Raw genomic sequence first — 54,782 nt, 5'->3', positions numbered from 1 at the left:
CGTGTTCGGCTTCGTGCTAGGTGCTGCCGCATTGTTCGGCGTTGCCGTGCTGGCGACCCTGCAGAGCTGGTGAGGTCACCTCCGTCGTCATTGCGAGGAGCCCTTGCAACGAAGCAATCCAGAATCCCTCCGCGGAGACATTTCTGGATTGCTTCGCTGCGCTCGCAATGACACCGGACTAGATCAACCGCACATGCTTGATCTGCCCGACCTGAAATCCAGCCCCCAGGCTCCGCACCGTCTGCTCGCAGCGCCAGCCGGCATTGTCCTTTTCGACTCGCAGCAGATTGTACGCAGCTGCTGGATAGCGTCCGTGCGCGAGCGCGGAGGCGGAGGGGACGCCGAGCGCGGGAATGTTGCCGTTCGGCCCTTCGAACCACATCGTCGAATGGATGTGGTCGTGGCCATGCAGGATCAACTCGACGCCGTGGCGCTTCAGGAGCGTGAGCAGGGCGGCCGCGTCCGTCATCCGCTTTTGGCGCGCTAAGGATTTCAGCGGATGGTGCACCAGCAGCACGCGGAAGACGTCCTCCGCCGCGAGCCGTTCGAGCACCTCTGCGAGCGCCGCGAGCTGATCGCGCCCGAGCGTCCCCGTCGCCATCAGCGGTAGCGTCGGCACTGCCGTGGACAGGCTGATCAGCGCGAGCGGCCCGCGCCGGCGCACGGCGGGGAAGGCCCCAGCACCAGGCGTGTCCGCGGCGATGTAGTGCAGGAACGTCTCGCCGAAGCGATGGCGGGTCGCGCTGACATAGGCGTCGTGATTGCCGGGGATCGCAGTGACACGGTCGGGCGGGCCGACGCTTTCGAGCCACGCCAGGGCCGGCGCGAACTCGGCTTCCAGCGCCAGATTGACGAGATCGCCGGTCACCGCGATGTGGTCGGGCGCCTGGGCCTGCATGTCGGCGACGAGGGCGTCGAGCACCTCGCGGCGCTGGTATTTATACCGGTTGCGCGTCCAGTTGACGTAGCCGAGCGCGCGCTTGCCCGCGAGCTCGATCAGCCGCGGCTTCGGCAAGGGCGGCAGATGCGGATCGGACAGATGGGCCAGCGTGAAAGAAGCCATGGCGTGCGATTGCCTCGCTATTGCTCCGCTGTAATGGCAAGGTCGCCGGGAACGCGCAAGCCTGTCCAAACAAGCCTGCCCAAACAAGTCGAGCCCGAACGCGCGAAGCCTAAAACGACGTCGAGGAAGCCTGATGGGAGAACGTCTGAGCAATGTCCGACGGAAAGCCGAGCCGCTGCTGCGGCGGCTCTTCCACGCTTATTTCCTGATCGTCCGCGGCATGACGCTCGGCGTCCGCGCCGTGGTGCTGGATGCCGAGAACCGGGTGTTCCTGGTCAGGCACAGCTACGTCTCCGGCTGGTACCTGCCGGGCGGCGGGGTTGACTTCGGCGAGACCATGGAACAGGCGCTGCGGCGCGAACTGAAGGAGGAGGGCGACATCGATTTGACCGGAGACGCCATGCTGCACGGCATCTACCTCAACAGCCACGTCTCCCGCCGCGACCACGTTGCGGTCTACGTGGTCAGGCAGTTCAGCCAGGTCGGCCTGCCCGCGCCCAACCGCGAGATCATCGAATGCGGGTTCTTCACGATCACGGCGCTGCCGGACGGCACCACGCCCGGCACGCGGCTGCGGATCGCGGAAGTCGTGGGCGGCCAGCCCCCGATTGCGACGTGGCGCTGAGATTTCAATGCAAGCTGCGATGAGGCGGAAGGAACGTGCTTTTCTCGCGGGCTTGGTGTGCTAGGAAGAATGCCGCATGGCTCAAAGCAACTTCATCCCGAGACTTGAATCGCTTCGCGGTGTGGCTGCCGTTCTGGTCGCTGTCTACCATTGCGGCGTCATGTACCTGCAATACCCGGCCTCGGGGTCTTCGCGACTCTATTTCGCCTTCGCCAACGGTCTTGGCTGCGTCGTCGTTTTCTTCGTCATCAGCGGATTTGTTCTCGCCCGAAGCCTGGACAGAGACGGTTCCATTTCCTTCGTCTCATTTGCCAGGAATAGAGCCTTTCGTCTTTTGCCGGCGTCCATAGCGGTCGTCGGCCTGCTCGCGTTCCTTCATGAACGTTTTGGATTTTATGTTGGCTTTGAGGCTTCGTTCGCGCCACTCAACGTCTTGCTCAACATGCTTCTCATCAAGAGTGACATCAATGGCGTGATGTGGTCATTGACGGTCGAGGTTGCCGCGACTCCACTGATCTTCATGTCTGTCCGAGCATACAGGAAACACGGCAGAACGCCTCTCCTCGTACTTGCCGCCGTTCTGTTTGGCCTGTCGTTTGTTGGCCAATATCGCGATCTCATTGGCGCGAATTTAGCGCCGCTTTATGCCTTTATTGCAGGCATTCTCGTTCATTTCGAGGGGCCGAGGATCGCGCGCTCCGTTTCCCTGCGAATGTCGGTCTGGATTCCCGTCCTCGGCATAGCGCTGTTCCTTGCGGCGGGCATGCTCAAGCAAGACGCCGGCTTCATGATCTTGATGGATTGCATCGGCGGAGCTTTGCTCGTGTTGGCGATTTCGCAATGGCCGCACCAATCCCTGATGAAACCGCTCGATTGGCCTCTAATGCGCTTCTACGGTCGAATATCCTATAGCTTCTATTTGCTCCACATGCTCACGGTCGCGCCTATGATAGCTCTGGGCGCTGGATGGTTCGAGAACCTGAACCCCTGGGCAATTGCGATATCCTTATCCGTTCTGACTATCCTCGCAGCGGCCGTACCTGCGCTGGCCTGCTACAGGCTGGTCGAAATTCCGGGGATCAACCTCGGTCGACGGCTGGCCGGTCTGAATGGCTTGCGCAACCGCGCCATTGCGCAGTAACGGTCCTACCTGCCCCATGCACGCGAGCGAAACTGGTTAATCGATGAATATGGCCCAACCTGCTTCGAAAAGCGTAAGGGAAGTCGGGGGCGTTCCGTCGGTGACTACGCCTGAGCTCGAACTGACAATTTTGATGCCTTGCCTCAATGAGGCCGAAACGCTCGCAGTCTGTATTGCCAAGGCGCAGGCGTTTCTTCGTCGGGCTCAGATCACGGGCGAGGTTTTGATTGCGGATAATGGCAGCACGGATAGTTCGCGGCACATCGCTGAGGCCGGCGGCGCTCGTGTCATCGACGTTCCCATGCGCGGCTACGGCGCAGCCCTCCGCGCCGGTATCGCGGCAGCCCGCGGCCGCTACATCGTCATGGGAGACGCTGACGACAGTTATGATTTCGCTCGCCTCGATGCCTTCCTGGAATGCCTGCGGGCCGGTGATGATCTGGTGATGGGAAACAGGTTTCGTGGTGGCATAGAATCGGGCGCTATGCCCTTCCTTCATCGCTATCTCGGAAACCCCATCCTGAGCTGGTTGGGCCGTCTGTTCTTCCGCACACCTCTCGGTGATTTTCATTGTGGCATGCGGGGCTTTTCCAGAGATCCAATCGCGAAACTAGACCTGCGCACCACCGGAATGGAGTTTGCGAGCGAGATGGTTGTTCGTGCGACCATCGTTGGGCTCAAAATTTCTGAAGTGCCGACCACGCTGTCGAAAGACGGCAGATCCCGCCCGCCCCATCTCAGAACATGGCGCGACGGCTGGCGTCATCTGAAGTTCCTGCTGCTATATTCGCCGAGATGGCTGTTCTTCTATCCGGGCGCGCTTCTTGTTGCCGCGGGTACCGCTCTGAGCAGCATACTTCTGTTCGGGCAGATCAGCATCGGTGGAATCGGCTTCGATATCCGGACGATGCTCGTCGCATGTACCTGCCTCATCGTGGGCATCCAGGGCATTTGTTTTGCAGCCATCGCCCGCAGTTTCGCCAAGGATATGAACCTTCTTCCGCCTTCCGAGAGATACGGCCGCATGCTCGAAGCCTGCACGCTCGAGTTCTTCGTATTCGGCGGGGGCGCGATCTTCGTGCTCGGGATCGCTGGCCTGATTACAGCCATCATCCAATGGAGCGAAACCAATTTCGGGCCGCTCGACTTATCGAGCCTGCTCCGCGTCGTGGCGCTTTCCACGACTGCGATTACCGTGGGGGCCCAGTTGGTATTCACCGGCTTCCTCGCGGGTCTGATGTCCATCAAGCACTCCTAGCGTCTAATGCCTGCGGTCCGGGTCACGGTGATTGGATGAAGTTTCTCAAATTGGCCTTCGGCCTGATCTGTCTGCTGATCCTCGCCAGCAACGTTCGTACGATGTCGCATTGGACCGAAGCCCGCGGCGTATGGGACGACATATGCTATTTGCGCCAGGCGCACCTCTTTCAGCTCCATGGTATCGGCGGGCTGGATACGGATGTGTCACGGGATGAAGATCACTTCCTGCGCGGTAAGCTGAACGAGATCGGCTTCCCCGAAGGACGTCCTGCACCATGCCATCCTCCGACGGCGAGCGGAAAATACGTGATGCAATATCCGCCAGGTACCGGCTTGGTGCTCGCGCTGTTTCCGCAGGGCCATCAGGTGGTGCCGCTATATGTCAGCGTCAATCTGATCGTCTGCGGATTCGCGTTGCTCGCCATCTTCCACGCGCGGTCGCTGTCGTCGGTAGTGGCGGCTGGCGTGTTTGGCGCCCTTACCGTCTACATGATGATTAACCCGGCGAAGGCCAGCTATTCCATCGCACCGACGATGGCGCTCTGCGCCGTCGTGGGTTATCTGACCGCCTTGTGGCTGATCAAGACGAAGGACAATGTTTGGCTCGTCCTGTTGATCGGTCTGCTGCTCGGATTGTCGGTCAATCTCAGGCTGCCGAACCTGTTCCTGGCAGCAGGCTACGTCCTGTTCTTGGGCGTGACCTTCCTCCGCTCGCGGACGCCCGCGACGTTCGTACGCGGATTGGTCTTTGGCGTCGCCTTTACCGTCGGCATGGTTCCGACGCTGGTTGCCAATGCGATCAATGCTGGCAGTCCGTTTGCTACTACTTATAGTCCCGACGACGCTTCGGCCCCCGAAATCAATCTTGCGATCCTGAACCAGTATCTGCATGACATGCAGTTCGTCCTGATCCTGCTAGCGGTTGGCTCGACCGCGTGGCTGCTGCTGACCGGCCGGGGCGGAGCCCGGCAGGTCGCCCTCGTCGTCGGCGGCAATCTTCTCGTGAACCTCATATTCTTCATTAGTCATCCGACGTTCACGCCCTATTACGTCGTTCCCATCACTATGCTCTCGATGTGGAGCGTTTGCTTCGCTCTCGCGATGCAAGCGCCTGAATCTGCGGAGCAGGCTCGGCTCGGCCAAGCGGCTCGTGCGTGAGGGTGCAGCACAGCTCGATGGACCTTGCCGCGCGCAGATGCTATCTCGCGGATTGACATGACCGACCTCTCAGTGACCATCCTTCCCGAGGCCGCCGGCGATGCTCAAGCGATCGAGCGGCTGCACGAACGTACCTTCGGCCCTGGCCGCTTCGTGCTCAGCGCCTACCGCATCCGCGAGCATGTCGACCATTTGCTCGAGTTGTCCTTCACGGCGCGCATCGGCACGCTGCTGGTCGGCTCGGTCAGGCAGTTGCCGATCCTGGTCGGCGAGACGCCCGCATTGCTGCTCGGGCCGCTCACGGTCGAGCCGCCATTCCGCGACCGCGGCATCGGCCGTCTGTTGATGGAGCGCGCGCTGAAGGGCGCGAAGGAGAACGGCCACGCCATCGTGCTCTTGGTGGGCGACGAGCCCTATTACAGCCGTGTCGGCTTCAAGCCGGTCCCTAAGGGCCGCGTTACCATGCCCGGTCCGGTCGATGCCGCCCGTATCCTCGTGTTCGAACTCGTCGACGGCGCTTTCGAGGGCGTATCGGGGCAGGTGGGTCCCGACTGGAGCAGGGCGCGGGAGTAGCCAGGTTTCGACGCTCTCATATGGAGTATCGACGATGGAGGTGCGGCACGCTGATATCCCTGAGATCGATCATCTCGCACGGCTGTGGCATGATGTCTGGCATGAATCGCATGCGGCGCTTGCGCCGCCTGAGCTGGTCCGCTTCCGCACGCTCTCGAGCTTTCGCGAGCGCCTCGCGGTCATGCTTCCCGATGTCTGCGTCGTTGGCCCGGCCGGCGCGCCGCTCGGTTTCTGCGCCATCAGAGGTGACGAATTGTACCAGCTCTTCGTGTCGTCTGAAGCGTACGGGCTCGGTGTGGCCGCGGCGCTGATCGCCGATGCGGAGGCATGGCTTGCCGCGCGCGGAGTGGAGCTGGCCTGGCTGGCATGTGCCGTCGACAATCATCGCGCCGCGCGGTTCTACGAGAAAAGCGGCTGGCGCATGGCCGGCACGTTCGTGATGTTGTCGGAGACGTCGAACGGACCGTTCCCGGTCGACCAGTGGCGCTTCGAGAAGCGGCTCGCGCGTTCGTAGCTCGATGTGCCGGGGCCCGAAGGCCCCCGGCTTGATCGGCGCTAGAACTTGAAGTTCGCGAACGCCCGCACGCCGATACCCGGCAACAGGACCTGGTCCTTGTTGAAGGAGACGGCATTGCGGATGTTCTCGTTCAGCAGGTTGTTGCCGACGAACCCAACGTGCATCTCGCGCGCGCCGAACCAGCTTTGATCGAGCTTAGTCTTGTAGCTGACCTCGGCCCTCAATAGGTTGTAGCCAGGCGTAGGTGTCTCCGCGATCGGTGCGATGTCATTTTGCGCGAACGCGTGCAGCAGGTTGATCCGCGCAAACCAGTTGGCGTCGCGATAGTACACACCACCGCCCAGCCGCTGGGGCGGAATGCGTGGCACGTTGGTGCCGTCGTCGAAGGTCGCGCGCACGATGTCGTATTGACCCTCGATGCCCCAGATCCCGTTCCAGACCGGCATCACGTCGTACTGGAACTGGAATTCCCCGCCACGAAATGTCGCGTCGCGCTGCGAATAGACCGCCTGATTCAGCTCGAGGCCCGGGCCAATCTGGCAAACACCGTCCTCACACGTGTTGCCGGTCAAGCGCCGGTAGATGAAGCCGTTGAACTTGGTGTAATAGCCGGTGAGTTCGAAGCGAAGCGGCCCTATCGCCCGTCGCAGAGCCGCCTCGACCGACTTGGCGGTCTCGATGCCAAGATTGGGATTGCCTATGTCGAAAGTAGTGGTGGCGTCGTGGCCGCCGCGCGAAAACAATTCCGCGGGTTTCGGCGCACGTTCGACATATTGGCCGGTGATGCTGGCGACTAGATCCCAAGGAAGGTTTTGGATCAGGCCGATGCTCCCGCTCACTGGCGTGAAGTTGCGGTTGAACGCCGTTGCGGGGCCGATCGCGGCCGGATCGACGGTGAGGTCGAACACATCGGGGACGAAGCTTGGCGCCGTGCCGCTCAACCTTGCGCTCTCCACGCGCCCGGCGATCTGAGCCTTGGTAGCTTCGCTGAACTTGAACTCGTTGAAGATGTACCCGGCGACCTTTGTGTTCTTGTTCGGATCGAATAGTCCGTTGAGCGGGCTGCCTGGATCGTCCGGGCTCGGCGCGGTTAGCTTCTGGTGCGACGCCTGAACGCCCACAGCGGTGGTCAGCGCAGCAAAGCGGACGTCGAACGGCGCAAGCTGCACCTCGACGCGGCCTTCCTGTTCCTTGTTGGTGAAGGTCTGTCTCACGCCGAGCGAGGCAAGGTCGGCAGAGTCGGCGAGCCCGACCTCATCGTGTTTATAGTCGGTGGCCCCAGCCCAGAATCGGATTGCATCGATCGCCGCAGCGTCCGGCCGATATTCGCCTTTTGTCGTGAATTTTGTTTGTCGTCCATCGATCCGCGTCAGGAACTCGCTGCCCTCGATACCGGGAATGTGGTAGAGCGCGTTGTGCTGCGTGATCGCCGCGCCAACGTAGCCGCCATCGAAGATGTAGGAGCCACCGACGGATCCGCCGTAGGTCTGCGATGGCGAATTCGGCTGGCGACCGTTGAACGGCAGCGTCGGGTCGGTCAAAAACGGGTAGCTCGGGATGTTGTAGTCGCCGGCCTTGCGGCCAAAGGCATCGGCGTGGACGGCAAAGTTACCGCCACCGGCGTCGAGCAATACTGCACCTTCGACCCCGCGATCGACCGAAGTCACTGCCGTCCGTGTTTCCGCGGTGACGCAGCCCGGCGATCCGACGTTTGCCAGGGGCGCCTTGGTCGGGAGTCCGTAAGTCGGAAAGGGCGCCGTGCAGGACGGCAAGGCATCGGGAATTCGATTGTTGGTTGCGCTCACCACGCCGCCGATCGCGGTGGAGCCGTAGCGCAGCGTCGCCGGTCCGCGGATGACCTCGACCTGGTCGGTTGCCAGCGGATCGATCGGCACGAAGTGATCCTCGCCCAGATCGGACGCGCCATTGCTGCCTGTTCCGTTCTCGACAATGCCGACACGGTTGGTGTCCAGGCCGCGAATGATCGGCCGGCTGGATGCGCCGGGCGCGTATTCAGAGCCGGTGATGCCGGGCTTCGAGAACAGGAGATCGCCGAGCGTGCCGCCACCCTGGCGGCGGATCTCCTCGTTCGGCACCACCGTGACCGTCGCGAACTGGTCGGTGACAACAGGCAGCACGCCCTGCTGGGGCGCGGCGGCGGGGGCTGCTGCTGCCGGCGTTGCTTCCGCGGGGGGCTGCTGGCTGCGAACGCGTGCGGTTCGCGTGGGGCGGACCGGGCTGCGCGTCGGCACCACCGCTCTGCGCACGATGGGACTCGGCGCCGTTACCGTGACGGCCGGAAGTTCGGTCGACGAGGCGCTTTGAGCGAAGGCGGGCGTGGCGGCGGCACCCAGCAGGAGCAGGCTTGCTCCGCCAAGACGCTGCGCGCGTCGCAATTGAAATGACATGGTCCTGATTCCAGCCAGGCCGTCCGCATAGGATCTGTTGATCGGAGGCGGCCTGCCGTCGCGGCGCGACGGAATTCGACTTCAACTTGTCCCAGGCAACGCCTGAAAACGGCGAGGCTGGGCGTGATCAAGCGTTGGAAGTCAAGACGCGGGAGGGGCGCGGGGCTGGAATGCCGTGCCGGCCGATTTCAGATGGATGAATTCGGCATCGGTGGTGCGATGGAGCAGCTCGATCGCCTGCGGCAGCAGCAGCACGGGCGGCGTTGCCGACATGACGGTGCCCGCCATCGCAATGATGGCGCAGATGGCGCAATTGTCCTCGCCCTGATGATCGCGATCAGGGCCTGCCGGCGATTGCTTCTGGACCGCGGCGCGGTCGATCGCAGCCACGCCCTTGCCGCTGTCCTGGGCGCCACTATCGGTCTGCTGGGCCGAGGATTGCGCGAGGGCGGCCTGCGCGAACCAATGGCTGTGGCCGAAGGTCAGCGCGAACTGCACCAGCAGCGCGAGCAACGCGAGCCGGGCACCGTGCCTGATATTCGACCGGAACCACTTCATCTGAAAACGCCACCCCCACATCGGGGCGTCAATTCAGGACGCCGCGATGTTATAGTGTAACATCGCCCGAGCGGTTCACGGATGTCAACGGCGGTCGGATCGGCGCAAGCAGAGCGCCGGCCCGATGTGTCGTTCGGGCAACTAGCGCCCTTCGCGGACCCAGGTCGCGGCGAAGGCGCCGAGCAGCAGCAGAAGGCCGATCACGCCGGCGAAGATCGGCAGCACGCCGACGCCTTTCACCACGCTGGCATCGCGCATCCGCACGCCCATCCAGCCGTCGCCATGGAACATGCCGACCGAGCGTACCGGCAGGATGCGCGGCAGCTCGACGCTGGAACCGCTGGCCACGCGCACGGCGTCGCCGCCGGTCGCCTGTGTCAGCGGCTTCAACGTGTCGGTGGTGGAGGTGACTTCCGAAAACTCCTTCGGATTGGTCGGGCCGACATTGATCAGCGCCTTCAGCGTGCCGTCGGTCGCCTGCCACAGGCCGAGCTCGCTGGCCGGCAGGCTGGCGCGCCACTCGCCGGGATCGGCAGGCGACAGGGTCAGGTCCTGCGACACGCCCGACGGCGATGTCACATTCACCGGCTGCACGCTATCCGCCATGGTCTGGCGCACCACGATGAGATTCTTGCCCTGCACCTGGAGGCGCAGCGCCTCTTCGTCGAGATCCGGCTGCTTCATCAGCCAGTGCGACGTTCGCCTGAGCAGGTCGAGATGCGGGCCGCCGCCTTCATAGCCGCGCGCCCACAACCAGATGTGGTCGGACAGCAGAAGCGCGACGCGGCCCTCGCCAAAGCGCGACAGGAACAGCAGCGGCTTACCGTCCACGCCGGTCATGACCGGCGGGTTGACCGCATTGCGGGTATCGACGGTGCGGAAGAACCGGCTCCAGCGCGGCGGTTCGCTCCCCGAGCCCTCCAGCCCGCGCGTGACGGGATGGCGTTTGCCGATGTCGGACAGATGCGCATAGAACGGCTTCTCCGTCACACCGACGGGTTCGGCCGGCAACACCGAATCCAGCGGCGTGCGCCAGATGCTGGTGTTGGAGGCGTAGTCTGGACCGGCCGAGACCAGCACCGCGCCGCCGCCGCGTACATAGCGCGCGATGTTGTCGAAATAGGCGATCGGCAGCACACCCTGGCGGGCGTAGCGGTCGAAGATGATCAGCTGGAATTCGTTGATCTTCTGCTGGAACAGCTCGCGGGTCGGAAACGCGATCAGCGATAATTCGTTGATCGGCGTGCCGTCCTGCTTCTCCGGCGGCCGCAGAATGGTGAAATGCACGAGGTCGACGCTGGCGTCGGACTTGAGCAGATTGCGCCAGGTGCGCTCGCCCGAATGCGGTTCGCCCGAGACCAGCAGCACGCGCAGCTTGTCGCGCACGCCGTCGATCGCGACGACGGCGCGGTTGTTCACCGGCGTCAATTCGCGTTCGAGCGGCGAGGCCTCGATCTCGACGATGTTCGGGCCGGCATGTTTGATGTCGACGTCGACGCTCGCTGCCTGGCCGCTCGACAGCGTGCGCTCGTTGATGACCTCGCCGTCGCGGCGGACCGTGACCTTGGCGCGCTCGCCGGAGACGCCCTGGTCGTCGAGCCGGTAGCTGATGGTCTGGGTCTGCCCGACGATGCCGAAGCGCGGCGCTGCCGTGATCGCGATGCGGCGGTCACGCTCGTCCTTCTGCCCGGTGATCAGCGCGTGCACCGGTGCCTGGAAGCCGAGCGCGGCGGCGTTCGCGGGAATGTCGTGGACGCGGCCGTCGGTGATCAGGAACGCGCCGGCGACGCGGTCGACCGGCACATCCGACAAGGCCGAGGCGAGGGCGCCGAACAGTTTCGTGCCGTCGGTCTCGCCGTCGGCTTGGCCAGCGTCGACGACGCGGACCTCGAGCCCCTTGATCTTCTTCAGGCTGTCGACGAGCGCTTCCTGCGCCTGGGCGGCCTCGCGGTTGCGGTTGCCGAAATTCTGGCTCGGACTCTTGTCGACGACGACGGCGGCGACGGAGGTGAGGGGATCGCGGTCCTCCCGGGTGAAGGACGGATTGGCGAGCGCCAGCAGGAACAGCGCCAGCGCGGCCACGCGCACGGCCGCGCCGCGCGCCCGCGCCAGCAGCAGCACAAGCGCGACGACGACGATCGCGGCGAGCGCGAGCCACAGCACGATGGTGGGAACGAGCGGGGTGAACGCGATACCGTAGTTCATGACGTCACTCTCTCGGCCTCATCATGGCCGGGCTTGTCCCGGCCATCCACGGATTGCCATGCGGCACGAAGAACGTGAATGCCCGGCACATAGGCGAGCCAAGCGACGCCGTTCTTCGAACGGCTATGCCCGGGCATGACGGCTTCATCTTACGGGCATTCAGATTCAAAACCCGCATCATTGCCCCAGCCGTTCGATCAGCGCCGGTGCGTGCACCTGATCGGCCTTGTAGTTGCCGGTCAGCGTGTACATCACGATGTTGGCGCCGGCGCGGTAGGCGAATTCGCGCTGGCGGCTGTCGCCGCCGGTCACCGGCAGCATGGCTTGCCCGTCGGGCCGCACCGCCCAGGCGCCGGCAAGGTCGTTCGAAGTGATGATGATCGGCGAGACGCCGTCGCCGCCGCGCGCCGGCCGCTGCGCACTGTCCTCGTCCTCGTCGCGCGGCAGTGTCTCGACCCAGGTCTGGCCGGTGACGAAGCGCCCGGGGAAGTCGCGCAAGAGATAGAAGGTCTTGGTCAGCACGTGCTCGCGCGGCACCGGTTCGAGCTCGGGCACGTCGAGCGAGGACAGGATCTCACGCAGCGTCCGCATGGCGGGGGTCTGCGCCGCGCCGTTCGCGCCGGGCGGGGCCTCGATCGCATCGCGGGTGTCGAACAGCACCGTGCCGCCCTGCTTCATATAGGCGTCGATCTTGTTGATGGCGTCCTGCGGTGGCTTCGGCGCACCGGGCACGATCGGCCAGTAGATCAGCGGGAAGAAGGCGAGCTCGTCGCGCGCGGGATCGACGCCGACCGGATCGCCGGCTTCCAGCGCCGTGCGCTGCGCCAGGAACAGCGTCAGCCCGTTCATGCCGGCCTTGACGATGGAATCGACGTCGGCATTGCCTGTTACGACATAAGCGAGGCGGGTCTGAGACACTGCCTTCATCGCGAACTCGTCGGACGCGCTATCGGCGCGCGCCGGCGTGGGCGAAAGCACCGCGAAGCCCGCAAGCGCGAGACCGAGCACGATCATCGCAGGCGCGGCGCGGCGGCGCAGCAGCGCAGCAAGACCGCCGCCGAGCAGCGCGACGATGATGGCGTCGATCAGGAACAGCGACAGCGCCGTCGACAGCAGCCAGCCGCGCAAGTCGCGCGGCTCGGCATTGGTGTAGGTGGCGTGCCGGGCCCGCAGGCTCGCGGTATTCAGGGCTGCGATGCGGTCGGCGCTGGCGAGCGTGTTCACGGCGAGCGGTCCTTCGGCTGGACCATAGAAGCCCGGCGGATGATCGGGTGTGGCGCGGTCGCGATAATCGGCCGGCAGCGGCTTTGCGGTCGCCGGCGGCGGTCCGAAGGCGCCGAAACCGTCGAGAATGTGCAGCGGCGCCACCGTTTCAGTGGTCGCTTCGCTCGCGACTCCGGCACCGGGCTTGGAGGTGTAGCCGGACATGTCGACCACCCGCCGCAGCATTTCGACGAAGGTGCCCGACATCGGCAGGTCCGACCAGCGCATGTCGGCGCTGACATGGAACAGGCTGACGAGGCCCTTGCCGCGATGCTCTCCCGTCACCAGCGGCGTGCCGTCCTCCAGCGAAGCCCAGCTCTTGGTGGCGAGCACCGCGTCGGGCTCGGCCAGCACCTGGCGGCTGACGGCGACGTCCTTGGGCACCGCGACGCCGGCGAACGGACCGTCGGCGGCGAAGGAGGCGAGATGCTGCGGCTTCTCCCAGGTCAGGCTGCCGCCGAGCGTGCGGCCGCCTTTGCGCAGCTTGACCGGCACGAGATCGTCCTCGGCCTGCGCCAATCGGGGCCCTGCGAACCGCACCAGTACGCCGCCCTGGTCGATCCAGGCATTGAGGCGCTCGCGCAGCTCAGGCGCGATCGTGCCGACATCGGCGAGGATGATCATCGGCAGCTTCTGATCGAGGAACTGGGTGATGCCCTGCTGCGGCGAGCCCTTGTCTGCGAGCCGCACGTCGGCGAACGGCGCCAGCGCGCGAGTGAGATAAAAGGTCGGCGCCAGCAGCGGCTGCGCGGTCTCGCTGGTCGCGCCCGAGACGATGCCGATGGCGCGGCGGCGCCAGCGCTTGTCGAGCAGCTGCACCGCGCCGGCGGAGCGCTCGCCCGAGATCTCGAGCCGCGTGATGTCGTTGCGCAGCTCGACCGGAAGATCGAACGACGCGTCGGTCTCCTTGTCCTGCGGGCCGAACGAATAGCGGGCCTCGCCGATCGGGGACGCCTTCTGGTCCAGCGCGCGCACGGTGCCGGCGGCAATGCCGCTGTCGGTGCGCAGCACCTTTACCGTCATCCTGGCGGCGGCGTTCTCGGCCGCGACCAGCGCCAGCGGCGCAGAGGTGCCGCCGTCGAAGATGGTCAGGCTGCGATCACCGATGGTCTTGCCGAGGCCCGTCACGAATTCCTCGCCGCGCCCGGTGTCGACGCCGTCGGAGAGCCAGGCGATCTCGCAATCGCCGGTGGCTTTCAGGAAACGGTCGATCGCGGCGAGCGTCTCGACGCGGTCGATCGAATAGGGCTTTGGCGCGAGCTGGCGCAGCGCCACGCGAGCGGCACCTGCCGGCATCAGCGTGATGTCGCGGTTCGGCTCCGACAGCTGCACCAGCGCGATGGCGCGGCGGTCATTGTCGGCGTTGGCGATCAGCTCGTCAGCGGCCCGGATCCTGACATCCCAGTGCGAGGCAGCGCTCCAGCCGTCGTCGAGCATGATCATCAGCGGCGCCTTGCTGCCAGCGGCGCCTGTCTGCGGATTCCAGATCGGGCCGGCGGCGGCGAAAATGACCAAAGCCGCAGCCAAGAGCCGCAATGCGGTCAGCCACCACGGCGTCCGCGAGGGCGTCTCTTCCCTTGGCGCGATGTCGAACAGCAGCCGCGTCGGCGGAAATTCGATGCGGCGCGGCCGCGGCGGCGTCACCCGCAGCAGCCACCACAGCACCGGCAGGCTGATGAGGCCGATCAAAAGCAGCGGTTGGGTGAAGGCGAGCGGCAGTCCCATCATGCGGCCGGCCCCGCCTTGATCGTCGTGGTGCGGGCACCGGACTTGCTCACCTGCATGCCGGCGTGCAGGAACAGCAAGAGCTCGGCGGCGGAGCGGTCGGTCGTGTGCGTGGTGAACAGCCAGTCGAGCTTGCTGGTCTCGGCGCGGATCTGGTCACGGTGCAGGGTGAGCCGTTCGGTGTAATCCTGCGCCCAGCTCTCGGCGCGGCCGGCGGTGATCACGCCAAAGCCTTCCGGCTCGACGAACTCGACGCGGCCGGAATAGGGGAACGTCTCCTCGGCGGGATCGACGATTTGCACCAGCGTGCCGTGCGCGCCGGAGCCGGAGAGCCCTGCCAGCGTCGTCTTGATCTCCGCGATCGGCGACCAGAAATCCGACAGCACGATGGTCTCGGCCAGCGCCGACGGCACGAAGGACGGCGGCAGGCTGAGGCGGTCGGCATCGTCATGCAGCATCGCCTGCGCCATCTTGTCGATGACGCTGCGGCTCGCGGTTGGCGCCATCAGGCCGGGAATGCCGACGCGCTCGCCGCCGGAGACCAGCAGCTCGGCCAGCGCGAAAGCGACGATCAGCGTGCGTTCAAGCTTGGATTCGCGCGCGGTCTTCGAGGCGAATGCCATCGAGGGCGAGCGGTCGGGCCAGATCCAGACCGTGTGCGAGGCCTCCCATTCGAGCTCGCGGACGTAAAGATGGTCGTCACGCGCCGAGCGGCGCCAGTCGACGTTCTGCGCCGGCTCGCCCGAGATGAAGCGGCGGTACTGCCAGAAGTTTTCGCCGGAGCCGGCGCGGCGGCGGCCATGCAAACCGTGGATGACGTTGGCGGCGATACGGCGGGCCTCGAGCACCAGGCGCGGCAGTGAAGCGGCGAGCGTGCGGCTTTCGCCATCGGCACGTCGGATCGCGATGATCTCCTTCGCTGTGTGCCCGTTCTCTGCCGCCATCAACCGATCCGTGTCTTCAATTGCCGGATCACGTCCGGAATGGTGCGGCCTTCGGCGCGTGCCTGGAAGGTCAGCGCCATGCGGTGCTTGAGCACGGGCTCGGCGAGGTCGAGCACGTCGTCGATCGAGGGCGCGAGGCGACCGTCGATCAGCGCGCGTGCGCGCACGGCCAGCATCAGGGATTGGCTGGCGCGCGGGCCGGGGCCCCAGGCGATGAACTTGCCGGCTTCGCCGGCGTCCGGACCCGGACGGGCCGAGCGCACCAGCGACAGGATCGCCTCCACCACGGAATCGCCGACCGGCAGGCGGCGGATCAGCCGCTGCGCCGTGATCAGCGCGTCGGGCGTCATCGCGCCCCTGGCCAGCGTCTCCTCGGCGCCGGTGGTCTCGAACAGGATGCGGCGTTCGGCATCGCGATCGGGATAGTCGACGTCGATCTCCATCAGGAAGCGGTCGAGCTGCGCCTCGGGCAGCGGATAGGTGCCTTCCTGCTCCAGCGGGTTTTGCGTGGCGAGCACGTGGAAGGGTTTCGGCAGATCGTGGCGCGCGCCGGCCACCGTGATGTGCTGCTCCTGCATGGCCTGCAGCAGCGCTGATTGTGTGCGCGGGCTGGCGCGGTTGATCTCGTCGGCCATCAACAGCTGCGCGAATACCGGCCCCGCGATGAAGCGGAAGGCGCGCTTGCCCGCAGTGCTCTCGTCCAGCACCTCGGCGCCGAGAATGTCCGACGGCATCAGGTCGGGCGTGAACTGGATGCGCTTGGCGTCGAGACCGAGCGTGACGCCGAGCGTCTCGACCAGCTTGGTCTTAGCGAGGCCGGGGACGCCGATCAAGAGCGCATGGCCGCCGGAGAGGATGGTGACGAGCGTGTTCTCGATCACGCGGTCCTGACCGAAGATGACGGACGCGATCGCGTCCTTCGCCGCGCGAATCTGGCCTGATACCTGCTCGGCCGAACGGACGATCCCGTCCTCGAGTTTCTCGACACTTTCCGCCATTCGCTCGCTCCTTCAGCCGGCCTCGCGGCTTGCTTGCGTCGTCACGTCACTGCTCACTTCAGGTCATCACGCCAGATCATGGGCCCCATGCTAGACTTGCAGGAAGGCCATGTATTCGTTGAATTAACCTATCCCCACCTTATCGGCTTCGGGTTATGTACGGCATCACGAAGTGGCGACCTCCCACACCGGGCTCATCCGGGGTGGAACCGAGCGCCAACATACAACGTAGACCTGCACCAATCGTGCCAAATAACATCCGTGCCAAATGACAAAGTCAGGGCAAACCATGGCGAACCAAGGGCAGAGCGCCGATCGCGGTCTCGACGGGCTGACTGCCGCCGCCAAAAGTGCTGCCAGTGCCGAAGGCGCCAAAAAGGACCTGCCTCCGGTGCATCTGTGGAATCCGCCGTTTTGCGGCGATCTCGATATCCGAATCGCCTCCGATGGTACTTGGTTCTACATGGGGACACCAATCGGCCGTCATGCGCTGGTCCGCCTGTTCTCGACCATCCTCAAGCGTGAGGGCGACAAGCATTTCCTGGTGACGCCGGTGGAGAAGGTCGGCATTCGCGTCGACGACGCGCCGTTCATGGCCGTCGAGATGCTCAGTCACGGCGAGGGCCGCGATCGCGTGCTGAGCTTCCGCACCAATGTCGACGACTGGGTCACCTGCGATGCCGCGCACCGGTTGCGCTTCGAAGAGGCCAAGGACGGCGGGTTGATGCCGTATTTGCACGTCCGCGCCGACCTCTGGGCCAAGGTGACCCGCGCGCTCTATTACGATCTGGTTGACATGGGCGAGGAGCGGATGGTCGATGGCCAGCCGATGTTCGGCGTCGAATCATCAGGAGAATTCTTCGCCATGGCCAATGCGGAGCAGGTGAGGGCCGCGCTTTGAACAAGCCTATCCCGAAGAACGATCCGGCCGTGATTGGCGCGGCGGATTTCTTTGCCCGCTCGAAGGCGAGGCTCGGCTTCGACGTGCCGCCCGGCCTCTACGATCCCAACATCATTCCCGCGTCGGGCGATCCCGGCACCGACAAGATGCTCGAGATCATCGCGCGCGAGCAGCCGGTGCGCCCCGCAGCGGTCCTGATCGCAGTGGTCGATCATCCGGAGCCGACCATCCTGTTGACGCAGCGCTCGGCGCATCTCAACGACCATGCCGGCCAGATCGCCTTTCCCGGCGGCAAGATCGACGCGACCGATTCCTCGCCGCTCGATGCGGCGCTGCGCGAGGCGGAGGAGGAGGTCGGGCTGTCGAGGAATTTCGTCGAGCCGATCGGCTATCTCGATCTCTACGGCACGGCCTTCGGCTTCCGCATCCTGCCGACGGTCGCGAGGGTCAAGCCGGGCTTCGAACTCACGATCAACCAGTCCGAGGTTGACGACGCCTTCGAGGTGCCGCTGTCCTTCCTGATGAACCCGGTGAACCACCAGGTGCACAGCAAGGAATTCCGCGGCATGGCGCGGTCGTACTACGCGATGCCGTTCGCGGAACGCTACATCTGGGGGGCGACGGCCGGTATGCTGCGCGTGCTTTATGAGCGGATCTATTCATCATGATCCGACCGATTCTCACCGAGATCGGAATTTTCCTCATTCCCTTCGCCGTCTATGCGCTGTTTCTGGCCGCGAGCCGGTCCGGCCTGTTCGCGCGATCGTCCTGGCCGGTCTACATCGTCGCGCGCCTCGCTCTGGTCGCGCTGGTGCTGGTGATCGCGGGGATGATCGGCATGGCGCATTATGGCGCCGGGCCGGATTCGACCTACGTTCCCGCGCATGTCGAAAATGGCAAGTTCGTGCCGCAGAAATAAGGGCTGGACGATGAGCGCGGAGCCGTTACTCGCCGATGCGCCCTGGCTGATCGCTGGCGGGACCGCGCGCGTCCTGCAATTGCTCAATGCGGAGGGCGAGGAGGCGCGGGTGGTCGGCGGCGCGGTGCGCAACGCGCTGCTCGGTCTCGTGCCCGGCGACATCGACATCGCGACCACGGCGCTGCCGGACGAGGTGATGCGACGCGCCAAGGCCGCCGGCATCAAGAGCGTGCCGACCGGCATCGATCACGGCACCGTCACGCTCGTCATCGACAGCAAGCCGTACGAAGTGACGACGCTGCGCGAGGACACCGAAACGTTTGGTCGCAAGGCAAAGGTCGCCTTCGGCCGCGATTGGGTGAAGGACGCCGAGCGGCGCGACTTCACCATGAACGGCCTGTCGGTCGACATGCGCGGTGTCGTTCACGATTATGTCGGCGGCATCGCCGATGCCAGAGCGCGACGCGTGCGCTTCATCGGCGATCCCAATCAGCGCATCGCCGAGGATTTTTTACGCATCCTGCGCTTCTTCCGCATTCACGCCGCCTTCGGTGGCGGCGAACCCGACCGCGACGGCTATCTCGCCTGCATCCGGGGACGCGCGGGACTTGCCAGCCTCTCGGCCGAACGGGTGCGCATGGAGATGCTCAAGCTGCTGGTCGCGGGCGGTGCCTCTGCGGCCGTGTTGGCGATGGCCGAGGGCGGCTTGCTGCAAGCGCTGACCGGCGGCGTCGTCTACACCGGGCCGCTGTCGGCGATGATCGCGATCGAGCGCGAGCTCGGCCTCGCCGCCAGCAGCACGCGGCGCCTCGCCGCGCTGTCGGTCGCTGTGACCGAGGATGCCAAGCGCCTCACCGCGCGCTTGAGACTCTCCAATGCCGAGATCAAGGCGCTGGATTCGATGGGACACCGCTGGTGGCGTCTCGCCACCAAGGACGAGGCCAATGCACGGCGGCTGCTCTATCGACTCGGTGCGGAGCCCTATCACGATCGCGTGTTGCTGGGCTGGGCGCGCGCCGGCGGCGACGTCACTTCGACGCGATGGCGAGCGCTTGCCGAGCTGCCGCAGCGCTGGACTGCACCGAAATTTCCGCTGAAGGCCGCCGACTTCATCGCGCGCGGTCTCGCCGAAGGACCCGCGCTCGGACATGTGCTGACGCTCGCCGAGGACGCTTGGCTCGCGGCGGATTTTCCACTAGAGCAAGCCGCGCTCGCTGCCATCGCCGATCAAGCTGCGGCTCGCATCAGCCGCGATGAGAGAACGTGACCATCGTCTCAGGCTTCGCCGACATCTCGATTTTCCAGCTCCTGCTGGTCGCAATGATGGCGTTGTTTGCTTCGATCATCGGTGGTCTCGCCGGCTACGGCACCGGCGCCCTCATGCCTTTGGTGCTGGTGCCGCTGGTCGGCGCCGAACCGGTCGTGCCGATCATCGCGATCTCCGCGATGCTCACCAATTCCAGCCGTGCACTCGCTTACATCCGTTATGCCGATCGCCGCCGCGCGCTGATCGTGCTCGCCTGCGCGGCGCTGACGACGGCGCTCGGTGCTTACGGCTACACGCGTCTCACCAATGCGGGCGCCGCACTCGTGATCGGCGCCATGTTGATCCTGAGCGTGCCGCTGCGCCGCGTGCTCCGCCGCCGACAGGTGAGGATCGGCGATGGCGGCCTTGCCGCCGGCTCGGTCGGTTACGGCGTGCTGGTCGGCGGCACCTCAGGCTCCGGCGTGATCCTGCTCTCGCTCCTGATGGCCGCAGGCCTCGAAGGCGCCGCCGTGATCGCGACCGACGCGATGATCTCGCTCGGCACCGGCCTCATCAAGATCTCCGTGTTCGGTCTCGCCGGCGCGGTGACCGCGCAGGTGCTCGCCTTCGCGCTGCTGATCGGCGCCGTCGCCGTCCCCGGCGCGTTCCTGGCAAAGGCCTTCGTCGAACGGATGCCGGTGCACATCCACACCGCCATCCTCGACGCTGCCGTGATCATCGGCGGGCTGGTGATGATCTCGGCGGCGGCGAGGCAGGTGATGGCGTAGTCCCGCCACGTCCGGGCTGCGGAATGAGCCGCGAACTCAGGCGCCACGGCAGGTCAGGTCTTCGGATAAGCAAAATATTGCGGGGAACCAATCTAACACCCCTGGGTTAGCATCCCGGCAGGAGGCGCATCATGGATCACGAAGCCCAGGCAAAGCGGTATCGCGATCAGGCGGAAGAGTTTCGAGCCAAGTCCGAACTGATGGCCGACGAAACCGCTCGGGGTCAGTATCAGAAGATCGCCGATTCCTATGATGATCTGGCGAACAACGAAGAGAGTCTTGTTCAAGCCAGAAACAGCTGAGCCGCGTCGCGTTTGACGACGGCACAAGACCGACGCTCTTGTTGAGCTCTGTTTCGTGAGGCAGTCTGACTCCACCCCCGGCCTTAAATTCTCCCGTTCTGCGCTATTGCCGCGTTCGCCGCGGCAGCAATTCCTTGGGAATGTCGGAGAGGCGCGCCTTGATGCGCGGTGAGGCAAAGTCGAGAAAAGCGCGCAATTTGGCTGGCATGAAGCGGTTGGGCGAATAGACGAAGCTGACGGGTTGCGGCGGCGGCTGAAAGTCCTGCAGGAGCGGGATCAGCTCACCGGATTTCACGGAATCGGCGACCAGATACGAGAATGCGACGGTGATCCCTATGCCTGCGCGCGCGGCATCGGCGGCGGATTCGAGACTGCTCGCGACGAAGCGTGAGCGTACCGGCACCGCATATTCGGTCCCCTCGCGCCTGAACCGCCACGTCGTCGGCGACTGCATCGGCGGATAGCTCACACAGTCGTGCACGGAGAGATCGTCGGGCGCCTTCGGCGTCCCGCGCGCTTTCAGATAGGCCGGGCTGGCACAGGCCACGCGATGGATTTCCCCGATGCGCACGGCGATCAGGCTGCTGTCGGCGAGATCGCCGACGCGAAGCGCGACGTCGATATGCTCGTCCAGGAGATTGATTGTGCGATCCTGCAGGTTGAGCTGAACATCCACTTCGGGGAATGCCGCCAGGAATTCCGCCAGGATCGGCTGCAGGCAGAGGCGGCCGAGCGCGACCAAGGTCGTGACGCTCAAATCTCCGCGGGGCGTCGTGTACTCGCCGGACGCGACGCGTTCGGCCTCGCTGACATCGGCAAGGATCCGCTTGGCCGCAGCGATGTAGGAGCGCCCCGCATCGGTAGGGACCAGCACGCGGCTCGACCGGCTAAACAGCTTGGTGCGCAGATGCGCCTCCAGCTCGGAGACTTTCCGGCTCACCGTGGCCAGCGGCATTTTGTGACGCCGGGCCGCCGCCGACAGGCTTCCGGCCTCCGCGACGGCCAGCACGATCGACATGCCCTCGAGACGATCCATTCGTTACTTCCATTTTTTGGAAGGATGCATCTCGATTTTGCCAGATACCCGACGATTTCGGAAGGGTCTATTCATCTCCCGGTCGTCACAACGGCAGCCAATCAACGGAGACGGACATGACCCAGACCCAAGGCACGGCCCTCATCACGGGCGCATCGACCGGCATCGGCGCCATCTATGCCGATCGCCTCGCCAAGCGCGGCTACGATCTCATTCTTGTCGCGCGCAACCGACAGCGCCTCGCATCGCTGGCGCGCCGGCTCGCCAACGAGACCGGACGCCAGGTGGAGACGGTCGAGGCCGACCTCACGTCGACCGCCGACCTGCAGCGCGTCGAGCAGATCCTGAAAGACAATGCCGGCATCTCGATGCTGGTGAACAACGCCGGTGTCGGCTCCGCCGCTCCGCTCGTGGCGTCCGACGTCGAGAAGATGTCGGACATGATCCACCTCAACGTCGGCGCGTTGACGCGGCTGACCTACGCAGCGGCCCCCCGATTTGTCGCGCGCGGCCACGGCACCATCATCAACATCGCGTCCATCGTCGCGATCGCGCCGGAGGTGCTGAACGGCGTCTATGGCGGCACCAAAGCCTTCGTGCTCGCCTTCAGCCAGTCGCTCGTTCACGAGCTCGCCGGCAAGGGCGTGCGTGTGCAGGCGGTGCTGCCGGGTGCCACTGCGACCGAGTTCTGGGACGTCGCCGGCACCCCGGTTCACCAATTGCCGGCAGCCATCGTGATGTCGGCCGATGACATGGTCGATGCGGCGCTCGCCGGCCTCGACCTCGGTGAGACCGTGACGATCCCCTCGCTGGCGGAAAAGTCGGAATGGGACCGCTACGAGACGGCGCGCCTTGCCATGACGGACAAGCTGTCCAGCGCCATTCCCGCCCCTCGCTACAATCTGCACACGCCGGTCAACGCGTAAGCCCCCCACACAAAGAATGGAGATAACGATGTCACGCATCATAACTGAGCTGCCGATCTCGCCCATCACGCTGGGCTTCACCATCCGCTGGCGCGACCAGGCCGAACGCCTGATCGTCTACGCCGAGCCGGTCAGCCGCATCGGCCTCTATGTGTCGCTTGCGATTATCTACGTCTGGTTCGGCGGCATGAAGTTCACCGACTACGAAGCCCAGGGGCTGGTGCCGCTGGTGGAGAACAGCCCGTTGCTGAGCTGGTTCTACGCCGTGTTCTCGGTGCGCGGCTTCTCCACCTTCCTCGGCTTCGTCGAACTGAGCATCGGCCTTTTGATCGCGCTGCGGCTGGTGAGCCCGTTCTTCTCCGTTGCCGGCGGTTTTCTTTCGGCCGGACTGTTCGTCACCACCGTCAGCTTCATGGTCTCGACGCCGGGCGTCGTGGTGCCGGAGCTCGGCTTGCCCGCGATCACCGTGGCGCCTGGGCAATTCCTCCTGAAAGACGTCGGCCTGTTCGCCGCCTCGTTCTGGGTCTTCGTCGACTCGCTGAAGTCGATCATTCGCAAATGAGCACCCGGATCGAAAATCCGGTCATTCAACAACGCATCATGGAGCACGACAATGAGCAAGCGTCTCGACTACAACCAGATCGCGCCGGCAGGCGTGAAAGCGCTGGGCGGCGTCTATGGCTACGTCACGCAGAGCAAGCTGCCGGCAACGCTGGTCGAGCTGGTCTACTTACGAATCTCGCAGATCAACAATTGCGCCTACTGCCTCGACACGCATACGCGCGACCTGCTCAAGAAGGGCGTCGGCATCGAGAAGCTCGCACTGCTTCAGGCATGGCGTGAGGCTGGCGCTCTCTTCGATGAGCGCGAACGCGCTGCCCTTGCATGGACCGAGACGGTCACGCGCGTTGCGGAGACCAACGTGCCCGAGGAGGCCTACCAGGCCGCGCGCGCCGTCTTCGACGAGCGCGAGCTCGTGGACCTCACCATCGCGATTAGCCTGATGAACGCCTACAACCGCATGGCCATCAGTTTCCGCGCGACACCTCCGGCGATTGCCGCGTGATGACCCAGTTCTTGCAACGAAAGGCACCTGCCATGAAATCGCATCCGAGATTCGCGGCCGCGGCGCTGATCGCCGCGGCCCTCTGGGCTCCGCTCGGCGCCCAGGCCGCCGAACCCTCGCTTGGAGACATCAAGCGCACTCATCTCATGAGGGAGAATCTGAGCATCCCCGGACGTGAGGTCATCCAGGTGCGCGTGGACTTCCCTCCCGGCGTGGACGCTGCCAGGCACAGCCATCCCGGCGAAGAGCTCGTCTATCTCATCGAAGGCGAGCTCGAATATCGGCTCGACGGCAGAGCGCCGGTGGTGCTCAGGGCCGGCGACGTGCTGCTCATTCCGCTTGGGACCCACCACGCGGTGAGGAACGTCGGCACCGGCAACGCGGCGGAGCTCGCGACCTACATCGTCGAGAAGGGCAAGCCGCTGCTGACGCTCGGGCGGTGAAGCGCCGCGATCCGGCCACGAGAGTTCGGGAGCTCAATTCACCAGCCGGACACTGCCGATATCGGTGATGTCGTAGCCCCCCAGCTCTTTCGCCCTTTCCGTGAACGGAGCTGAACGAAAGAAGCCGAACAGTTTCTGCGGCTGCGGCAGGAAATAATCGTGCTGCCGCAGGGCAAGATCGAAGCGCTCCCACGTCAGCGGCACGAAATCGAGCCCCGCCGTGCGCGCAACGGATCGGGTCGCAATTCCGCAATCGGCTTTTCCCGCGCGCACGGCGTGACCGATTTCATCGCCGGTTGCGCAAACGGGCTGCTGCAGCGCGAGCTCACCGATGGCGACGCCCTCGCGTGCGAGCAAGGTCATCATGAGAAGCTGCGCGCCGGCGCCGCGCGGCCGCTGCGCCAGGCGCGCTCTGGACTTTGCGACGGAGGCAAGATCGCCAAGCTTCAGCGGATTGCCCGGTGCGACGACCAAGCCTTGCTCTCGCCGGGCAAAAGCGATGACGACCGCGTCGCTCAGGTCTTGGGTATCGGCGATCCGGGCAACATTGGTTTGCTCGCCGTCCTCGTCGAGGGCGTGAAGGTGGATCGCGGCCATCATGATCTCGCCGCCGGTCAGCCGCCGTATCCCTTCTCCGCTGCCTTCCGGAAGGCTCGCCAATCCGCAGCCGCTTTCCCGAAGCGCCCATTCCAGCAGCGGGTCATGACTGCCGCCGACGATCGGCGGCGCCGGCTCCCGCGATATCGCCGTAGGAGACATCCCGGCCGTCAGCCATCGGTTGAGCGCGGCGCGCGGGAACAGCCATTTGCCGGTCACTTTGGTGCAGGGCACGGCGTTCTTCGCCACCAGCTCGTAGAGCTTGCGCTCCGAAAGGCGGAGGAATTCAGCGGCCTCCTCAGTCGTGAGTAGCTCACGCATCCGGAATGCACCTGCAGATTCATGAAACTATTCCGAATTTGACCATATCGGAACAATCGGCGCAATATTGCATATGCCCGAGAACGCGTCCGCCCTCGACCTTGTGCTTGCCGGAGATCCCGCGCTGTTCGCGATCGTGCGGCTCTCGCTGGCGGTCAGCCTGTCCGCCGTTGCACTTGCAGCCATCCTCGGCGTGCCCTTTGGGGCACTTCTCGCGCTCACCCGGTTCCCCGGCCGGCAGGCCACCATTGTCATCCTCAACGCGCTGATGGGGCTGCCGCCCGTGGTAGTTGGGCTCGGTGTTTTTCTCGCGCTCTCGCGTTCGGGGCCGCTGGGGTCATGGGGTCTGTTGTTCACCCCCGCAGCCATGGTCGTCGCGCAAACGATATTGGTCGCACCGATCATTGCCGCGCTGACGCGGCAAACGATCGAGGATCTGTGGAGCGAATACCGGGACGAGTTGACGGCCATGAACGTCGGTCCGGTGGGCCGGGTGGCGACGCTGGTTTGGGACGCGCGCTTCAGCCTCATCACCGCGCTGCTCGCCGGGTTCGGCCGGGCTGCGGCGGAGGTCGGCGCCATCATGATCGTCGGCGGCAACATCGACGGGTTCACCCGCACGATGACGACCGCCATCGCGCTGGAGACCTCGAAAGGCGATCTGCCTCTCGCTGTCGGCCTCGGCATCGTGCTGATCACGATCGTGCTCGCCGTCAACATTCTCGCGTGGACGGCACGGCGCGCGAGCGAGCGATGGGCGGGATAGGCATGCGTGCGCCGTCCACCGAGCTTCCGATTCGATTCGAGAACGTGACCTTCTCGGTTGGTCCATTGACCATCCTGGACGGCATCGACCTGAATCTGACCGCGGGCGCGCCGACCGTCCTCGTCGGCCCGAACGGCGCCGGAAAGACGACGCTGCTGCGCGCGGCCATGGGGTTGGTGTCGCCGACACGCGGGCGCATCACCTGGGGTGGCCGGATCGATGTTGCACCGTTGCGGCGTGCCATCGTGTTCCAGCGCCCGGTCATGCTCAGGCGGAGTGCGAGCGGCAATATCCGTTACGCCTTGCGCGTTGCGGGCCTGCCGCGCGCAGAATGGAAGCGACGCGCCAGCGAGGTTCTCGGGCTCGTCGGGCTCGACCACGTTGCCGACCGTCCTGCCCGCCGGTTGTCCGGTGGTGAACAGCAGCGGCTCGCGCTGGCGCGCGCGCTCGTCCGTGATCCCGCCGTCCTATTCCTCGACGAGCCCACTGCGAGCCTCGATCCGGCTGCGACCAAAGCCGTCGAGGATGTGATCCGCGCCGTCAGCGAACGCGGGATCAAAGTGGTCATGTCGACCCATGATATCGGCGAAGCCCGCCGGCTGGCTGGTGACATCGTCATGCTTCATCGCGGCCGCGTTATCGAAACGGCCGCTGCGTCGTCTTTCTTCACCGCGCCTGAAACGGCCGAGGCGAGGAAGTTCGTCGCCGGAGAACTAGTCATCTGATCGAGACGGAGAAATGGAAATGCTGAGCCGCCGCCACCTCATTGCGATCGCCGCCTGTGTTGTGCTGGGCGGCCCCGCCTTTGCGCAGGAAAAGTCGATCGTGGTCGCCTCGACGACATCGACCCAGGACTCCGGCCTATTCGGCCACATCCTGCCGCTGTTCAAGGACAAGACCGGGATTGCCGTGAGGGTGGTCGCTCAGGGAACGGGACAGGCGCTCGATACCGGCCGCCGCGGTGATGCCGATGTCGTATTCGTCCATGCCAAGCCGGCCGAGGAAAAGTTCGTGGCCGAAGGGGCCGGCGTGAAGCGCTACCCGGTGATGTACAACGATTTCGTCCTGATCGGACCCGAGAGCGACCCGGCGGGCGTCAAAGGCACGAAGGATATCGTGGCGGCCCTGAAGGCGATCAAGGAGAAGGGCGTCGCATTCATCTCGAGAGGCGACAAATCGGGTACGCATCAAGCGGAGCTCAATCTCTGGAATGCTGCCGGCATCGACATCGCGAAGGACAAGAGCGCCTGGTACAAGGAGATCGGGCAGGGAATGGGCGCTGCGCTCAACGCCGCCTCGGCGGCCAATGCCTATGTGCTCGCCGACCGCGGCACGTGGCTTTCATTCAAGAACCGTGGCCCGCTTGCGATCGTCGTTGAAGGGGACAAGCGGCTGTTCAACCAATACGGCGTCATCCTTGTGAACCCGCAGAAGCACCCGAACGTGAAGCAGGAGCTTGGCCAGCAGTTCATTGATTGGCTTGTTTCGCCGGAAGGACAGAAAGCCATCACCGACTACAAGATCAACGGCGAGCAACTGTTCTACGCCAACGCAGGCGACCCGGGCGCGTGATGCGGGCGGCCGCATGAGCTTCACAGCGTCGCGATAATCTTGGCTGTGTCGCGCCATACATGTTTTGCGGGCAGAAGCGGCGTTTGACAGCCCTTGGGTGCCTTGACGCGCAGCGCGTCGTCCTCGGAGGTCCAGGTGGGTTTCTCCGCGAGCGGCGGCATTGAATGGGCTTTTGACCCGCGCTGGACGTTCAAGGCCGAATACGTCTACATCGGTCTCGGAAAGTCGAACAATAATGCTCTTGCATTCCCTGGAGCGTCCTTCACGGACACCGAGGTTCAGCTTCATACGGCCAAGGGCGGTATCAACTATCGGTTCTGATGCGGCCGACATTTGCAGGGCGGGGGACACTCCGCTCTGCGCACCAGAGCCTGCTTTGCCCGGGAGAGCCTTCCTATACGGGAAGTCGCGACCGATAGGGCGCGGTCAGCAGCAGCATGAACAGCGCTCGGTCAGCTCGATACTTTGCGGCAGGCCGACTTGCTTCCCGGCCCTGCACGACGACCGCGCCGTCGCTGGTGCAGATGCTCCAGGTCCATTTCCTTCGCCTGCGTTGCACCAGGTTCACTTCGAATATCGGAAATTCCGGTCTGACCATTCGCCGCCGCTTCTCGTCAAACATCCAACTCCGGACTTGAACTCGGAGGGCCGACTTGTGTCTTCACCCATTTGGGTGATGAGCGGCTTGCACTGTCTGGGCAGTCCGGTCGAAAACGCGAGGTCGATGATCCCAGTCCGATCCGCGGCCTGCGGACGGACGACAGCTCAGCCGCCGTGTAAGGCCTTCCCGGCGAGCAGGCTGACGAGTTCCTGCTGGCGCGAAAGACCGGTCTTCGAAAGCACGGCTTTGAGCTGCGTACGCACCGTCTCTCGCGTAACGCCGATTGCTGCGGCGAGCGCATCCAGCGATTCTGCCCGTGCGACGCCGCGCGCGACCTGGGCCTCGGCCGGCGTCAGGTCGAATAGCCCTTGCAGGACTTCCGCAGTCGGCACCGCGCCGCGATCGACCGGAGTCACGACGACCATGAAGGTGGCGCGAGTGAAGACATCGCGGGCCGATCCGCGCACCGGGAGGACATGCAGGACCATCGCGACGCGATCCATCGCCGCTGCGATGGCAACGGATTTGACGGTCCGTCTATTGCCGACGAACGGAGTGCCCAGCGCCGCGACGAACAGACCGTCCGCGGTGGCATCAGTCAAAGTCAGACGCTCGACGCGGTCGTGGAACATCGACGGCATCAGCGATTCGAACAGGCCGTTTGCCGCGAGCAATCGGCCGCCTTCGCGCAAGATCGCTCCGGGCAGCCCGATCACCTGCAGCGCATCGGCCTGTGCGCGCGCACGCTCGAAGCCCAGGCGGTTTGCAGTCAGGCAAGCCCGAGCCAGATGCGGCCTCAAGTCATCCAGGAACGAGACGATTTCGCGCGGCACCGGTCCATTGTCCTGGTGGCGTGGCATGACGATCGCAATCGAATCGCCACTCGGTATCGGGATGATCGTTCCCGCTCTGTAACCGAGCCCGTGCTTGCGGTAGAAATTGCAGTACACGTCGTTGGTCGCAATCTCCTCCTCCGACACGAGGTCTCCATCGTTGAGGAAGCCGGCGTAGTTGAGCGCGGCGGCACGCGGCAGCAACGGATCGCGCTCGCTCCATCCTTCCTTCAGGAAAAGAGGCATGGCCTCGTTGTGATTGACGGAGTTGACCGCACTGACATAGCCGTCGCGGACGGCGAAGAGCAGGCCGCCATTCCCACCAATAGCGTGACCGATTTCACCGAGGATCTCGGGCCACAATGAGGTGATCAGCCCGGCCTCGTAGATGCGGTCAATCAGATGATCGAGATGCCCAAATCCGTTCATGCGCAGTACGACAACATCAATGACGCAATTATAGCCGGACATCCGGGCGACGCAATCAGCCCTTATGCGGAGGGATCGACCTGGCTCTTCAGTGGTTCCGCTATGAAGAAAAGGAGCCCGACGCTCTTGGCAGGCAGCGTAGCGCGGCAGTGGCGGAGCAGACATCGTCATCTTGGCCGTCGGAGCCTCACGCACCGTAGCCCATATTTGTCCTGAGCCACGAGCCGCTTCGCGCCGCAACATATGCAGCACAGAGGGCGGCGATTATCGAGACGTGATACTATGCGCATTGGTCCTCGCGCCGTGATGAGGGTCGAATGCAACGGCGGACGTTCATAGCAGGCACTGCAGCGCTGCTTATTTCGCTCCGTTGTTCGCGCGCCCAGGGGAAACGTCGTCGGCTCGGCTTTCTTGCTTTAGGTGATGGAAGCGGGAAGGCACTCAATCAAGCCGAACTGGCTCTGTTCGATGGGCTGCGAAGGCACGGATGGATCGATGGAGAAAACCTGGCAGTCGAGTATCGGTTTTCCCAACCGCCGGACCGACTATCAAGTTCGGTTGACGAGCTGATTGCTCTCCGGCCCGATGTGCTGATCGCTGCGGGACCTCGAGCAGCCGAAGCCCTGAAATCGGCGGCCGCGACCATTCCGATAGTCTTCGTGGCTGTTTTTGATCCGGTGGGGCTTGGCCTGGTGCGAAGTCTGTCGCGGCCAGGAGGCAACATAACGGGCCTTGCGACCTCCCAGGGGGTCGCGCTGTCAAAATCGATAGACATCCTCCGCGAGCTGGTGCCTGGCGCATCGAACATCGCGATCCTGGTCAATCGCGGTAACCCAATGCACAGGCTGGTATTGGCCGAGGAGGTACCTCGCACGGCGCGGAATTTGGGCATAGCTCTGCAGATTGTCGAGGCGACCACTCCAGAGGAGCTCGACACTGCTTTCGCCTCGGCCGCCGACCAGCGTGCTGAGGCATTGATTGTCTTGGGCGATGCCCTGACCGTTGTCCAAGGCCCCCGAGTTGTCGAACTCGCCGCGAAGCATCGACTGCCGGCGTTGCATCTCTGGCGTCAATTCGCCATCGGCGGATTGATCGTCTACGGGCCCGATGTGACAGAACTGTTCCGCCGCGCAGGAGCCTACGTCGATAAGATATTCAAAGGCGCCAAACCTGCCGATATACCTGTAGAACTGCCGATCAAATACGAGTTGGTGATCAACATGAGAACTGCCAAGGCGCTCGGCCTCAGCGTGCCGACCTCATTACTACTTCGCGCTGACGAGGTGATCGAATAGGGTTTAGTTTGCTCCAAGCGAAGGGCGGCTTGTGGCCGTAGCTGACCTTACGCAAGCGCCGCCGGACTGCGTGTGGACCCAAAGCAGACCTTCTGATGTATTGTGATGCGGAGTGTCTTCCGCTCCATAAGGCGAGTGGGCCAGCGTGGTTGTCTCATTCGAGCACCGGGTCGAACCCGCTGCATATGTCTATTTAGGCAGGCATTCCACGTTGTATGCGATAATGATCTGGGCCGGATCCGCTTTGCCGAGGCTCTTCAAATCTTCCAACCCGCTTCTGAGCTTGGCTCCCGCCTCGCTCAAACTTCCTTCAAGCGTGACTTTGGCTTTCCGGCACCGCTCCTCATTGGAGAACTCCTGGAAGACGACCGTTGGAAGCAGCCGCCATTCGGCCTTGTCGTTCGTCGCGGCGGGACTGATGGAATAGGAAAAGACATACATCAGCACCCACATCGACTTTCTCCAGCCTTTGTCTGCTCGATCCCACTGCCTGACAGGCATGGCGAACCTGGCCACACCTGCGCAGGCCGCTGCCGGTCGTCTGCTTTACTTCGACGACTTGCGTTCGAGTCGCAATCGCTGAGCCCTCATTCGCTTGATCTCTCGACCGAGGTCTTCACTCTTTTCGTCCAGTCGTTCGCTGCTCGATTTGGGCTGATCATCCTGGCGCAGCTTGTCGAGAGCTTTCTCGACCGATAGCTTGTTGGTTCCGGCCATAACCGACCTCGCTCCCGTCAACTAGGATAGTAGGAATTCTGTTGCGGGCAGATCCAATTGCCGTAGGTGGCCGGCGCTCGGCAATGTTGATTTAGGTCAACGGTCGGCGACGACGTGTGGCACCTCCACTGCACGCTCGATGCGGATCCAGGCCGCCACGAGCTCCCAGGCAACGGCGAGGATGATCGGCCCGATGAAGAGGCCGATGATCCCGTGCGCGATGGTTCCGCCGATCACCCCGACCAGGATGACCAGCGTCGGCGTGGTCAGTCCGCGCCCCATCACCAACGGCTTCAGGATGTTGTCGAGCAGACCGACGATGGCGAAGAAGATGGTGAACAGCAGCGCCGGCATGACATCCATGCTCATCCAAACCCAGATCACCACGGGGAGGAAAACGACGGCCGCGCCGATCTGCACGATCGAGAGCAACATCACGATGATCGCGAGCAGCCCCGCGCTCGGAATAGCGGCCAGCTTGAAGCCCACGCCGGCCAACAGCGCCTGGATGATCGCAACCCCGATCACGCCTTGCGACACCGCGCGGATAGTCGCACCGGAGAGCTCCAGGAAATGCTCGCTCTGGCCCGGCACGATCCGGAACAGGAAGCCACGGATCGCGCCTGCAAGCCGAGGGCCATGGGGAAACAGGAAGCCGGCCATCAGCACCGACAGCAGGAATTGCAGCGTCCCGACTCCCGCGCTGCCGGCGAGCGACAACAGGACACCTGCAATCGGTTTCAGATAGGGCGTGATCTCGCGCAGCACGGCCCGGACATTGGTGTAGGCGAGGTTCCAGAGATCATAAAGGTGCGGGCCGATCAACGGCCACCCCTTGATTTGCTCGGGCGCGGCTTGGAGCACGACGTCGCCGGTGCCGATCTGGCTTGCAATGTCCTTGATCCCCTCGACAGCGCTGATGCCAAGCCAGGCCGCGGGACCGATGACGATGCCGAGCATGATCACGGTCAGGATGATCGCCGCCGTCCGCGGGCGACCCCCTAGGCATTTGGCCAGCCAAGTGAAGGCGGGATAGAATGCCACGGCAAGCACCGCGCTCCAGGTCAGGATCGGCACGAACGGCTTGATGATGAAGAAGGTCCACAGGATCAGCAGCGCCAGCAGTCCAAGCCTGATCGCGAGTTGCACGATATCGTCGCTAGAGAAAAGGTGACGAAGCGTTTTCAAGATGTGAGGCCTGCATCCAGTGGAGTGACGCCATCCCTGGAGTCGAGGGCCGCCCCCGGTCTGCGAGCTTGATCCAGATCAACGGATGGTCGGCAGAACACGGCTTCACCACAGATGGCGTGCGGATGCCGCCACCAAACGCGGTGCCAAAACACAGGTCGACGCAGCAAATTATGCTCGCAGCGAATTTCTGCGGGACGGGATGCCAGTCGTCATCCGCTTGCTCCGGCCGAACGATGAGGTCTGCATGCCGGCCGCACTGAGCAGGCAAGCCAGCAGTTGCTGCAGCGCCGCTTCTTCACACCGAGGCGGCATTTCTCCGACAAGCAAGCACTTTTTCTTTATGAATCCGCTCACAAATCACTTTGCGCTCGTGGCATCCTTAGGATTTTCGTTTGCCCCACACGAGACCCAAGCACGAGCCTGAAGTCGCCGATTCGCGCAGTGGCTCCATTGCCGCGCACATCCCGATCGAAGGCGCCGCTACGTCCGCTTCCGAGAGGTGGGTGATCAAGGTATCTTGGCTAACGAGGGCGGCCTCTGACCCGAACCGGATGCTGACCGAGTTCGTGTATGAACCATTTGAGTTGTGACCCCGACCAAGGGTCGGAAGCGGGTTCGGGAAATGGCGGCGGATGAAGAAAGCATCGAGCCAAAATAAAATGATGAGCAATTGAATCATGCAGAAGCGCTTAACCTCAAATGTGAGGCAATTCGGAGTTGATGGTCGAAAGGCGCTCTTCGTGCTGCTTCTGCTTTTCGTGATCCCCGCGGGCGACTGCTCCGCACAGACACCGCCGCCGCCAATCGACGAACAAGCGTTCGAGCGCGTGAAGCCGACGGTCGTGAAGAGGTTGGCGACCCGCTTTTCGCTCGGCGCATTCGCCGGCCGCTTCGAAGAGACACGGCTCGGCGCGGTGCGCAAAGCCGTGGGCGAAGGGGCCATCCAACACCAGGGCCACGCTGGAGATAGCATCTATTGGCTGTGTTATAGGCGCGCGCAGTATCGATTATGGGTCGTGTCCCACGGAGAGATGGGTGGCCCGGACCATCTCGTCACGCAGATCGTGGAAGAGCTCGCCGAGAAAGACAAGGAGACCTCGACCGATTGCCCCATCATCCCCGAAAAGTTCGCGCACGTCGTCTTCGACGGCAAGCTGCATTTGGGTATGTCGCGGATGGAGGTCGTCAAAGCGCTGGGACCGCCGTCGGAGTCGGAGGCTGCTCAGATGATGTATTCTCACGCGGGAAAGCTCGCAAACGGTTTCGATGAGACCGCATGGTTCATTCTCCGGTTTCGTGAGGACAAGCTCGTGTCCATGCGGGGCGGCAAGATCACTTCGAATTGAGTGGCTGCGATCCGCTCGCGCCAAGGTCCGCTTTTGGCTGCCTGGCTGAGTCCGTCGATACTTGGTCGCAAGTTGGCAAGTGACCCCTATCGGACATCACCGACGGTTGGCCTGGCGAGCTTCCGCGGCGAAGGCCGCGATGCTTGCAGCCCAGATGAGCGCAAATCCGAGCAGCACCCACTTAAAGTCCGAGTTGATCATGAAGTTGACGGCGGCCATCCAGCCAATCGAGGCCACGCCAGCAACGATGGCACCAGCCAAGGCCCAAGAGCTACCTTGGCGAAATGCCGTTGTGACCAGAGTGAGCGCGAGCACGCCGGTCGCAATAATGTAGCCACCCATGACGCGAAATACATGGGTAAGCCACAATGCCAATTTCGGGCCGAGAGACTGCAACTCGGCCGAACTGAGGTTCATGTAGCGGATGTCCTCCGGGAGTAATGCGGGGCGAAGGAAAAGGAAGTAGCAGCCGACCGCGATCAGGATAATGCCGGAAAGACCCAGAAGGATCGAAGAGAAAGGCCAGCCGACTTCCTTGCTACGCATTCGGCTCCCCATCTCAACCGTGGTGGTGGCCACCTCCACGATGCCTCCCGTGCATGAAGAAATGCACGAGCGGACAAGCCAGGAGGGGCAACCAGAGCAGAGTGCCGAGCACATGAGCTTGATGCTGGGCGAACAGCAACGCTCCCGCGATAGCCGCAATGACGGAAAGGCCCAGAATGATGAGGAAATTGCGCGACAAGCCTCGGCGTGCGCCAGCCTGATTGTGAGCATGGTCTGGCAAGGTCATCGGAGTATCCAACCCATTGCCTGCTTGCCCTGAGGCCAACAGAACCACCAAAACCAATCTCGCAGATGTCGCATGAATAACATTGATGCAAATCAACCGCGGTTCCGGTCCGCAACGACACTTGATGTGCGTCAAAGCGCGATTTCAGGAGGGTGATTTGATGGGAACGACTTCAACCAATCTGTCTCAAGCGGAGGACATCCATGATTACCAAGAATTTCTTCGCTGTTCTGGCCACCGCTTCTCTCCTAGCCGCTCCCGCGATAGCTCAAACTACGAAAGACACGGAAAAAAGCGGTCACCATTATCAGGGCGGGCCGAAGACCGAAGTGCCTCATCACATGGGCAAGAAAGAAACTAGCGGAAAGGAAACCACCGGCCAGTCCGGCGGCCATCACTACACCGGCGGACCGGCAACATCCACGCCCCATCACATGGGTGACAAAAAGTAGGCTGAATGAGAACGGACGGCGTGGCTCGCCTATGCTGCGTCCGCCGTACAGGAGTAACCTGACATGACCAACCTCCCTTATGCGCGAACAATGTTCGCAACTTGCATGCTGTTTCAGGTGGTCTACGCTTTGTGCGTACTTCTCTGGCTGGCGTTCCCGGAGCTGAAGGGTCATGAATTGCTGCCGACCGTCTTCCCCGGTTTCAAAATGATCACGGTCGGGAGCTTCATTTATGGCCTTGTCGCCAGCATGATCTATGGCTGGATCGTCGCGATCGTCTTTGTGTTCTTCTTCAATCTCTGGCCGCAACTGATTGCGACTGTTCCGCGGCAAAGAGGTATCCGCGCCAACTAGCCCCGAGTAACTTCACGGAGGTCGGTTGGTGATGACGGAACACCGCTCGAAAGACCTGCATTGGCAGAGACAAAGCGCTTTGGCGCGAAAACGAGGAGACTCCCATGAAGACAACAGTTCGCGTTTTGGGGTTCACGATATCTGCGCTCGTGCTGGCCTATAGCTCCATCGATGCAGTGGCACAGTCCCAGCCAAACCCACAAGCTCATTCCCATGGCATGGGTCAGGTAGAGGGCGGTACAACGGGACAGGGCGGAATGAGGCAAGGCGGCATGATGGACCAAGGAATGATGGGGGGCGGCATGATGAGCCGCCCCACGGGATCTCCGATGATGTTCCGAATGATGTTCGCTCTGATGGACGATGGCGACGGGCAAATCTCCATGCAGGAGTTTCAGGCGGCGCACGAGCGAATTTTCAAAGCAATGGATAGGAATAAGGACGGCCAAGTGACGCAGGAAGAGATGCAAGCCTTCATGCATGGCCGGACCCCGGCGTCCCAGCAATAGCGCGATCCTTCGTCCATGGACGAGCCGGGGCGGAACGGCCGCCCTTATTCCTGCCAAGCGTCGTATGTCGCACAAAGAAGGCCGCCGTAGCGTCGAGCCTGCGGCAGTGTCCGGTTGAAGGAGCATTTCCGTTTTTGGCGGCGTCCGTTCATTGCGCGAATGTCGCCTTTTGGGCCCAGACCGGACGTTCACCCTTTGCGTCGCACTGACGCATACTCAAAGAGGAACTCTACTTCAGGGCTCCGGTTGAGGAGCTCTCACCCAAAAGGAGGTTCGTCATGAAGCTGGTCGCGATACTGGTTCTCGGTACCTTTGCCCTGAGTTCGGCAGCGAAAGCAGATCAACCTGGACCTGACTGGATGCCAATGGAGCAAGTGAAAGCCAAGGTCATGGAGTCGGGCTATTCGCAGGTCACCAAGCTTGAAGCCGACGACGGCCAGTGGGAGGGCGAAGGCGTTAAGAACGGACAGAAAATGGAATTTCATGCCGACCCTAAAACCGGCGTCATCACGCGCGAAAAGCCGGACCATTAAAGCTTGACGGCATCCGGAGGGGGGCGCCGTGACGCTAGGCCGCTTGCGTCCCCGCCCTTGAAGGGAGTGAATTGATCGGTCCGCGATTGGCCCAAAGCTGACTTTGCCCTGCTGTCCGCCTAGCGTCAGCTTTTGACCCGAAGGGAAAATTGAATTCCCGCCAAAACAGGATTGGATGTCAAGGCCGCCCCAGATGAAAATCCGCCTTTCCGACACCCTGCACCAAGATGAGCCGACATCTTTTTCCGTCTAGCGGTGTGACACGATGCGGGACACCCGGCATAACGTCATATCTCTCACCGACATTAACGTGCACGGCGTTGCCCGGATTGTGAGTTTCGATGACGGCCGTGCCTTCAAGAATAAAGAAAATCGCATATCTGAGTATGCCAGTGCCAAGCGACACATTCGTCACCAACAAGACTCATAGCCGAAACCCGAACGTCCGAACCAACCGCTACATGCTCCAAGCCATAAGTGCGCTCGCTAGGCGGCCGAAGATTATTCCCGGGATCCATTGTTGTTCTCCCTTGCTGTGGTTTAGCTCATTTCCTTTCACCTTCAGACCCCAGCTTGCGAAGCCGAGCGCTATCGCAGACTACCCAAAAATGTCCCAGCCGGGCTAAAAAAGGTTCTCTCGGCGGATAGAACAAGTGGGCAATCGCGCGCGTCGAGCGAGACACTTTCATTGTCACTTGCGTCAACTAGCCTGACTTTCCCGACCGCACTCGCCGCATTCTCCGAGCGCGGTGTTCGCGCTGGAGAATGCTGACTCGGAGGAGGAATGCCCGTCCCCGTCGTCGATGATCAATGTTGGCGCGCCAAGCGGTGCAAAATGGCATATACTCCCAAGCCGGTAGTATTACAGCCTAACGAAAGAATGCCCCTCGGGCCAAATGCAACGCGACGTCCTACGTCAGGAGGACGTCGCGATGCAATTGTGCATCACAACCAGAGGGGAAGTTGTCATGAAGCGACCTTCATTGCTCCTGGCATTGTGTTCTTCCGCTTTCATCTCTGCGCCGGCATTCGCCGATGAGGTCAAGCAGGAGGCCGAAAAATTAGCCGTCGCCTACGCCGACTGCGTCGCCAGGAAAGACGCGACCTGTGTCGCTGCGCTCTATACAAAGGACGGGGTTCAGATTAACCCGAGCGGTGTATTTTCCGATCTTAAGACCGTATACGAAAGCAACTTCAAGAACGGCACCGATCATATTGAGATCAGAGTCGGCAACATGTCGGTCATCAACAACGATCTGGTCGTTGCCAACGGCGAGACCGACATCTTCGGTAAGGACCCTAAGAGCGGCGACGCCACCAAGGTCACAGTGTTCTGGGGCGCCGTCGACATACGTGAAGGCGGCGCTTTGAAAATCCGCCAGTTGACCGTCGGCATGAAGCCGCCTCCAGCTAAGGAAGCCAGCGCCGAGAAGAAGTAGGACGTCATCACGTCGTAAGTCACCACGCGCCCATCCTCTTTGGAGGGTGGGCGTTTGATCTTGCTGCACGTCGTCCGAAAGCAAAGTCCCGGCGCCTCGACACCGCTCGCGCGATGTCTGCAAGTGGCCCATTGCTGACCTGCCGCGCCGCCCGCGCGCATTCGGCCTTCGACCTGGAGCTTGGTTCGGATTGACCAAACGTGCTTCGGACGGAGCGGCGGCTTTGCGCCGATGATCTTCCCCTTGTTCCAAGGAACGTGCTTCGAGACGGCGGGGATGGTGCTTGGCGTAACGGTCATGTTGACGGTTGGTCATTTCCAACCTGGAGCCCTGCCAATCCGGCGTCCGCTTCTAGACGATTGGAGTTTGGGGCAACGAGCCTGACGTATTGAAAGCCAACTCCCGGTCGAGTTAGATTACCATTATTTCCCGGCCCCCGATAATTTCTAAGAGTGCCTTTTGTAACTGTGGAGGACATTTATGCGAAGCTCTCGCGCAATAATTTATCTCCAACGACTTGGCGAGCTTGCCTCTCAGCTCTCGGAATTGGAAGATCTTCGAGGTCTGGTCGAAGATGCCGAGCGAAGCACCCGCGCTGCGCCTGTATCGCGCTCTAGACGCCATGCTTCGCGCCGGCTTCAAGGTTGTGATCTAGGCACCACGTCTGTCCGACTCCGTCGCTACACGCCACCAAGCCGAAATGCAGGAGCTCTCAGGCCCGCTGAGAACGACAACCAAATCGAATGGACAGTGCTTGAGCCATTTCCCAACGGATGGTGGGCTTCGCCCTAGCGGTGGCGTCCACGACCGCTGTTGACCCTTCGCTGCCGTTGAAGCGGAGCCGCTACCCCGTCGGCTCACCGGGCCAGGATGTTTGCAGTCGAGCGCAACGCTCCGGCGATGCTGATGGAATGCGGACCTGTTCGCGGCTTGTGACTTAAAACCCATATTCCTGAGCGCGCTGCGGACCAGATGACCGTGGGCAGTTCGTCGGATAGAATGGTGTTCCAAGCCCTCGAACCTGAGTGGGCATGAGCATGGCCCGGAAGCTCGTCGCCATCGTAGCGGCCGACGTTGTCGGCTATAGCCGACTAATGGGTGCCGACGAGACAGGGACCTTGGCGGCTCTCAAGACCCATCGTCAAGAGCTGATCGACCCGAAGATTGCCGAGCACCAGGGCCGCATCGTCAAGACGACTGGTGATGGCCTCCTGATCGCATTCCCGAGCGTGGTCGAGGCTGTCCAATGCGCGGTCGAGGTCCAGCGCGCGATGCAGGATCGCAATACCGACGTGCCGGCGCATCATCGCATTCAGTTCCGTACTGGCATCAACCTCGGCGACATCATTATCGACGACGACGATATTTATGGCGACGGCGTCAATGTTGCAGCGCGGCTCGAAGGAATCGCCGAATCCAACGGGGTCTGCGTAAGCAGAGTCGTGCACGATCAGGTGCGGGACAAGCTGGACTTAGCCTTCGAGGATCTGGGAGAGCGGCAGCTCAAGAACATCGCGCGGCCGGTCCATGTCTTCCGGATTGCAGCATCTGCTCTCGGGGTGCCGACGCAATCGGCAACGCCCGTACTGGCATTGCCAGACAAGCCTTCTATCGCCGTGATACCGTTCACTAACATGAGCCGTGATCCGGATCAGGACTACTTTGCCGATGGCATGGTCGATGACATCATCACCGCGCTATCTCATTTCAAGGCGCTGTTCGTTATCGCTCGCAGCTCCAGCTTCACCTACAAGGGACGGGCAGTTGACGTGAAGCAGGTAGGGCGCGAGCTTGGGGTGCGCTACGTCTTAGAAGGGAGTGTTCGCAAAGCGGCCAACCGCGTGCGCATCACGGGACAGCTCGTCGATACCGCCACTGGAGCACATCTGTGGGCGAACCGGTTTGATGGCGGGCTCGGCGACATCTTCGATCTTCAGGATCAGGTGACCGGAAGTATTGTCGGGGCGATCGCGCCGGCAATGGAAAAAGCCGAGATTGAGCGTGTCAAGCGCAAGCCGACCGAGAGTCTCGACGCTCATGATAGTTATCTACGCGGTTTAGCCAGTTTCTATCGGTTTACTAGTCGAGAAGCGAACAACGAGGCATTGCGCCTCTTTCACAGCGCGATCGATCTCGACCCAGATTTTGCGCCGGCCTACGGTCGTGCCGCCTTTTGTTACGCCCATGCCAAAAGCAGTGGCTGGAGCTCAAACACCGTGAACGAGATTGCTGAAGTGACGATGCTTGCTCGACGGGCGATCGAACTGGGCCAGGGAGACGCGATCGCGCTCGCCGCCAGCGGATGGGCAATCGCTTACGTTGTCCGCGATCTCGAAGGAGGCGCGGCTTTAATCGATCGGGCCCTGGGGCTAAATTCTAACTTGGCCGAGTCATGGTATTACGGCGGCTGGGTGAAAAACTACCTTGGGGAGCCGAAACTAGCGATCGAGCGCTTCGCACGGGCCATGCGCCTAAGTCCACTTGGACCGTGGGTCACGCCAATGCAAAGCGGCGTCGCGCATGCACATTTCATGCTAGGCGACTATGAAGAAGCGGCCGTTTGGGCAGCAATGGCATTGCAAGATAATCCGGACTTTTCATCAGCATTACGTGTCGCTGCAATGAGCAATGCAATGGCCGGGCGGGCAGAGCAGGCACATAAGGCAGTGGTGCGGCTGCAGCAGCTGAATCCCACGCTACGCGTTTCCACTTACAAAGATGTGGCCGGCCCCCATCGACATGCCGCAAACCTCGCGCGATTGGAGGAAGCATTGCGGCACGCCGGGCTGCCGGAATGATCATGGTAGCCTGGTGCTGGGCTGAAGTTATTGAGTGACCCTTACCTGGTGGTGGCTTCGGCCGGCGTCGGCGTATGGACCTAGCGCCTATCTGTCTTTACGCCCGGACGTCGGCTTGCGGCGTGCCAAGGGACCAAAGGCTGAAACGGCCGAAAGCCCGCATATGACCCTAGCCGACAGTCCAGCAATGTCGCTATCGCGCCGGAGTTGGCGGAGCAGCGGACATCGGGAACTCAGGAGCGGAACGCTCCGATCCAGCGAGGATGCGATCCTAGGCGCGCTTATTCTTCATCGTCGTCATCTTCGTCGTCCTCGTCGTCTTCCTCCTCCACCTGTACCAGCGTCGCCAGCGGCAGCGTCTCGCGGAACAGATCGCCTTCCATGCCCATCCAGAGGCAGAGCACCTCGTCTTGCTTCACTTCCGCGACGGTCAGCGGCTGGCCGCCGGATTTCAGCATCACGACATCGCCGGCTTTCAATTCCATGGATTGTCCTTCCGATTTGATCGAGCCGGACGAGGCTAACAGGTGGTCATGACAGCGTGATCACCGATGGCTGGCATCGGTCTACAGCGTCGACCGTCCTGAATTCTTGCGCGATATCAACGCTTGACGGCGAGGATCGGTGTCGTCTTGATCGGGCTGCAAGCGTCGTTGAAGAGACCGACCACGGACGTCACGATCGGGACATGGCAGGCGAAGCTGTCTGGACGATAGGCCTCTCGGATTCCGTCCATGTGGAATGTCGCGAGGTTCATGAAGGCGTTGAGCCGCCTGGCTTGAAGGTCAAGCGCGGTCTGAATGCGGTCGCGATCGACTGGTGATGACATCTTCCCCGCGGGCTTTGCGTCGGGCTGCGCGGCCCAGGAGCGCACCGGCGCCAGTTTTTCGTGCAGATTGCGAAGACAATAGTGCATCACCACCACCTGATGCTTCGCGCTGAACCAGTGAATCGTGACGGACTCGTTGGACCCGGCCTTTTCCCGGTTCTTGGGGCAAATATCGACATATGAATGGGGCGGATCCCAATTATGCCCGGCCACCGAGCACGCATTCTCGGCGGACACGCGCGGGGTGGCCGTCGCGGCGCCTTTCGCAGGCGCGAATTGCGGCAAGTTATGATTGCAATCGAAGTCGAAGGCCCGGAGCAGGGTCTGGTCGAGCGGATCACTGGTCGGAGTTTGCTGCTCATACGGATTGAGCCTGAAATGCGTGGCCCAATCGATGTGCATCTGCGCCTTGCGCGCCAGCAACGCGCTCGTCTCGAACAAGGCCAGTTGGGCCTCTTCATAGCCCTTCAGATTTTCCAGAGCGCTCTTGACGGCGAGAGCTTGTTCGTCGGCGTCGGCGTGATCATCGAGTACAATCGTATAGTCGGAAAACAACTGCTGTTGCAGGGCCTGAACCTTGGAAAACTTCGTTGCGATGCTGTCGAACGCCTCCGCCGCGGTCTGCATGTTCTCCTTGGCGTGCGCGCTCACCTTCTCCCGATAGGAGTTCAGATACTGGAAGTAGCCGACGAGGAGGCTGCTCAGCACCGTCACCAGCGAGAGGCCCTTGACGAGAGTCAATCGGCGATCGAATTGCGTTAGCCACCTCAGTGGCCCGGTCCGGGAGTACGCGCGCGCTGCGTCCTTGTTCTGCTCCATGGTGCCTCCAACCCACCCCGCGCCATCGCAGCGAGGGTACCGCAATCCCGGATTGCGGATTGTGAAGCATTTCACTTCAGGTGAAGCAGGGGAGTTGTCGGATATCGCGCAGCCACGGGCCGACCGGAATCTCGATCAGGCGCCGGTCGCACCCTCGAGACCATGCCATCATACCCCTGTTTTGCCCGACGGAGCAGAGATTTTTCGTGAAATCCGTAAGCCCTTGATTTTGCAGCAATGCGCTACTGTGCATGGGGTTGTTTTCGAGGCTTCCGTTTTGGGCACGGTTACGGCAGCTGCGGCAACAGCTCGGTCAGCGAACGGATGATGCGATCGGGCTTCACCGTCGAGCCCTCGGGCAGGCCGTCGCCATGCACGTCGATCCAGATCGAATAGATGCCGAGGCGCTGCGGCGTCACGACTTCCCATTCGAGATTGTCGCCGATCATCCAGGTGTCCTTGGCGGTGACGCCGAGCGCCTCCATCGCGTGCAGATAGGCGCGCTCCTCGGGCTTGCCGAAGCCGTGCTCGCCCTCGATCTGGATGTGGTGGAAGCGGTGCGCGAGCTCGAAGCGCTCGACCTTGGCGCGCTGGGTGTCGGCGGCGCCATTGGTCACCAGTGCCAGCTTGACGCCGAGCGCCTTCAACTTGTCGATCGCATCATGCGCGCCGGGGAAGACGAACATCTCCTCCTCGCGATAGGCGGTGAAGCGATCGGCGAGGCGGATGGCGAGGTCGTCGGGCAGGGCGCGGTGGCCGGCCGCGGCGAGCGCGGCAAAGCCGCCCTTGACGGTGAGGTGCCGGGCCTCGGCGAGCTTCAGCCGCCATGCCGCTTCCGCATTGGCCCAGAAGTTTCGCGCAAAGGCCAGCACCGCGGTTGCGACCAGCGGCGGCGGCAGCGGTGCCAGCTCGTCCGCGAACTCGGCCGTGATCGTGTTCCAGGCGATCTCGGGCCGGCCATAGGCCGACAGGATGGTATCGTCCATGTCGATCAGCATGGCGCGGGGGAGGGACATCATCGTGGTCACGGCCATTTCACCTCCGGCGGCAGCGACGACAGGATCGAATCCACATTGCCGCCGGTCTTCAGCCCGAAGATGGTGCCGCGGTCGTAGAGCAGGTTGAACTCGACATAGCGTCCGCGCCGGATCAACTGCTCCTCGCGGTCCGCCGCCGTCCAGGCGGTCGCGAAATTGCGCCGGACGATCTCGGGATAGATTTTCAGGAAGGCGCGGCCGACGTCTTGGGTGAAGGAAAGATCTGCGTCCCAATCGCCGCTGTCGTGCCAGTCGTAGAAGATGCCGCCGATGCCGCGCGCCTCCTTGCGATGTGGCAGGTAGAAATATTCGTCGCACCACTTCTTGTATTTGTCGTAATCGGCAACGCCGTTCGGCTGCGCACAGGCTTCCTTCATTGCGGCGTGGAAGGCGACGCTGTCGGCATCCTCCTGCGCCCGCCGTCGCGCCAGCACCGGCGTTAGGTCGGCGCCGCCGCCGAACCAGGCCTTGGTGGTGACGACGAAGCGCGTGTTCATGTGCACGGCAGGGACGTGCGGATTGCGCAGATGCGCGATCAGCGAGATGCCGGAGGCCCAGAATTTCGGATCGTCCGCGGCGCCCGGTATCTGCGCGCGAAACTCGGGGGCGAATTCGCCGTGCACGGTCGAGCAATGCACGCCGACCTTCTCGAACAGGCGGCCCGACATCATCGACATCACGCCGCCGCCTCCGGCCGCGCCGGTGTGATCGGTGCGCTGCCAGGGCGTGCGCTTGAAGCGGCCGGCCTCGCCCGGATAGAGGCTTTGCGGCGCGTCGTCCTCCAGCCGCTCGAAGCTTGCGCAGATGTCGTCGCGCAGGCGCTCGAACCAGGCGCGGGCGCGGGCCTTGCGGTCGTCGATCAGCGTCGGGTCCATCAGGGATGCCATTCGTCAGCCCTGCGGACCGTAATAGGTGCAGCTCTCGTTGCAACTGTCGCGGTGGATGCTGACGCGGGTGAGCTTGCCGATATGGGCGAGCCGCTCCCAGACGAAGCGCGAGAGGTTCTCCAGCGTCGGTGTGCCCAGCGCCTCGATCTTGTTGAGGTACTTGTGGTCCAGCATCAGGCGCACGTCCTCGATGGCGCGCTGGAGCAGGCCGAGATCGACCACCATGCCGGTCTCGGGGTCCGGCGTGCCGCGCACCGTCACCTCGGCGCGGAAGGAGTGGCCGTGGATCTCTTCGCTCGCCGCCCCGAACGTCGTGCCCGAGAGGGAGTGCGCCGCTTCGAAGCGGAACGATTTCGTCAATTCCCACATCTGTTCGAAAACCAATCCTATCTGATGCCGAGCGACTTGTGCGTCTGCACGCTCAGCCGCCATTGCGGGTGGCGCAGGCAATAGTCGATCGCGCGTGCGGTGTTCTGGATGACCTCGGGTCCGTCCATCGGCTGCAACGAGAAGCGCTCGAAGGCGAGGTCCTCGAACGCCTCGGGTGCCGCCAGCGCCTGCGGATACACCAGCTTCAGCTCGTGTCCGCGACGCTGCACGAGCTCGCTGCCGCCCTTGGGGCTGACGCAGATCCAGTCGAGACCATCAGGGGCTGCGATCGTGCCGTTGGTCTCGACCCCGATCTCGAAGCCGCGGGCGTGCAGCGCCTCGATCAGGGCGGCATCGACCTGGAGCAGCGGCTCGCCGCCGGTCAGCACCACGTAGCGGTTGGCGGCCGTCCCTGTCCATTGTGCGGCAATGGTATCGGCGAGTTCCGCGGCCGAGGCGTAGCGGCCGCCGAGCGTGCCGTCGGTTCCGACGAAATCGGTGTCGCAGAACTTGCAGGTCGCCTCGGCGCGATCCGCCTCGCGGCCGCTCCAGAGATTGCAGCCGGCAAAACGGCAGAACACCGACGCGCGCCCGGCATGGGCGCCTTCGCCTTGCAGGGTCAGGAAGATTTCCTTGACCGCGTAACTCACTCGTCTCTCCTCAAGCCATCGAACTTACGGGTTCCGGATCTGGCGCAGCGCCTCGCCGGCGGCCATCGCCGCGGTCATGGCCACATTGAGCGACCGCAGCCCTGGGGTGATCGGGATCACCAGCCGGGCATCGGCGGCCTCGACCACCGCGTCGGTGACGCCGGCGCTCTCGCGCCCGAATAGCAGGATGTCCGACGTCTGGTAATGAAAATCGCGGTAGTCGGTGTCCCCTTTGGTGGTGAACAGCAGCAGGCGGTAGCCTTGTGCCGCACGCCACTCCTCGAATCTCGCCCAGGAGTCGTGCCTGGTGATGCTGACATGGTCGAGGTAATCCATTCCCGCCCGGCGGAAATGGCGGTCGGAGACCGGGAAGCCGGCGGGTTCGATGATGTGGGCTGCCATTCCGAGACAGGCGCAGAGCCTGAGAATCGTGCCGGTGTTCTGGGGGATGTCGGGCTGAAAAAGAGCTATCTGCATGGGCGACGACGGGCTGGTTGCGGGCGCAAAATGTCTCAATAAAACATCGCTCGCCCCGGAATTCGTGCATTGCACGCTCCCGCGCCGATAGCGGGCTTGCGCTCGCCCGGCAAGGGTGCCAATAGAACGATTCTGGACTGCTGTTTTCCCCATTTTGGGCGTGAGCAAGCAAAGTTCTGCCGCCGCGGGGGGGCCGCGGGCGCCGGCAGCCTTTCCGGGGACCTCATGGGCGCCCCCTGGAGCGGTTCCACCGGTCGCACAGAAGAAAGGGTTGGAATCGTGACGACAGCGTCTTCGGCGGACCATCCGACACGCCGTGATTTCTTATTCGTTGCAACCGGGGCATTTGCAGCAGTAGGGGGTGCGGCTGCGCTCTGGCCCTTCATCTCTCAAATGAATCCGGACGCTTCGACCATCGCCGCCGGTGCGCCGATCGAGGTCGATCTCAGCCCGATCGCCGAGGGCCAGGACATCAAGGTGTTCTGGCGCGGCAAGCCGATCTACATCAGCCACCGCACCAAGAAGCAGATCGACGAGGCGCGCGCCGTCAACGTGGCGAGCCTGCCCGATCCGCAAGCCGACGATGCCCGCGTCAAGTCCGGTCACGAGCAGTGGCTGGTCGTCATCGGCATCTGCACCCATCTGGGCTGCATCCCGATCGCTCATGAAGGCAGCTACGACGGCTTCTTCTGCCCCTGCCATGGTTCGGTATACGATACGTCCGGCCGCATCCGCCAGGGCCCTGCGCCCTCGAACCTAGCTGTGCCGCCGTACACATTCGTTTCCGACACCAAAATCCAGATCGGCTGAACTTCGGGCCTTAGTCCGAAGCTTCGCGCCGTCTCGTCGTACTATTTCCTCAGGATCGCATCATGAGCGGACCATCCGACTACCAGCCGAGTCATCCGGCCCTGCAATGGATCGAGCGGCGCCTGCCGATCTTTGGTCTCATCCATTCCTCCTTCGTCGCCTATCCCACCCCGCGCAACCTGAACTATTGGTGGACCTTCGGCGCCATCCTCTCCTTCATGCTGGGGATGCAGATCCTGACCGGCGTGATCCTGGCGATGCATTACACGCCGAACGCCGATCTCGCCTTCAAGTCGGTCGAGCTGATCGTCCGTGACGTGAACTACGGCTGGCTGCTGCGCAACATGCACGCGGTCGGCGCTTCGATGTTCTTCGTTGCGGTCTACGTCCATATGTTCCGCGGCCTTTACTACGGGTCGTACAAAGAGCCGCGCGAGGTGTTGTGGATCCTCGGCGTCATCATCTACCTCCTGATGATGGCGACGGGCTTCATGGGCTACGTGCTGCCGTGGGGCCAGATGAGCTTCTGGGGCGCCACCGTCATCACCAATTTGTTCTCCGCGATTCCCTATGTCGGCGAGAGCATCGTGACGCTGCTGTGGGGCGGGTACGCAGTCGGCAACCCGACGCTGAACCGCTTCTTCTCGCTGCACTATCTGCTGCCCTTCGTGATCGCGGGCGTCGTCGTGCTCCACGTCTGGGCGCTGCACGTCGCCGGCCAGAACAACCCCGACGGTGTCGAGCCGAAGACGGAGAAGGACACGGTGCCGTTCACGCCGCATGCCACCATCAAGGACATGTTCGGCGTCGCCTGCTTCATGCTGCTCTACGCTTGGTTCATCTTCTACATGCCGAATTATCTCGGCGACGCCGACAACTACATTCCGGCGAACCCGGGCGTGACGCCGCCGCACATCGTGCCGGAATGGTACTACCTGCCGTTCTACGCGATCCTGCGCTCGATCCCGGACAAGCTCGCGGGCGTCATCGCGATGTTCGGAGCGATCATCATCCTGTGCTTCCTGCCATGGCTCGACAGCGCGAAAACCAGGTCGTCGAAGTATCGTCCGCTGGCCAAGCAGTTCTTCTGGATCTTCGTCGCGGTCTGCATCCTGCTCGGCTATCTCGGCGCACAGCCGCCGGAAGGCATCTACGTCATTGCCGGCCGGATCCTGACGTTCTGCTACTTCGCCTACTTCCTGATCGTGCTGCCGGTGCTCGCACGCATCGAGAGGCCGCGGCCGGTTCCGAACTCGATCTCGGATGCGGTGCTGGCCAAGACCGGGAGCCGGTCGACGCCGATGGTCTCGACCGCGATCGTGCTGGCGCTCGCCGCTTCGTTGTTCGCAGGCTCGATGGACAGCGCGAAAGCGGCCGAGGGCGGCGACAAGCCGCCGGGCAACAAATGGTCGTTCTCGGGCCCTTTCGGTAAGTTCGACCGCGGTGCGCTCCAGCGCGGCCTGAAGGTCTACAAGGAGGTCTGCGCCAGCTGCCACGGCCTGTCCTACGTCGCTTTCCGCAACCTCGCCGAGCCGGGCGGGCCCGGCTATTCGGTGGCCCAGGCCTCGGCGTTTGCATCCGAGTACAAGGTCAAGGACGGCCCGAACGATGCAGGCGACATGTTCGAGCGGGCGGGCCGGCCGGCGGACTATTTCCCCTCGCCGTTCCCGAACGAGCAGGCTGCGCGTGCCGCGAACGGCGGTGCGGCGCCGCCCGACCTGTCCCTGATCACCAAGGCGCGCTCCTACAAGCGTGGCTTCCCCTGGTTCATCTTCGACGTCTTCACCCAGTACCAGGAGCAGGGGCCCGACTATGTCACCGCGGTGCTCCAGGGTTATGAGGAGAAGACACCGGAGGGCGTCACCATCCCGGAGGGTTCCTATTACAACAAGTACTTCCCGGGCCACGCGATCAAGATGCCGAAGCCGCTCAGCGACGGTCAGGTGACCTATGACGACGGTGCGCCGACCACGGTCGCGCAATATTCCAAGGACGTCACGACATTCCTGATGTGGACCGCCGAGCCGCACATGGAAGCGCGCAAGCGCCTCGGCTTCCAGGTCTTCGTCTTCCTGATCATCTTCGTGGGCCTGATGTACTTCACCAAGAAGAAGGTCTGGGCCGCCTCGCACTGAGCGGCGTGACACGAGAAATGAAGAAGCCCCCGCAAGGGGGCTTTTTTGTTGCTGACCTACGTGTGTCCCGGACGCGCTGCAGCGTGCAACGCTGCTGCGCAGAGCCGGGACCCAGCATCCTTGTCGCTGGGCCCCGGATCAGCAACGCATCACGCCGCGAAAGGCGGCGCGCTGCATTGCATCTGGGGCACGAGACTGTGTTGTTTGGCGCGATTGCGTCCCACGCTCGTACCCGCCAAAATACCGCCAACCGCTCTCCCAAAAACGCGTTGGAGGACACCATGGGAACCGCCATCACTTTCAAGCGCCCGGACGGCCAGGATGCCTCCGGCTATCTCGCCAATGCCGCACGCGGCAACGCGCCGGGCGTGGTCGTGATCCAGGAATGGTGGGGCCTGTCGGACCAGATCAAGGGCCTGTGCGACCGCTTCGCGCTCGCCGGCTTCGATGCGCTCGCGCCCGATCTCTACAAGGGCAAGGTGGTGCCCTATCACGACACGGACAGCGCCAACAAGGAGATGAACTCGCTCGACTTCATGGACGCCACCACCCAGACCGTGCGCGGCGCCACGCAATATCTGTCGCGCAATGGCGCCAAGGTCGGCCTGACGGGCTTCTGCCTCGGCGGCGCCGTCACCATCATCGGCGCGACCAAGATCCCGGAGCTCGCGGCCGGCGTCGTGTTCTACGGCATTCCCCCCGAGCAGGCGGCCAAGCCCGCCGACGTCAAGATCCCGCTCCAGGCCCATTTCGCCAACAAGGACGATTGGTGCACGCCGGAACTGGTCAACGGCTTCGAAAAGGCGATGAAGGCCGCCGGCAAGTCGCTCGAGCTGTTCCGCTATGATGCCGAGCACGCCTTCGTCAACGAGCAGCGCCAGGCCGTGCACGACCGCGAAGCCGCCGAGCTCGCCTGGGGCCGGGCGACGGAGTTCTTCCGGAAGCATCTGGGGTAGGGGCGGGTCGTTTTCGGGGCCCAAGTGGTATATATACCGACCATGACCAAGGTCTTGGAAGATGTGATCGAGAAGGTGAGAAAGCTGCCGGAAGATCGGCAGGCCTATGTCGCCGAGGTACTCGAACAGATCGTCGCTAACGACGACGTTCTGTTCGTAGTGCCTGACGAGCATAGATCGGCTGTGCTCGAGGGGCTTGGCCAAGCCGAGCGAGGCGAGTTCGCGACTGACGAGGAAATGGCCACGCTCTGGAAGAAGTGCGGGCTGTGAAGCTTCGGTACGCACGGCGTGCCCGTACTGATATTGACGGAATTCACGAATATATCTCGCATCACGACCAGCGTGCCGCGAGTGCGGTCGTGAGACGTATCCAGTCTGCCAGCCAATTGCTCGCGAAGTATCCAGGCCTTGGGCGCGGGACTGATATGGTCGGAGTCCGGGTTTTTCCGATCGTCCCGTTTCCATACCTGATCTATTATCGCGTCACTGGCGATGCGCTGGAGGTTATCCACGTGCGCCATGGACGGCGTGACGCGCCGAAACCGGAAGAGGTGGTCTGATCCGAAACTCGACCTTGTTACCGGCAAGCCATATCGTGGCGCCCCGCCGCCCTTGACGCCACCCCCGCGCCGTGGTGAGTATCCGCCCCATGAGCACCGCCGTCCGCCCAGCCCGTCTTTGGTGGCGCACCTCCTGACGAGGTGGCCGGTGCGATTTTCCTTTCCCAAATCGTCTGAGGTCGCCAGCACAGCGCGGCGGCCTGATCGTTTGTCCTGTGTGGCGTTCCCTCGGCAAGTTTCGTAAGAGGACGACATGAACAGGACCGTCTTTGCCCTCCCGGCCAGAAGCGACTACGTGACCCGCGCAGGTCTTGCGATCACGCGCGTGGCCGAGCAGTTCACCGGCGGCGCCAACCGGCTCGACGACCTCATCAGCTTGCTCGACCGCCGCCGCGGCGTGGTGCTGTCCTCGGGCACGACCGTGCCCGGCCGCTACGAGAGCTTCGATCTCGGCTTCTCCGATCCGCCGCTCAAGCTCGAGACCACGGGCGTCAATTTCAAGCTGGAAGCGCTGAACGAACGCGGGCAGGTGCTGATCGCCTTCCTCGGCGACGTGCTACGCGAGCCCTGCGTGGTGATCTCCGAGAAGACCGTCACGTGCTTGGCCGGCCACATCATCCGCGGCGATGCTCCGGTCGAGGAGGACCAGCGCACCCGGCGCGCCAGCGTGATGTCGCTGGTGCGCGATATCATTGCCGCCTTCTCCGCCAACGATGACGGGCTGCTCGGCCTGTTCGGCGCCTTCGCCTACGACCTCGTCTTCCAGATCGAGGACCTCGTGCAGAAGCGCCCGCGCGAGGCCGATCAGCGCGACATCGTGCTCTATGTCCCCGATCGCCTGTTGGCCTATGACCGCGCCACGGGCCGCGGCGTCGTGCTCGCATACGACTTCGCCTGGAACGGCAAGTCCACCGAGGGCCTGCCGCGCGAGACCGCCGACAGCCCGTATCTGAAGACGCCGCGCCAGGGCTTTGCCGATCACGCGCCCGGCGAATATCAGGCCACGGTCGAGACCGCGCGCGCCGCTTTTGCGCGCGGCGATCTCTTCGAGGCGGTGCCGGGCCAGCTCTTCGCGGAGCCCTGCGAACGCTCCCCGGCCGAAGTGTTCCAGCGGCTCTGCGTCATCAACCCGTCGCCCTATGGCGCGCTGATGAATCTCGGCGAGGGCGAGTTTCTCGTCTCGGCTTCGCCGGAAATGTTCGTGCGCTCGGACGGCCGCCGCGTCGAGACCTGCCCGATCTCCGGCACGATCGCGCGCGGCAGGGATGCAATCGGCGACGCCGAGCAGATCCGCCAGCTGCTGAACTCGGAGAAGGACGAGTTCGAGCTCAACATGTGCACCGACGTCGATCGCAACGACAAGGCGCGTGTCTGCGTGCCCGGCACCATCAAGGTGCTGGCGCGGCGGCAGATCGAGACTTATTCGAAGCTGTTCCACACCGTCGACCACGTCGAGGGCATGCTGCGCCCCGGCTTCGACGCGCTCGATGCCTTCCTGACCCATGCCTGGGCCGTCACCGTGACCGGTGCGCCAAAGCTCTGGGCGATGCAGTTCGTCGAGGATCACGAGCGCTCGCCGCGGCGCTGGTATGCCGGCGCGATCGGCGCGGTGAATTTCGACGGCAGCATCAACACCGGCCTCACCATCCGCACCATCCGCATGAAGGATGGCCTCGCCGAAGTGCGCGTCGGCGCCACCTGTCTGTTCGATTCAGATCCCGCCGCGGAGGACCGCGAATGCCAGGTCAAGGCCGCCGCGCTGTTCCAGGCACTGCGCGGCGATCCGCCGAAGCCGCTGTCAACCTTCGCGCCGGATGCGACCGGCAGCGGCAAGCAGGTATTGCTGATCGACCATGATGACAGCTTCGTACACATGCTCGCCGATTATTTCCGCCAGGTCGGCGCCAGCGTCACCGTGGTTCGCTATGTGCATGCGCTCGACATGCTCAAGCAGAAGAAGTGGGATTTGCTGGTGCTGTCGCCCGGGCCCGGCAGGCCGGAGGATTTCGCGATCAGGAAGACCATCGATGCCGCGCTCGAGAAGAAGCTGCCGGTGTTCGGCGTCTGCCTCGGCGTACAGGCGATCGGCGAATATTTCGGCGGCGAGCTCGGTCAGCTCACCCATCCCGCCCACGGCCGGCCCTCACGGGTGCAGGTGCGCGGCGGCCGGCTGATGCGCAACCTGCCGAACGAGATCGTCATCGGCCGCTATCACTCGCTCTATGTCGAGCGCGACAGCATGCCCGAGGTTCTGAGCGTGACAGCGAGCACCGAGGACGGCGTTGCCATGGCGCTGGAGCACAAGACACTGCCGGTGGCCGGCGTGCAATTCCATCCGGAATCGCTGATGTCGCTCAGTGGCGAGGTGGGACTACGTATTGTCGAAAATGCGTTCCGGCTGGATGTTGGGGCGAATTGAATGAGTGTCGTCATTGCGAGGAGCCCGCGACAAAATTGCGAAGCAATTTTTGCGCTGGCGACGAAGCAATCCAGGCTGCCGCCGGGAAGAAAGTCTGGATTGCTTCGCTTCGCTCGCAATGACGGGGAGACAACCAACGCGAGATAATCATGACTTTTGATCACGACATCAAGGCCAGCGTTCGTACCATCCCGGACTATCCCAAGCCCGGGATCATGTTCCGCGACATCACGACCCTGCTTGCGGACGCGCGGGCGTTCCGCCGCGCGGTCGACGAGCTCGTCAATCCCTGGGCCGGCAACAAGATCGACAAGGTCGCCGGAATGGAAGCGCGGGGCTTCATCATCGGCGGGGCGGTGGCGCACCAGCTCTCGGCCGGCTTCGTGCCGATCCGCAAGAAAGGCAAGCTGCCGCACACCACGGTGCGCATCGCTTACTCGCTGGAATACGGCATCGACGAGATGGAGATGCACGTCGACGCGATCCATCCCGGCGAGCGCGTCATCCTGGTCGACGACCTCATCGCCACCGGCGGCACCGCCGAGGGCGCGGTGAAGCTGCTGCGCCAGATCGGGGCCAATGTGGTTGCCGCCTGCTTCATCATCGACCTGCCCGAGCTCGGCGGCGCCGCCAAGCTGCGCGCCATGGACGTGCCGGTCCGCACGCTGATGACGTTCGAGGGGCATTGAGCTTCATCGTTCGTCCTTCGGGACGTTGGTCAAGAGTTCTGCAGCATCACGCTGATCTCGAAAATCGCGGAACGTCGTGTGATGCCGTCGGCTCCGCTGATGGAGCTCGATTGCGGTGAGATTTCGTCATGGAAGATCATCCTCTCCTGACCGCACTCGCAAACTGGCCAGGACGTGTTTCGACACAACTCGCCTTTGAGGCGCGCGGCTTTGCGTTGCACAGGGCATGGCAGAATCGCATGATCGAGTTCTGGGGCGAGAACCAGGCGGACTTGCTCAATCGATACTGGGATGAGGTCGCCTTGGAGACAATGCGATGCGCGGGAAAGGTCCTTTCCGAGACGCGGTATTTTGGCATCGAACCAAAATACCGTTCTGCATTTTTGGACGAGCTCTTTGCGGTCAGGGATTTTGTCGAACCTCCATTTCAAGCTCCTCCCCTCGTCAGAGGCTTGTATGAGCATTTGAACAAAACCTGGTTTGACAGGGAGTTTGCGAACAGCGAATTGGCCTTCATCAGGATGCAGAAGAGGCGGGAGGGCGAGCGTCTGGGAATCCAGACGACCGGTTGGACAGGAAAGAAGCGAGACGTCCTTCCTTTCATCGATGAGTTCAGCTCGGCGCTCGCATTCAAGCGGCGTCGCAATCGCTGGCATAAGAATTTGGACTGCGGTCTCGTCTTCGAGGTCAGCACCGATCTCGGCGGGAGCCCCTATTGTACCCAGATGCCATTGATGTTTCGGATCTCTCACGCCGACGATCCCGCATTCGTATTTGAGTTGGGAGGGAATGAGCCCTTCAATCAGCTTGTCGACGGGAGTCGATTATATGGCGGAGGAGGGGATGCCAGCGAGTTTGTGCTCGGAATTCGGGCCAATATTGAGCTGTTTGATGTGATCGCCGTGTCCTTGGAATCTTCTCAGTAAGCTTAGGATATGAAGTCGTCCTGCCTTCTTGGGTCCCGGCCTTCGCCGGAAGGACGGTCAAGACCGCTGCAATATCAGGCTGAGCTCGAGCTCGCGGAAGGCGATGTAGTTCCGCCGGGTCCACTGGTGCAGCTCGGTCGAGGAGTCCTTCTCCTGGCGCAGGTAGCCGGTGAAGGAGAAGTTCAGCCGGTCGATATAGGTCTTCAGGAAGCCGGGCAGTGCGGGCAGGCGGAACAGCCGGCCGCCTGCCATCGCGGGCGGCAGCTCGCCGCGCACGATGTATTCGTTGTCCACCGTGACCAGGTTCATGCGCGGGATCTGCCCGCGCAGCATCTCGTGGGCGCGGGCCGAGGCGCGGTCGGTGTCGGCGACGAACAGGATCATCGGCGCCACATGGCGGCGCGCGGCCTCCTTCAGGAGGCCGATCTCATCGGTCATCTTGAAGAACTCGTCGAAGGCGTGGAAGCCGAGATCGATCACCTTGGCGAGACCGTCATCGACGATGACGCGGTCCATCAGCTGCATCTTGCCGTAGGTGTCGATGACGTCGGCGGTCTCGGTCACCTTCGGCAGGTAATCGAGCAGCGACGGCTCCTTCAGATTGACGT

Annotated in this window: 61 protein-coding genes (2 of these 61 running past the window's edge); 37 read left to right on the top strand and 24 right to left on the bottom strand. The window is 63.0% G+C overall.

The window, feature by feature from the left end; genetic code table 11:
* On the top strand, positions 1–73 hold the 3' end of the coding sequence (locus BCCGELA001_RS27685; RefSeq protein WP_060736771.1) for a hypothetical protein. Its footprint begins 482 nt before the window's first position; only the last 73 of its 555 coding nucleotides appear in the window; its start codon lies beyond the left edge, outside the window; its stop codon occupies positions 71–73.
* 105 nt (positions 74–178) lie between these two features.
* Here BCCGELA001_RS27685 and BCCGELA001_RS27680 read toward each other — a convergent pair whose 3' ends face one another.
* Complete coding sequence (locus BCCGELA001_RS27680) at positions 179–1,063, bottom strand: metallophosphoesterase family protein (RefSeq protein ID WP_060736770.1); 885 nt, start codon at positions 1,061–1,063, stop codon at positions 179–181.
* Positions 1,064–1,196: 133 nt separating this feature from the next.
* Here BCCGELA001_RS27680 and BCCGELA001_RS27675 point away from each other — a divergent pair, with 133 nt between their 5' ends.
* From BCCGELA001_RS27675 to BCCGELA001_RS27650, 6 genes are all read left to right on the top strand, one after another.
* Positions 1,197–1,688 (top strand): NUDIX domain-containing protein, encoded by a 492-nt coding sequence (locus tag BCCGELA001_RS27675; protein ID WP_008560953.1) that lies wholly within the window; start codon positions 1,197–1,199, stop codon positions 1,686–1,688.
* A 76-nt stretch (positions 1,689–1,764) separates the two neighbouring features.
* On the top strand, positions 1,765–2,829 hold the full coding sequence (locus BCCGELA001_RS27670) for an acyltransferase family protein (RefSeq protein WP_008560951.1): 1,065 nt from the start codon (positions 1,765–1,767) through the stop codon (positions 2,827–2,829).
* Positions 2,830–2,929: 100 nt separating this feature from the next.
* On the top strand, positions 2,930–4,087 hold the full coding sequence (locus BCCGELA001_RS27665; RefSeq protein ID WP_202815390.1) for a glycosyltransferase family 2 protein: 1,158 nt from the start codon (positions 2,930–2,932) through the stop codon (positions 4,085–4,087).
* Positions 4,088–4,122: 35 nt separating this feature from the next.
* On the top strand, positions 4,123–5,247 hold the full coding sequence (locus BCCGELA001_RS27660) for a hypothetical protein (RefSeq protein ID WP_008560939.1): 1,125 nt from the start codon (positions 4,123–4,125) through the stop codon (positions 5,245–5,247).
* A gap of 57 nt (positions 5,248–5,304) precedes the next feature.
* Complete coding sequence (locus BCCGELA001_RS27655) at positions 5,305–5,820, top strand: GNAT family N-acetyltransferase (RefSeq protein WP_008560938.1); 516 nt, start codon at positions 5,305–5,307, stop codon at positions 5,818–5,820.
* 34 nt (positions 5,821–5,854) lie between these two features.
* Positions 5,855–6,334, top strand: coding sequence for a GNAT family N-acetyltransferase (locus BCCGELA001_RS27650; RefSeq protein ID WP_008560936.1), 480 nt, complete (start codon positions 5,855–5,857; stop codon positions 6,332–6,334).
* Positions 6,335–6,375: 41 nt separating this feature from the next.
* On the opposite strand, the gene BCCGELA001_RS27645 is transcribed toward BCCGELA001_RS27650, so the two are convergent.
* From BCCGELA001_RS27645 to BCCGELA001_RS27620, 6 genes are all read right to left on the bottom strand, one after another.
* On the bottom strand, positions 6,376–8,745 hold the full coding sequence (locus tag BCCGELA001_RS27645; RefSeq protein ID WP_060736768.1) for a TonB-dependent receptor: 2,370 nt from the start codon (positions 8,743–8,745) through the stop codon (positions 6,376–6,378).
* Between the two features lie 141 nt (positions 8,746–8,886).
* A complete protein-coding gene (locus BCCGELA001_RS27640) occupies positions 8,887–9,303 on the bottom strand; it encodes a DUF2946 domain-containing protein (RefSeq protein WP_060736767.1) in 417 nt (138 codons plus the stop codon).
* A 141-nt stretch (positions 9,304–9,444) separates the two neighbouring features.
* Positions 9,445–11,508: a hypothetical protein gene (locus tag BCCGELA001_RS27635; protein ID WP_060736766.1), complete on the bottom strand. Its 2,064-nt coding sequence runs from the start codon at positions 11,506–11,508 to the stop codon at positions 9,445–9,447.
* A 177-nt stretch (positions 11,509–11,685) separates the two neighbouring features.
* On the bottom strand, positions 11,686–14,499 hold the full coding sequence (locus tag BCCGELA001_RS27630; protein WP_060736765.1) for a DUF4159 domain-containing protein: 2,814 nt from the start codon (positions 14,497–14,499) through the stop codon (positions 11,686–11,688).
* A complete protein-coding gene (locus tag BCCGELA001_RS27625; RefSeq protein ID WP_060736764.1) occupies positions 14,496–15,440 on the bottom strand; it encodes a DUF58 domain-containing protein in 945 nt (314 codons plus the stop codon). Before BCCGELA001_RS27625 ends, BCCGELA001_RS27630 begins: the two co-directional genes overlap by 4 nt.
* Positions 15,440–16,438 (bottom strand): AAA family ATPase, encoded by a 999-nt coding sequence (locus BCCGELA001_RS27620; protein WP_060736763.1) that lies wholly within the window; start codon positions 16,436–16,438, stop codon positions 15,440–15,442. The genes BCCGELA001_RS27625 and BCCGELA001_RS27620 overlap by 1 nt, the downstream gene beginning before the upstream one ends.
* A 289-nt stretch (positions 16,439–16,727) precedes the next feature.
* On the opposite strand from BCCGELA001_RS27620, the gene BCCGELA001_RS27615 reads away from it, so the two are divergent.
* The 6 genes from BCCGELA001_RS27615 (at position 16,728) to BCCGELA001_RS38005 (ending at position 20,594) form a co-directional block, all read left to right on the top strand.
* Entirely contained in the window at positions 16,728–17,339 is a 612-nt protein-coding gene (locus BCCGELA001_RS27615) for a DUF1285 domain-containing protein (protein ID WP_008560893.1), read from the top strand.
* Positions 17,336–18,007: a CoA pyrophosphatase gene (locus BCCGELA001_RS27610; protein ID WP_008560891.1), complete on the top strand. Its 672-nt coding sequence runs from the start codon at positions 17,336–17,338 to the stop codon at positions 18,005–18,007. Before BCCGELA001_RS27615 ends, BCCGELA001_RS27610 begins: the two co-directional genes overlap by 4 nt.
* The gene (locus BCCGELA001_RS27605; protein WP_008560889.1) at positions 18,004–18,258 is read left to right on the top strand and encodes a DUF6111 family protein; all 255 of its coding nucleotides are present in this window, start codon (positions 18,004–18,006) and stop codon (positions 18,256–18,258) included. The genes BCCGELA001_RS27610 and BCCGELA001_RS27605 overlap by 4 nt, the downstream gene beginning before the upstream one ends.
* A gap of 10 nt (positions 18,259–18,268) precedes the next feature.
* The gene (locus BCCGELA001_RS27600; RefSeq protein ID WP_060736762.1) at positions 18,269–19,525 is read left to right on the top strand and encodes a CCA tRNA nucleotidyltransferase; all 1,257 of its coding nucleotides are present in this window, start codon (positions 18,269–18,271) and stop codon (positions 19,523–19,525) included.
* Positions 19,522–20,292 (top strand): sulfite exporter TauE/SafE family protein, encoded by a 771-nt coding sequence (locus BCCGELA001_RS27595; RefSeq protein WP_008560878.1) that lies wholly within the window; start codon positions 19,522–19,524, stop codon positions 20,290–20,292. The genes BCCGELA001_RS27600 and BCCGELA001_RS27595 overlap by 4 nt, the downstream gene beginning before the upstream one ends.
* A 131-nt stretch (positions 20,293–20,423) precedes the next feature.
* Positions 20,424–20,594 carry a hypothetical protein gene (locus BCCGELA001_RS38005; protein ID WP_156489493.1) on the top strand — a complete coding sequence of 57 codons (171 nt, stop codon included), beginning with the start codon at positions 20,424–20,426 and terminating at the stop codon, positions 20,592–20,594.
* 103 nt (positions 20,595–20,697) lie between these two features.
* On the opposite strand, the gene BCCGELA001_RS27590 is transcribed toward BCCGELA001_RS38005, so the two are convergent.
* Positions 20,698–21,630, bottom strand: coding sequence for a LysR family transcriptional regulator (locus tag BCCGELA001_RS27590; protein WP_060736761.1), 933 nt, complete (start codon positions 21,628–21,630; stop codon positions 20,698–20,700).
* Between the two features lie 116 nt (positions 21,631–21,746).
* Here BCCGELA001_RS27590 and BCCGELA001_RS27585 point away from each other — a divergent pair, with 116 nt between their 5' ends.
* Genes BCCGELA001_RS27585 through BCCGELA001_RS27570 form a run of 4 tightly spaced genes read left to right on the top strand, consistent with a single transcriptional unit; the run spans position 21,747 to position 24,065 of the window.
* Positions 21,747–22,556, top strand: coding sequence for an SDR family NAD(P)-dependent oxidoreductase (locus tag BCCGELA001_RS27585; RefSeq protein ID WP_008560869.1), 810 nt, complete (start codon positions 21,747–21,749; stop codon positions 22,554–22,556).
* 28 nt (positions 22,557–22,584) lie between these two features.
* Positions 22,585–23,118: a YkgB family protein gene (locus tag BCCGELA001_RS27580; RefSeq protein ID WP_083543401.1), complete on the top strand. Its 534-nt coding sequence runs from the start codon at positions 22,585–22,587 to the stop codon at positions 23,116–23,118.
* Positions 23,119–23,169: 51 nt separating this feature from the next.
* Positions 23,170–23,622, top strand: a complete 453-nt coding sequence (locus BCCGELA001_RS27575) for a carboxymuconolactone decarboxylase family protein (protein ID WP_008560866.1) — start codon at positions 23,170–23,172, stop codon at positions 23,620–23,622.
* Between the two features lie 32 nt (positions 23,623–23,654).
* Positions 23,655–24,065 (top strand): cupin domain-containing protein, encoded by a 411-nt coding sequence (locus tag BCCGELA001_RS27570; RefSeq protein WP_060737874.1) that lies wholly within the window; start codon positions 23,655–23,657, stop codon positions 24,063–24,065.
* Between the two features lie 33 nt (positions 24,066–24,098).
* Here the strand turns inward: BCCGELA001_RS27570 and BCCGELA001_RS27565 are convergent, their stop codons facing one another.
* On the bottom strand, positions 24,099–24,983 hold the full coding sequence (locus BCCGELA001_RS27565; RefSeq protein WP_060736760.1) for a helix-turn-helix transcriptional regulator: 885 nt from the start codon (positions 24,981–24,983) through the stop codon (positions 24,099–24,101).
* A 73-nt stretch (positions 24,984–25,056) separates the two neighbouring features.
* Between BCCGELA001_RS27565 and BCCGELA001_RS27560 the strand changes: the two genes are divergently transcribed.
* From BCCGELA001_RS27560 to BCCGELA001_RS27545, 4 genes are all read left to right on the top strand, one after another.
* Positions 25,057–25,749 carry an ABC transporter permease gene (locus BCCGELA001_RS27560; RefSeq protein WP_008560853.1) on the top strand — a complete coding sequence of 231 codons (693 nt, stop codon included), beginning with the start codon at positions 25,057–25,059 and terminating at the stop codon, positions 25,747–25,749.
* Between the two features lie 2 nt (positions 25,750–25,751).
* The gene (locus tag BCCGELA001_RS27555) at positions 25,752–26,474 is read left to right on the top strand and encodes an ABC transporter ATP-binding protein (protein ID WP_060736759.1); all 723 of its coding nucleotides are present in this window, start codon (positions 25,752–25,754) and stop codon (positions 26,472–26,474) included.
* A 19-nt stretch (positions 26,475–26,493) separates the two neighbouring features.
* Positions 26,494–27,321, top strand: coding sequence for an extracellular solute-binding protein (locus BCCGELA001_RS27550; RefSeq protein ID WP_060736758.1), 828 nt, complete (start codon positions 26,494–26,496; stop codon positions 27,319–27,321).
* Between the two features lie 135 nt (positions 27,322–27,456).
* The gene (locus BCCGELA001_RS27545; protein ID WP_144441497.1) at positions 27,457–27,642 is read left to right on the top strand and encodes an outer membrane protein; all 186 of its coding nucleotides are present in this window, start codon (positions 27,457–27,459) and stop codon (positions 27,640–27,642) included.
* Positions 27,643–27,715: 73 nt separating this feature from the next.
* Here the strand turns inward: BCCGELA001_RS27545 and BCCGELA001_RS37395 are convergent, their stop codons facing one another.
* A complete protein-coding gene (locus tag BCCGELA001_RS37395) occupies positions 27,716–27,943 on the bottom strand; it encodes a hypothetical protein (protein WP_144441496.1) in 228 nt (75 codons plus the stop codon).
* A 143-nt stretch (positions 27,944–28,086) separates the two neighbouring features.
* The gene (locus BCCGELA001_RS27540; RefSeq protein ID WP_008560839.1) at positions 28,087–29,226 is read right to left on the bottom strand and encodes a helix-turn-helix transcriptional regulator; all 1,140 of its coding nucleotides are present in this window, start codon (positions 29,224–29,226) and stop codon (positions 28,087–28,089) included.
* Positions 29,227–29,501: 275 nt separating this feature from the next.
* Between BCCGELA001_RS27540 and BCCGELA001_RS27535 the strand changes: the two genes are divergently transcribed.
* Entirely contained in the window at positions 29,502–30,479 is a 978-nt protein-coding gene (locus BCCGELA001_RS27535) for an ABC transporter substrate-binding protein (protein ID WP_060736756.1), read from the top strand.
* Between the two features lie 189 nt (positions 30,480–30,668).
* Here BCCGELA001_RS27535 and BCCGELA001_RS27530 read toward each other — a convergent pair whose 3' ends face one another.
* From BCCGELA001_RS27530 to BCCGELA001_RS27525, 3 genes are all read right to left on the bottom strand, one after another.
* Positions 30,669–30,932 (bottom strand): hypothetical protein, encoded by a 264-nt coding sequence (locus tag BCCGELA001_RS27530; RefSeq protein ID WP_060736755.1) that lies wholly within the window; start codon positions 30,930–30,932, stop codon positions 30,669–30,671.
* Positions 30,933–31,025: 93 nt separating this feature from the next.
* Positions 31,026–31,196: a hypothetical protein gene (locus BCCGELA001_RS38505; protein ID WP_008560823.1), complete on the bottom strand. Its 171-nt coding sequence runs from the start codon at positions 31,194–31,196 to the stop codon at positions 31,026–31,028.
* Positions 31,197–31,292: 96 nt separating this feature from the next.
* Positions 31,293–32,384, bottom strand: coding sequence for an AI-2E family transporter (locus BCCGELA001_RS27525; RefSeq protein ID WP_060736754.1), 1,092 nt, complete (start codon positions 32,382–32,384; stop codon positions 31,293–31,295).
* Between the two features lie 743 nt (positions 32,385–33,127).
* Between BCCGELA001_RS27525 and BCCGELA001_RS27515 the strand changes: the two genes are divergently transcribed.
* On the top strand, positions 33,128–33,733 hold the full coding sequence (locus BCCGELA001_RS27515) for a hypothetical protein (RefSeq protein WP_144441494.1): 606 nt from the start codon (positions 33,128–33,130) through the stop codon (positions 33,731–33,733).
* Between the two features lie 96 nt (positions 33,734–33,829).
* Here the strand turns inward: BCCGELA001_RS27515 and BCCGELA001_RS27510 are convergent, their stop codons facing one another.
* Positions 33,830–34,318, bottom strand: a complete 489-nt coding sequence (locus BCCGELA001_RS27510) for a hypothetical protein (RefSeq protein WP_236840755.1) — start codon at positions 34,316–34,318, stop codon at positions 33,830–33,832.
* A complete protein-coding gene (locus tag BCCGELA001_RS27505) occupies positions 34,293–34,526 on the bottom strand; it encodes a DUF2933 domain-containing protein (RefSeq protein WP_060736753.1) in 234 nt (77 codons plus the stop codon). The genes BCCGELA001_RS27510 and BCCGELA001_RS27505 overlap by 26 nt, the downstream gene beginning before the upstream one ends.
* A 203-nt stretch (positions 34,527–34,729) precedes the next feature.
* On the opposite strand from BCCGELA001_RS27505, the gene BCCGELA001_RS36245 reads away from it, so the two are divergent.
* The 6 genes from BCCGELA001_RS36245 to BCCGELA001_RS27480 all read left to right on the top strand — a co-directional run bounded on the left by BCCGELA001_RS36245 (position 34,730) and on the right by BCCGELA001_RS27480 (position 40,611).
* Positions 34,730–34,978, top strand: a complete 249-nt coding sequence (locus tag BCCGELA001_RS36245; protein ID WP_083543400.1) for a hypothetical protein — start codon at positions 34,730–34,732, stop codon at positions 34,976–34,978.
* A 63-nt stretch (positions 34,979–35,041) separates the two neighbouring features.
* Positions 35,042–35,332, top strand: a complete 291-nt coding sequence (locus BCCGELA001_RS27500) for a hypothetical protein (RefSeq protein WP_144441493.1) — start codon at positions 35,042–35,044, stop codon at positions 35,330–35,332.
* Positions 35,333–35,436: 104 nt separating this feature from the next.
* Positions 35,437–35,841 (top strand): EF-hand domain-containing protein, encoded by a 405-nt coding sequence (locus BCCGELA001_RS27495; RefSeq protein ID WP_008560800.1) that lies wholly within the window; start codon positions 35,437–35,439, stop codon positions 35,839–35,841.
* A gap of 278 nt (positions 35,842–36,119) precedes the next feature.
* On the top strand, positions 36,120–36,374 hold the full coding sequence (locus tag BCCGELA001_RS27490) for a PepSY domain-containing protein (RefSeq protein ID WP_060736752.1): 255 nt from the start codon (positions 36,120–36,122) through the stop codon (positions 36,372–36,374).
* A 968-nt stretch (positions 36,375–37,342) separates the two neighbouring features.
* A complete protein-coding gene (locus tag BCCGELA001_RS27485) occupies positions 37,343–37,813 on the top strand; it encodes a nuclear transport factor 2 family protein (RefSeq protein ID WP_060737872.1) in 471 nt (156 codons plus the stop codon).
* A gap of 1,031 nt (positions 37,814–38,844) precedes the next feature.
* Positions 38,845–40,611: an adenylate/guanylate cyclase domain-containing protein gene (locus tag BCCGELA001_RS27480; RefSeq protein WP_063921111.1), complete on the top strand. Its 1,767-nt coding sequence runs from the start codon at positions 38,845–38,847 to the stop codon at positions 40,609–40,611.
* A 281-nt stretch (positions 40,612–40,892) separates the two neighbouring features.
* On the opposite strand, the gene BCCGELA001_RS27475 is transcribed toward BCCGELA001_RS27480, so the two are convergent.
* The 7 genes from BCCGELA001_RS27475 to BCCGELA001_RS27445 form a co-directional block, all read right to left on the bottom strand.
* The gene (locus BCCGELA001_RS27475) at positions 40,893–41,096 is read right to left on the bottom strand and encodes a YodC family protein (RefSeq protein ID WP_008560792.1); all 204 of its coding nucleotides are present in this window, start codon (positions 41,094–41,096) and stop codon (positions 40,893–40,895) included.
* 116 nt (positions 41,097–41,212) lie between these two features.
* Positions 41,213–42,259, bottom strand: a complete 1,047-nt coding sequence (locus tag BCCGELA001_RS27470) for a hypothetical protein (RefSeq protein ID WP_144441492.1) — start codon at positions 42,257–42,259, stop codon at positions 41,213–41,215.
* A gap of 287 nt (positions 42,260–42,546) precedes the next feature.
* The gene (locus BCCGELA001_RS27465; RefSeq protein WP_144441491.1) at positions 42,547–43,293 is read right to left on the bottom strand and encodes an HAD family hydrolase; all 747 of its coding nucleotides are present in this window, start codon (positions 43,291–43,293) and stop codon (positions 42,547–42,549) included.
* Positions 43,284–44,171: an oxygen-dependent coproporphyrinogen oxidase gene (hemF, locus tag BCCGELA001_RS27460; RefSeq protein WP_193409787.1), complete on the bottom strand. Its 888-nt coding sequence runs from the start codon at positions 44,169–44,171 to the stop codon at positions 43,284–43,286. The genes BCCGELA001_RS27465 and hemF overlap by 10 nt, the downstream gene beginning before the upstream one ends.
* A 15-nt stretch (positions 44,172–44,186) precedes the next feature.
* Positions 44,187–44,552, bottom strand: coding sequence for a 6-pyruvoyl trahydropterin synthase family protein (locus BCCGELA001_RS27455; protein ID WP_008560771.1), 366 nt, complete (start codon positions 44,550–44,552; stop codon positions 44,187–44,189).
* A 17-nt stretch (positions 44,553–44,569) separates the two neighbouring features.
* Positions 44,570–45,202 carry a 7-carboxy-7-deazaguanine synthase gene (gene queE, locus BCCGELA001_RS27450; RefSeq protein ID WP_060736751.1) on the bottom strand — a complete coding sequence of 211 codons (633 nt, stop codon included), beginning with the start codon at positions 45,200–45,202 and terminating at the stop codon, positions 44,570–44,572.
* Positions 45,203–45,226: 24 nt separating this feature from the next.
* Positions 45,227–45,679, bottom strand: a complete 453-nt coding sequence (locus BCCGELA001_RS27445) for a tRNA (cytidine(34)-2'-O)-methyltransferase (RefSeq protein ID WP_008560757.1) — start codon at positions 45,677–45,679, stop codon at positions 45,227–45,229.
* A gap of 279 nt (positions 45,680–45,958) precedes the next feature.
* Here BCCGELA001_RS27445 and petA point away from each other — a divergent pair, with 279 nt between their 5' ends.
* The 8 genes from petA (at position 45,959) to BCCGELA001_RS27405 (ending at position 54,174) form a co-directional block, all read left to right on the top strand.
* Positions 45,959–46,489, top strand: a complete 531-nt coding sequence (petA, locus tag BCCGELA001_RS27440) for a ubiquinol-cytochrome c reductase iron-sulfur subunit (RefSeq protein ID WP_060736750.1) — start codon at positions 45,959–45,961, stop codon at positions 46,487–46,489.
* A 62-nt stretch (positions 46,490–46,551) separates the two neighbouring features.
* Complete coding sequence (fbcH, locus tag BCCGELA001_RS27435; protein ID WP_008560753.1) at positions 46,552–48,624, top strand: cytochrome b/c1; 2,073 nt, start codon at positions 46,552–46,554, stop codon at positions 48,622–48,624.
* 281 nt (positions 48,625–48,905) lie between these two features.
* Positions 48,906–49,580: a dienelactone hydrolase family protein gene (locus BCCGELA001_RS27430; protein WP_008560745.1), complete on the top strand. Its 675-nt coding sequence runs from the start codon at positions 48,906–48,908 to the stop codon at positions 49,578–49,580.
* 42 nt (positions 49,581–49,622) lie between these two features.
* Positions 49,623–49,850 carry a hypothetical protein gene (locus BCCGELA001_RS27425; protein WP_008560743.1) on the top strand — a complete coding sequence of 76 codons (228 nt, stop codon included), beginning with the start codon at positions 49,623–49,625 and terminating at the stop codon, positions 49,848–49,850.
* Entirely contained in the window at positions 49,838–50,140 is a 303-nt protein-coding gene (locus tag BCCGELA001_RS39485) for a type II toxin-antitoxin system RelE/ParE family toxin (protein WP_442855147.1), read from the top strand. Before BCCGELA001_RS27425 ends, BCCGELA001_RS39485 begins: the two co-directional genes overlap by 13 nt.
* 253 nt (positions 50,141–50,393) lie before the next feature.
* The gene (locus tag BCCGELA001_RS27415; RefSeq protein ID WP_060736748.1) at positions 50,394–52,559 is read left to right on the top strand and encodes an anthranilate synthase component I; all 2,166 of its coding nucleotides are present in this window, start codon (positions 50,394–50,396) and stop codon (positions 52,557–52,559) included.
* A 149-nt stretch (positions 52,560–52,708) separates the two neighbouring features.
* Positions 52,709–53,248 carry an adenine phosphoribosyltransferase gene (locus BCCGELA001_RS27410; RefSeq protein ID WP_025038155.1) on the top strand — a complete coding sequence of 180 codons (540 nt, stop codon included), beginning with the start codon at positions 52,709–52,711 and terminating at the stop codon, positions 53,246–53,248.
* Between the two features lie 128 nt (positions 53,249–53,376).
* Positions 53,377–54,174, top strand: a complete 798-nt coding sequence (locus BCCGELA001_RS27405; RefSeq protein WP_060736747.1) for a hypothetical protein — start codon at positions 53,377–53,379, stop codon at positions 54,172–54,174.
* A gap of 57 nt (positions 54,175–54,231) precedes the next feature.
* Here BCCGELA001_RS27405 and BCCGELA001_RS27400 read toward each other — a convergent pair whose 3' ends face one another.
* On the bottom strand, positions 54,232–54,782 hold the 3' portion of the coding sequence (locus BCCGELA001_RS27400; protein ID WP_008565120.1) for a hypothetical protein. 118 nt of this gene lie beyond the right edge of the window; 551 of the gene's 669 nt are visible here — the last part of the coding sequence; its start codon lies off the right edge, out of view — the gene reads right to left on this strand; it ends in the stop codon at positions 54,232–54,234.

This window comes from Bradyrhizobium sp. CCGE-LA001 (genome assembly GCF_000296215.2).
GTDB lineage: Bacteria > Pseudomonadota > Alphaproteobacteria > Rhizobiales > Xanthobacteraceae > Bradyrhizobium.
The sequence above is the reverse complement of the archived record's forward strand: the minus strand, read 5'-3'. Positions and strand labels throughout refer to the sequence as shown.

Coding starts and splice junctions, on each gene's coding strand:
- BCCGELA001_RS27680 (WP_060736770.1), bottom strand. CDS start 1,063: ATGGCTTCTTTCACGCTGGCCCATCTGTCCGATCCGCATCTGCCGCCC.
- BCCGELA001_RS27675 (WP_008560953.1), top strand. CDS start 1,197: ATGGGAGAACGTCTGAGCAATGTCCGACGGAAAGCCGAGCCGCTGCTG.
- BCCGELA001_RS27670 (WP_008560951.1), top strand. CDS start 1,765: ATGGCTCAAAGCAACTTCATCCCGAGACTTGAATCGCTTCGCGGTGTG.
- BCCGELA001_RS27660 (WP_008560939.1), top strand. CDS start 4,123: ATGAAGTTTCTCAAATTGGCCTTCGGCCTGATCTGTCTGCTGATCCTC.
- BCCGELA001_RS27655 (WP_008560938.1), top strand. CDS start 5,305: ATGACCGACCTCTCAGTGACCATCCTTCCCGAGGCCGCCGGCGATGCT.
- BCCGELA001_RS27650 (WP_008560936.1), top strand. CDS start 5,855: ATGGAGGTGCGGCACGCTGATATCCCTGAGATCGATCATCTCGCACGG.
- BCCGELA001_RS27645 (WP_060736768.1), bottom strand. CDS start 8,745: ATGTCATTTCAATTGCGACGCGCGCAGCGTCTTGGCGGAGCAAGCCTG.
- BCCGELA001_RS27640 (WP_060736767.1), bottom strand. CDS start 9,303: ATGAAGTGGTTCCGGTCGAATATCAGGCACGGTGCCCGGCTCGCGTTG.
- BCCGELA001_RS27635 (WP_060736766.1), bottom strand. CDS start 11,508: ATGAACTACGGTATCGCGTTCACCCCGCTCGTTCCCACCATCGTGCTG.
- BCCGELA001_RS27630 (WP_060736765.1), bottom strand. CDS start 14,499: ATGATGGGACTGCCGCTCGCCTTCACCCAACCGCTGCTTTTGATCGGC.
- BCCGELA001_RS27625 (WP_060736764.1), bottom strand. CDS start 15,440: ATGGCGGCAGAGAACGGGCACACAGCGAAGGAGATCATCGCGATCCGA.
- BCCGELA001_RS27620 (WP_060736763.1), bottom strand. CDS start 16,438: ATGGCGGAAAGTGTCGAGAAACTCGAGGACGGGATCGTCCGTTCGGCC.
- BCCGELA001_RS27615 (WP_008560893.1), top strand. CDS start 16,728: ATGGCGAACCAAGGGCAGAGCGCCGATCGCGGTCTCGACGGGCTGACT.
- BCCGELA001_RS27605 (WP_008560889.1), top strand. CDS start 18,004: ATGATCCGACCGATTCTCACCGAGATCGGAATTTTCCTCATTCCCTTC.
- BCCGELA001_RS27600 (WP_060736762.1), top strand. CDS start 18,269: ATGAGCGCGGAGCCGTTACTCGCCGATGCGCCCTGGCTGATCGCTGGC.
- BCCGELA001_RS38005 (WP_156489493.1), top strand. CDS start 20,424: ATGGATCACGAAGCCCAGGCAAAGCGGTATCGCGATCAGGCGGAAGAG.
- BCCGELA001_RS27590 (WP_060736761.1), bottom strand. CDS start 21,630: ATGGATCGTCTCGAGGGCATGTCGATCGTGCTGGCCGTCGCGGAGGCC.
- BCCGELA001_RS27585 (WP_008560869.1), top strand. CDS start 21,747: ATGACCCAGACCCAAGGCACGGCCCTCATCACGGGCGCATCGACCGGC.
- BCCGELA001_RS27580 (WP_083543401.1), top strand. CDS start 22,585: ATGTCACGCATCATAACTGAGCTGCCGATCTCGCCCATCACGCTGGGC.
- BCCGELA001_RS27575 (WP_008560866.1), top strand. CDS start 23,170: ATGAGCAAGCGTCTCGACTACAACCAGATCGCGCCGGCAGGCGTGAAA.
- BCCGELA001_RS27570 (WP_060737874.1), top strand. CDS start 23,655: ATGAAATCGCATCCGAGATTCGCGGCCGCGGCGCTGATCGCCGCGGCC.
- BCCGELA001_RS27565 (WP_060736760.1), bottom strand. CDS start 24,983: ATGCGTGAGCTACTCACGACTGAGGAGGCCGCTGAATTCCTCCGCCTT.
- BCCGELA001_RS27560 (WP_008560853.1), top strand. CDS start 25,057: ATGCCCGAGAACGCGTCCGCCCTCGACCTTGTGCTTGCCGGAGATCCC.
- BCCGELA001_RS27555 (WP_060736759.1), top strand. CDS start 25,752: ATGCGTGCGCCGTCCACCGAGCTTCCGATTCGATTCGAGAACGTGACC.
- BCCGELA001_RS27550 (WP_060736758.1), top strand. CDS start 26,494: ATGCTGAGCCGCCGCCACCTCATTGCGATCGCCGCCTGTGTTGTGCTG.
- BCCGELA001_RS37395 (WP_144441496.1), bottom strand. CDS start 27,943: ATGTTTGACGAGAAGCGGCGGCGAATGGTCAGACCGGAATTTCCGATA.
- BCCGELA001_RS27540 (WP_008560839.1), bottom strand. CDS start 29,226: ATGTCCGGCTATAATTGCGTCATTGATGTTGTCGTACTGCGCATGAAC.
- BCCGELA001_RS27535 (WP_060736756.1), top strand. CDS start 29,502: ATGCAACGGCGGACGTTCATAGCAGGCACTGCAGCGCTGCTTATTTCG.
- BCCGELA001_RS27530 (WP_060736755.1), bottom strand. CDS start 30,932: ATGTGGGTGCTGATGTATGTCTTTTCCTATTCCATCAGTCCCGCCGCG.
- BCCGELA001_RS38505 (WP_008560823.1), bottom strand. CDS start 31,196: ATGGCCGGAACCAACAAGCTATCGGTCGAGAAAGCTCTCGACAAGCTG.
- BCCGELA001_RS27505 (WP_060736753.1), bottom strand. CDS start 34,526: ATGACCTTGCCAGACCATGCTCACAATCAGGCTGGCGCACGCCGAGGC.
- BCCGELA001_RS36245 (WP_083543400.1), top strand. CDS start 34,730: ATGATTACCAAGAATTTCTTCGCTGTTCTGGCCACCGCTTCTCTCCTA.
- BCCGELA001_RS27500 (WP_144441493.1), top strand. CDS start 35,042: ATGACCAACCTCCCTTATGCGCGAACAATGTTCGCAACTTGCATGCTG.
- BCCGELA001_RS27495 (WP_008560800.1), top strand. CDS start 35,437: ATGAAGACAACAGTTCGCGTTTTGGGGTTCACGATATCTGCGCTCGTG.
- BCCGELA001_RS27490 (WP_060736752.1), top strand. CDS start 36,120: ATGAAGCTGGTCGCGATACTGGTTCTCGGTACCTTTGCCCTGAGTTCG.
- BCCGELA001_RS27485 (WP_060737872.1), top strand. CDS start 37,343: ATGAAGCGACCTTCATTGCTCCTGGCATTGTGTTCTTCCGCTTTCATC.
- BCCGELA001_RS27480 (WP_063921111.1), top strand. CDS start 38,845: ATGAGCATGGCCCGGAAGCTCGTCGCCATCGTAGCGGCCGACGTTGTC.
- BCCGELA001_RS27475 (WP_008560792.1), bottom strand. CDS start 41,096: ATGGAATTGAAAGCCGGCGATGTCGTGATGCTGAAATCCGGCGGCCAG.
- BCCGELA001_RS27470 (WP_144441492.1), bottom strand. CDS start 42,259: ATGGAGCAGAACAAGGACGCAGCGCGCGCGTACTCCCGGACCGGGCCA.
- BCCGELA001_RS27465 (WP_144441491.1), bottom strand. CDS start 43,293: ATGGCCGTGACCACGATGATGTCCCTCCCCCGCGCCATGCTGATCGAC.
- hemF (WP_193409787.1), bottom strand. CDS start 44,171: ATGGACCCGACGCTGATCGACGACCGCAAGGCCCGCGCCCGCGCCTGG.
- BCCGELA001_RS27455 (WP_008560771.1), bottom strand. CDS start 44,552: ATGTGGGAATTGACGAAATCGTTCCGCTTCGAAGCGGCGCACTCCCTC.
- BCCGELA001_RS27445 (WP_008560757.1), bottom strand. CDS start 45,679: ATGCAGATAGCTCTTTTTCAGCCCGACATCCCCCAGAACACCGGCACG.
- fbcH (WP_008560753.1), top strand. CDS start 46,552: ATGAGCGGACCATCCGACTACCAGCCGAGTCATCCGGCCCTGCAATGG.
- BCCGELA001_RS27430 (WP_008560745.1), top strand. CDS start 48,906: ATGGGAACCGCCATCACTTTCAAGCGCCCGGACGGCCAGGATGCCTCC.
- BCCGELA001_RS27425 (WP_008560743.1), top strand. CDS start 49,623: ATGACCAAGGTCTTGGAAGATGTGATCGAGAAGGTGAGAAAGCTGCCG.
- BCCGELA001_RS27415 (WP_060736748.1), top strand. CDS start 50,394: ATGAACAGGACCGTCTTTGCCCTCCCGGCCAGAAGCGACTACGTGACC.
- BCCGELA001_RS27410 (WP_025038155.1), top strand. CDS start 52,709: ATGACTTTTGATCACGACATCAAGGCCAGCGTTCGTACCATCCCGGAC.
- BCCGELA001_RS27405 (WP_060736747.1), top strand. CDS start 53,377: ATGGAAGATCATCCTCTCCTGACCGCACTCGCAAACTGGCCAGGACGT.